General features: G+C 69.2%; 47 protein-coding genes (1 of these 47 cut by a window edge). 23 read left to right on the top strand and 24 right to left on the bottom strand.

Features of this window, described 5'->3' with window-relative positions; all coding sequences use genetic code 11:
* The first annotated feature begins 1,413 nt into the window (after positions 1-1,413).
* The 7 genes from ACPXCS_RS35855 (at position 1,414) to ACPXCS_RS35825 (ending at position 12,313) form a co-directional block, all read left to right on the top strand.
* Positions 1,414-2,058, top strand: a complete 645-nt coding sequence (locus tag ACPXCS_RS35855) for a hypothetical protein (protein ID WP_376620857.1) — start codon at positions 1,414-1,416, stop codon at positions 2,056-2,058.
* A gap of 125 nt (positions 2,059-2,183) precedes the next feature.
* Positions 2,184-4,433, top strand: coding sequence for a hypothetical protein (locus ACPXCS_RS35850; protein WP_425823840.1), 2,250 nt, complete (start codon positions 2,184-2,186; stop codon positions 4,431-4,433).
* 457 nt (positions 4,434-4,890) lie between these two features.
* Positions 4,891-6,009 carry a conjugal transfer protein gene (locus ACPXCS_RS35845; protein ID WP_425823842.1) on the top strand — a complete coding sequence of 373 codons (1,119 nt, stop codon included), beginning with the start codon at positions 4,891-4,893 and terminating at the stop codon, positions 6,007-6,009.
* A 178-nt stretch (positions 6,010-6,187) separates the two neighbouring features.
* Positions 6,188-6,490, top strand: coding sequence for a hypothetical protein (locus ACPXCS_RS35840; protein WP_325750560.1), 303 nt, complete (start codon positions 6,188-6,190; stop codon positions 6,488-6,490).
* 56 nt (positions 6,491-6,546) lie between these two features.
* Complete coding sequence (locus ACPXCS_RS35835; protein ID WP_325750559.1) at positions 6,547-7,008, top strand: hypothetical protein; 462 nt, start codon at positions 6,547-6,549, stop codon at positions 7,006-7,008.
* Positions 7,008-9,956 (top strand): ATP-binding protein, encoded by a 2,949-nt coding sequence (locus ACPXCS_RS35830; protein ID WP_425823844.1) that lies wholly within the window; start codon positions 7,008-7,010, stop codon positions 9,954-9,956. The genes ACPXCS_RS35835 and ACPXCS_RS35830 overlap by 1 nt, the downstream gene beginning before the upstream one ends.
* Entirely contained in the window at positions 9,956-12,313 is a 2,358-nt protein-coding gene (locus ACPXCS_RS35825; RefSeq protein ID WP_425823846.1) for a hypothetical protein, read from the top strand. Before ACPXCS_RS35830 ends, ACPXCS_RS35825 begins: the two co-directional genes overlap by 1 nt.
* An 87-nt stretch (positions 12,314-12,400) precedes the next feature.
* Here the strand turns inward: ACPXCS_RS35825 and ACPXCS_RS35820 are convergent, their stop codons facing one another.
* The 8 genes from ACPXCS_RS35820 to ACPXCS_RS35785 form a co-directional block, all read right to left on the bottom strand.
* Positions 12,401-13,492: a hypothetical protein gene (locus tag ACPXCS_RS35820; RefSeq protein ID WP_425823848.1), complete on the bottom strand. Its 1,092-nt coding sequence runs from the start codon at positions 13,490-13,492 to the stop codon at positions 12,401-12,403.
* Between the two features lie 107 nt (positions 13,493-13,599).
* On the bottom strand, positions 13,600-14,838 hold the full coding sequence (locus ACPXCS_RS35815) for a hypothetical protein (protein ID WP_425823850.1): 1,239 nt from the start codon (positions 14,836-14,838) through the stop codon (positions 13,600-13,602).
* Between the two features lie 186 nt (positions 14,839-15,024).
* Positions 15,025-15,798, bottom strand: a complete 774-nt coding sequence (locus tag ACPXCS_RS35810) for a metal-dependent hydrolase (RefSeq protein ID WP_425823852.1) — start codon at positions 15,796-15,798, stop codon at positions 15,025-15,027.
* 8 nt (positions 15,799-15,806) lie between these two features.
* Positions 15,807-16,022, bottom strand: a complete 216-nt coding sequence (locus ACPXCS_RS35805; protein ID WP_376620849.1) for a hypothetical protein — start codon at positions 16,020-16,022, stop codon at positions 15,807-15,809.
* 34 nt (positions 16,023-16,056) lie between these two features.
* Positions 16,057-16,269, bottom strand: coding sequence for a hypothetical protein (locus tag ACPXCS_RS35800; protein ID WP_425823854.1), 213 nt, complete (start codon positions 16,267-16,269; stop codon positions 16,057-16,059).
* 653 nt (positions 16,270-16,922) lie between these two features.
* Positions 16,923-17,426 carry a hypothetical protein gene (locus ACPXCS_RS35795; protein ID WP_413093112.1) on the bottom strand — a complete coding sequence of 168 codons (504 nt, stop codon included), beginning with the start codon at positions 17,424-17,426 and terminating at the stop codon, positions 16,923-16,925.
* Positions 17,419-17,772 (bottom strand): hypothetical protein, encoded by a 354-nt coding sequence (locus ACPXCS_RS35790; protein WP_413093111.1) that lies wholly within the window; start codon positions 17,770-17,772, stop codon positions 17,419-17,421. Before ACPXCS_RS35790 ends, ACPXCS_RS35795 begins: the two co-directional genes overlap by 8 nt.
* A 977-nt stretch (positions 17,773-18,749) precedes the next feature.
* Positions 18,750-19,010 (bottom strand): hypothetical protein, encoded by a 261-nt coding sequence (locus ACPXCS_RS35785; RefSeq protein ID WP_413093110.1) that lies wholly within the window; start codon positions 19,008-19,010, stop codon positions 18,750-18,752.
* 1,294 nt (positions 19,011-20,304) lie between these two features.
* On the opposite strand from ACPXCS_RS35785, the gene ACPXCS_RS35780 reads away from it, so the two are divergent.
* Positions 20,305-23,952 (top strand): hypothetical protein, encoded by a 3,648-nt coding sequence (locus ACPXCS_RS35780; RefSeq protein WP_425823856.1) that lies wholly within the window; start codon positions 20,305-20,307, stop codon positions 23,950-23,952.
* 108 nt (positions 23,953-24,060) lie between these two features.
* Here the strand turns inward: ACPXCS_RS35780 and ACPXCS_RS35775 are convergent, their stop codons facing one another.
* Positions 24,061-26,586, bottom strand: a complete 2,526-nt coding sequence (locus ACPXCS_RS35775) for a DEAD/DEAH box helicase (RefSeq protein ID WP_425823858.1) — start codon at positions 26,584-26,586, stop codon at positions 24,061-24,063.
* A 187-nt stretch (positions 26,587-26,773) separates the two neighbouring features.
* Positions 26,774-27,184 carry a hypothetical protein gene (locus ACPXCS_RS35770; protein ID WP_425823860.1) on the bottom strand — a complete coding sequence of 137 codons (411 nt, stop codon included), beginning with the start codon at positions 27,182-27,184 and terminating at the stop codon, positions 26,774-26,776.
* Between the two features lie 367 nt (positions 27,185-27,551).
* Between ACPXCS_RS35770 and ACPXCS_RS35765 the strand changes: the two genes are divergently transcribed.
* The 11 genes from ACPXCS_RS35765 (at position 27,552) to ACPXCS_RS35715 (ending at position 36,832) form a co-directional block, all read left to right on the top strand.
* Positions 27,552-27,737, top strand: a complete 186-nt coding sequence (locus ACPXCS_RS35765; protein WP_376620842.1) for a hypothetical protein — start codon at positions 27,552-27,554, stop codon at positions 27,735-27,737.
* Positions 27,737-27,970, top strand: a complete 234-nt coding sequence (locus ACPXCS_RS35760) for a hypothetical protein (RefSeq protein ID WP_425823862.1) — start codon at positions 27,737-27,739, stop codon at positions 27,968-27,970. The genes ACPXCS_RS35765 and ACPXCS_RS35760 overlap by 1 nt, the downstream gene beginning before the upstream one ends.
* A gap of 297 nt (positions 27,971-28,267) precedes the next feature.
* Positions 28,268-28,429: a hypothetical protein gene (locus tag ACPXCS_RS35755; RefSeq protein WP_376620840.1), complete on the top strand. Its 162-nt coding sequence runs from the start codon at positions 28,268-28,270 to the stop codon at positions 28,427-28,429.
* 54 nt (positions 28,430-28,483) lie between these two features.
* On the top strand, positions 28,484-28,825 hold the full coding sequence (locus ACPXCS_RS35750; RefSeq protein WP_425823864.1) for a hypothetical protein: 342 nt from the start codon (positions 28,484-28,486) through the stop codon (positions 28,823-28,825).
* Between the two features lie 35 nt (positions 28,826-28,860).
* Entirely contained in the window at positions 28,861-30,753 is a 1,893-nt protein-coding gene (locus tag ACPXCS_RS35745) for a hypothetical protein (RefSeq protein WP_425823866.1), read from the top strand.
* A gap of 214 nt (positions 30,754-30,967) precedes the next feature.
* Positions 30,968-31,150 (top strand): hypothetical protein, encoded by a 183-nt coding sequence (locus tag ACPXCS_RS35740; RefSeq protein ID WP_411098755.1) that lies wholly within the window; start codon positions 30,968-30,970, stop codon positions 31,148-31,150.
* Positions 31,147-31,626 (top strand): hypothetical protein, encoded by a 480-nt coding sequence (locus tag ACPXCS_RS35735; RefSeq protein WP_413093102.1) that lies wholly within the window; start codon positions 31,147-31,149, stop codon positions 31,624-31,626. Before ACPXCS_RS35740 ends, ACPXCS_RS35735 begins: the two co-directional genes overlap by 4 nt.
* 5 nt (positions 31,627-31,631) lie before the next feature.
* On the top strand, positions 31,632-32,129 hold the full coding sequence (locus tag ACPXCS_RS35730) for a hypothetical protein (RefSeq protein ID WP_388983219.1): 498 nt from the start codon (positions 31,632-31,634) through the stop codon (positions 32,127-32,129).
* A 161-nt stretch (positions 32,130-32,290) separates the two neighbouring features.
* Positions 32,291-34,471: a hypothetical protein gene (locus ACPXCS_RS35725; RefSeq protein WP_425823868.1), complete on the top strand. Its 2,181-nt coding sequence runs from the start codon at positions 32,291-32,293 to the stop codon at positions 34,469-34,471.
* 366 nt (positions 34,472-34,837) lie between these two features.
* The gene (locus tag ACPXCS_RS35720) at positions 34,838-35,215 is read left to right on the top strand and encodes a hypothetical protein (RefSeq protein ID WP_425823872.1); all 378 of its coding nucleotides are present in this window, start codon (positions 34,838-34,840) and stop codon (positions 35,213-35,215) included.
* A gap of 300 nt (positions 35,216-35,515) precedes the next feature.
* Positions 35,516-36,832 carry a hypothetical protein gene (locus tag ACPXCS_RS35715; RefSeq protein WP_425823874.1) on the top strand — a complete coding sequence of 439 codons (1,317 nt, stop codon included), beginning with the start codon at positions 35,516-35,518 and terminating at the stop codon, positions 36,830-36,832.
* A gap of 67 nt (positions 36,833-36,899) precedes the next feature.
* Here the strand turns inward: ACPXCS_RS35715 and ACPXCS_RS35710 are convergent, their stop codons facing one another.
* The gene (locus ACPXCS_RS35710; protein ID WP_425946736.1) at positions 36,900-37,367 is read right to left on the bottom strand and encodes a hypothetical protein; all 468 of its coding nucleotides are present in this window, start codon (positions 37,365-37,367) and stop codon (positions 36,900-36,902) included.
* Between the two features lie 192 nt (positions 37,368-37,559).
* Between ACPXCS_RS35710 and ACPXCS_RS35705 the strand changes: the two genes are divergently transcribed.
* Entirely contained in the window at positions 37,560-38,165 is a 606-nt protein-coding gene (locus ACPXCS_RS35705; RefSeq protein WP_413093098.1) for a hypothetical protein, read from the top strand.
* A gap of 70 nt (positions 38,166-38,235) precedes the next feature.
* Here the strand turns inward: ACPXCS_RS35705 and ACPXCS_RS35700 are convergent, their stop codons facing one another.
* From ACPXCS_RS35700 to ACPXCS_RS35665, 8 genes are all read right to left on the bottom strand, one after another.
* On the bottom strand, positions 38,236-38,853 hold the full coding sequence (locus ACPXCS_RS35700) for a hypothetical protein (protein ID WP_376620829.1): 618 nt from the start codon (positions 38,851-38,853) through the stop codon (positions 38,236-38,238).
* A gap of 402 nt (positions 38,854-39,255) precedes the next feature.
* Positions 39,256-40,056 carry a hypothetical protein gene (locus tag ACPXCS_RS35695; RefSeq protein ID WP_425823878.1) on the bottom strand — a complete coding sequence of 267 codons (801 nt, stop codon included), beginning with the start codon at positions 40,054-40,056 and terminating at the stop codon, positions 39,256-39,258.
* A 343-nt stretch (positions 40,057-40,399) separates the two neighbouring features.
* Positions 40,400-40,852 (bottom strand): hypothetical protein, encoded by a 453-nt coding sequence (locus ACPXCS_RS35690; RefSeq protein WP_425823880.1) that lies wholly within the window; start codon positions 40,850-40,852, stop codon positions 40,400-40,402.
* 218 nt (positions 40,853-41,070) lie between these two features.
* A complete protein-coding gene (gene ligA, locus ACPXCS_RS35685) occupies positions 41,071-43,107 on the bottom strand; it encodes an NAD-dependent DNA ligase LigA (RefSeq protein WP_425823882.1) in 2,037 nt (678 codons plus the stop codon).
* Between the two features lie 866 nt (positions 43,108-43,973).
* Positions 43,974-44,651, bottom strand: a complete 678-nt coding sequence (locus ACPXCS_RS35680; protein ID WP_425823884.1) for a hypothetical protein — start codon at positions 44,649-44,651, stop codon at positions 43,974-43,976.
* A gap of 329 nt (positions 44,652-44,980) precedes the next feature.
* The gene (locus ACPXCS_RS35675) at positions 44,981-45,325 is read right to left on the bottom strand and encodes a hypothetical protein (RefSeq protein ID WP_425823886.1); all 345 of its coding nucleotides are present in this window, start codon (positions 45,323-45,325) and stop codon (positions 44,981-44,983) included.
* Between the two features lie 433 nt (positions 45,326-45,758).
* Complete coding sequence (locus tag ACPXCS_RS35670) at positions 45,759-46,565, bottom strand: hypothetical protein (RefSeq protein ID WP_425823888.1); 807 nt, start codon at positions 46,563-46,565, stop codon at positions 45,759-45,761.
* A gap of 429 nt (positions 46,566-46,994) precedes the next feature.
* A complete protein-coding gene (locus ACPXCS_RS35665) occupies positions 46,995-47,366 on the bottom strand; it encodes a hypothetical protein (RefSeq protein ID WP_425823890.1) in 372 nt (123 codons plus the stop codon).
* Between the two features lie 321 nt (positions 47,367-47,687).
* Between ACPXCS_RS35665 and ACPXCS_RS35660 the strand changes: the two genes are divergently transcribed.
* The 3 genes from ACPXCS_RS35660 (at position 47,688) to ACPXCS_RS35650 (ending at position 49,553) form a co-directional block, all read left to right on the top strand.
* On the top strand, positions 47,688-48,902 hold the full coding sequence (locus ACPXCS_RS35660) for a recombinase family protein (protein ID WP_425823892.1): 1,215 nt from the start codon (positions 47,688-47,690) through the stop codon (positions 48,900-48,902).
* Positions 48,899-49,303, top strand: coding sequence for a hypothetical protein (locus tag ACPXCS_RS35655; RefSeq protein WP_425823894.1), 405 nt, complete (start codon positions 48,899-48,901; stop codon positions 49,301-49,303). The genes ACPXCS_RS35660 and ACPXCS_RS35655 overlap by 4 nt, the downstream gene beginning before the upstream one ends.
* A gap of 76 nt (positions 49,304-49,379) precedes the next feature.
* Positions 49,380-49,553: a hypothetical protein gene (locus ACPXCS_RS35650; protein ID WP_425823896.1), complete on the top strand. Its 174-nt coding sequence runs from the start codon at positions 49,380-49,382 to the stop codon at positions 49,551-49,553.
* 134 nt (positions 49,554-49,687) lie between these two features.
* Here ACPXCS_RS35650 and ACPXCS_RS35645 read toward each other — a convergent pair whose 3' ends face one another.
* From ACPXCS_RS35645 to ACPXCS_RS35625, 5 genes are all read right to left on the bottom strand, one after another.
* The gene (locus ACPXCS_RS35645) at positions 49,688-50,008 is read right to left on the bottom strand and encodes a hypothetical protein (RefSeq protein WP_376620819.1); all 321 of its coding nucleotides are present in this window, start codon (positions 50,006-50,008) and stop codon (positions 49,688-49,690) included.
* A gap of 368 nt (positions 50,009-50,376) precedes the next feature.
* Positions 50,377-50,895, bottom strand: a complete 519-nt coding sequence (locus ACPXCS_RS35640; RefSeq protein ID WP_425823898.1) for a hypothetical protein — start codon at positions 50,893-50,895, stop codon at positions 50,377-50,379.
* 316 nt (positions 50,896-51,211) lie between these two features.
* Positions 51,212-52,219, bottom strand: coding sequence for a hypothetical protein (locus ACPXCS_RS35635; protein ID WP_425823900.1), 1,008 nt, complete (start codon positions 52,217-52,219; stop codon positions 51,212-51,214).
* 487 nt (positions 52,220-52,706) lie between these two features.
* Positions 52,707-53,318 carry a TerD family protein gene (locus tag ACPXCS_RS35630; protein WP_425823902.1) on the bottom strand — a complete coding sequence of 204 codons (612 nt, stop codon included), beginning with the start codon at positions 53,316-53,318 and terminating at the stop codon, positions 52,707-52,709.
* Between the two features lie 282 nt (positions 53,319-53,600).
* On the bottom strand, positions 53,601-53,790 hold the 3' end of the coding sequence (locus ACPXCS_RS35625; RefSeq protein ID WP_351867383.1) for a hypothetical protein. 359 nt of this gene lie beyond the right edge of the window; only the last 190 of its 549 coding nucleotides appear in the window; its start codon lies beyond the right edge, outside the window — the gene reads right to left on this strand; its stop codon occupies positions 53,601-53,603.

The following is a 53,790-nucleotide window of genomic DNA, read 5'->3' as shown; positions in this document are numbered from 1 at the left end:
CCCGCGGGCCGGGGTCCGGGACGGCCGGCGGGCCGCCGTACGGGCCCTGCTCGCCGCCTCCCGGTCCGCCCTGGCCCCCCCCGCCCGCCCCCCCCGCCGCACCCCGGGCCGCGGCCGGCCCGGAGGGCGGTCCGCGGCGCCGGGGGGGCGGGGCGCGCGGGGGGGGGGGTGGTGAGCCCGGCCATTCAGGCCGGGCTCACCACCGCCTTGCCCGGCTCCGCCCCCCGGGCCGGCAGCCGCCGGCCCGGACCGACAACGGCGCCCTGCGGGGCACCTCGGGCCCCGCAGGTGCGCGCGTCTCGCTTCCCTTCGTGCTCCTGGTCCCCGTCCTGGTCCCGCTCGGGCCGTCACGGGCCCGTCGACCCTCTGCTGCGCCGTTCAGGCCGCTCCGCGGCGGCACCCCCCGAGTGCCGGCCGCGGTGTACACCCTGCGACCCCAAGGAGCGCCATGGGTACACGGCCGCTCCGCGGCGGCCCCCGCCGTCCGTTCGCCGGCTCAGGGACCGCCAGCGCGCCCAGGAGCACCTTCGAGGCCCTCTCGTGCCCACACCGCCGCCCCGGCACGTAAGGGCACCGGTAGGTGAGCCGGCCGAGCCCCCAGGGCGAGACCGCGAACCACCGGGCCCGACACCAGCCCACCATCAGCACCACCCCGCACCCTCGCCGCGCAGCGGCCCGACCCCGCCCGCCGGTCGCCTCCGCCGCGGAGCGGCCCGGCAACCAGCGCGCAGCGCACCACCGCATCCCCGCCGAGCCCGTAGGGCGCACGGCGCCCCGCGCCGACCCCGCCAGGCCCGGAGGGCCGCCCTCTTCTCTCTTCCCCACTCCTTCCTGCCTTTACTTCCGCCTCTAACGGCACCTGCGCCGTGAGGCCGCTTCGGCTCTGACCTGGGCGTACGGCTCCAGAGCGAACAGGTTTCCTCCACCAGGTCAAGGTGTCCGGTCTGGTTGGTACTTCTCGGGCCGTTCGTGTTCGTCGGGACGGTAGGAGAGCCGATGCCGAGGCCAGTGTCGAGAGAGGTCACGCTGCTCCCTGAGGGGGTGCCGCCAGCGACTCCGCGGCGGCGTGCAGCGGTGCTGCGGAAGGCGTCGGCCGGAGGGGCTCCGCGGGGTGATGGAACTGCGCGGGGCGATGGGTGGCAGCGCACGGTCGCTGACGAACTGATGCTGGCGGGCGCCACACGGTTCGGCGTGATGACCCTGCGCCAGGCCGCACGCCGGTATTGGCATGGGGTGGAGGAGACGGCTCGTCAGAGAGTCCGCTGGCTCCGTGAGGCGGGCTATCTGCGCATGTCCTCGGATGTCCGCTGGGCGGGGGCGTGCGTGTGGACGACAGCGCGTGGCGCCCGGGCGGGCAGCACTGAGCTCCGCCCTCCGGAGTGGCCAGGGGAGCGGCTGCTTCACCGCCTGGCCGTGACGGACGCCGCGTTCACGTTCGAGCTCGGCGGTGCCCGGGTGCTCTCGGAGCGCGAGGTCCGACGTGCTGAGGCGACGACATCCGGTCGGGCGGAGCAGGTCGCTGCTGCTCTTACGGGGCAGCCCGGTTCCACGCTCGACGGCAGGGGGCGCGAGCGGTTCCTGTGCACCCCGGTCGGTGCGGGCGGCCGGGTCCACTACTCGGATCTTGTGGTCGCCGCGCCACTGGGACTGGTGGCTATCGAGGTGGAGATCACGGCGAAGAGCCCTGCGGAGATACGTCAGGTCCTGCGGTCGTACCGGGACGCGCGAGAGATCTTTCCCCAGGTCGTCTACTTCGCCACGGAGCCGGTGATGGCGCTCCTGCACGGTCATGCACACCCCCGCACGGGTGCCTGGTCGGACGGTGTCGCGCAGCAAGTCGGGCTGCTGCCTCCGGGGCCGCCGCAGTACCGGCCCGACAGCCCGTTCCTCGTTCGGCACTTCCAGCCGAAGGACCCCGGCGTCGCCTATCAGCTCGACCTGCGGCAGGTGCCGGACACCTGGCGGGTGGATTTCACGCGGTGGAAGCAGTTGCGCGAGCGGTGGTCAGCGGAGGCGTCCGGCGTCGGATTCCTGGCCTGGTGGCAGCAGCAGGCGTAGCCGGAGAGAAGGCGCGCGGTGCGGATCAAGAGAGCAAGGAGAGCGGGGATGGCGTGGATCACATGACGGAGATGAGGCGGGCTGAAGACGAGTCCGTAGCCGCGTGGCTGGGTGCGGTCTGGGGGATGACGCTGCTTGCGGTGTGCGCGCCAGCCATCCCGATCGCGGTCGCGGGACGGCTCGCGGTGCGGGTGGGCAATCAGGCATGGCGAGTCCTGTCGGCCGCCGCCGCCGTCTGCGCCGGCGTGCTGTTCGTTGTGGCGTGGGTGATGGAAGGGACCGCTTCCGGCGCGGTCGACTGGCACGTCGCGGCAGTGGTCGGACTGTGGCAGGACATCGCGGTCGCGGTGGGGTGGAACCTGCCGCACGACATGTCGGTGACGGCTGCGATGGGCTGGATGGTGCCGCTGTCGGTCCCGGTGGGACTGGCTTCGGCGGCCGTGTGGATCGCGGTGGCCGACTTCCAGGCAGGGATCGAGCCGCAGTTCGAACTCGACGAGGTCCCTGCGGTGGCGGAGCTCAGCAAGGCCGAGCGGCGTGCTGCGGGCAAGACCGCCACACGGATGCAGACCGGCGCGTACACGGACGCCACGACGGTGCGCCGTGACTTCCTCGGCCGGCAGGTGGAGATACCGGGAACGGTCGGCTTCGGTACCGGTCTGGCCGGTCTGCCGGTCGTCGCCGAGCACGATGGGTTCCTGCGCCCGACGTTCGTCCAGGGCGTGCCCGGCTCGGGTAAGACAGCCGTGACCAACTCGGTCGGCGCGCAGCTCATCGGGCTCGGGTCAGGCTGGGTGGTGGTCGACTTCAAGGGCGGCCGGGACGTGGCCGCGCACTACGCGGAGGTCGCGCAGGTCCACGGGCGCCGCTTCCTCCACTTCGATTTGGCCGACCCGAACGGCTCGCCGTACACACCGGTCGCCCCTGGTGCACCGTCGTCGCCGGCGTTCTACGACCCGCTGGTGCGCGGCAACGCCACGTCGAAGTCGGACATGCTCCTGAACTCGGTGGGACGCGACGGGGACGCTGCGGTCTACTTCCGCAGCGCGTACGAGTACACGCAGCTGGCGTACCAGGTTGCCGACTGGTCGGGCTACAACGTGGGCAAGGGCGGCTTCGAGTGCCTCGTCGACCTGCTCGACATCGAGTTCCTGCAGAAGGTCGCGGACGGGATCGACATCGACGCGGTCGCCTCTCGGGTACCGCCCGCTCAGCACGTCGCGGCCCGTCGGGCGGTGCACGAGGTGCGCGAGCGGGTTGCCACGATGGTGGCGAACTGGCGGCGTGATGAGCTGACGCGGTCCGCGGTCGCGGATACGCAGCGCCTGATCTCGACGTACAGCAACGGTCCGGCGGCCGGGCAGTGGCTGCGCCCGGGGCCGGTGGAGCAGACGATCGACCTGCGCCGAGCGGCGCACGAGGGGGACATCGTCGTCTTCTCCCTGAACGTCTCCACATACGGGTCGCTCGCCAGGACCCTGGGAACGCTGGTGCTGCTGGACATGCAGAACACCACGGACATGCTGCGGCGCGACATCGCGTCGGGTGTGGCCCCGCAGTGGCCGCTGTACATGCAGGTCGAGGAGTTCGGATCGGCGACCGGCGATGCGGTGCTCGGCCTGTGCAACAAGGCCCGGGACGCGATGGTCCGGCCGATCCTGTCGACGCAGTCGTGGGCGGACCTGGTGGCCGTGGACGGCACCGGGGTGTGGGCGAAGCGGGTGCTGGAGACGTGCGGGAACTTCCTGTGCCTGCGGGTCAACGGTGCCGAGGACGCCCAGGTGCTGTCCGGTCTCACGAGCCAGGTCACGAAGATCTACGCCCGGATGCAGCACCAGCTTGACCGTCACGGCCGCCGCCGCACGAAGCGCGGCGGGCTGATCCAGCGGGATCCCCGAAGGGAGCCGCGGGTGCCCGCTTCCGTCTTCCAGGACCTGCCCGACCACCACATGGTGTGGATCACGAAGCACCCGACGCTGGCGACCGTGCACACGGTCGAGGAGGGCCCGAACCGGTGGTGGGAAGCAGTGCACACCGTGCTGGTCGACGTCGCCGCGCTGCCGTCGGTCCGGCCGCCGGTTGTGGAGTGGAGGTCTGACGGGAGCTGGGGGCGTCCCGGGCAGGAGCCGATGGCGCTGGTGAAGCCGCCGGCTGCGGTTCCCGTCGTGCCGGAGAGCGCCGTCCCCGGGCCGCAGGCGCCCGCGGCTGGGGGGTGGGGCGCGGCTCCGGCTGCTCCCGTTCCAGTGCCTGGCCGTACGGCCGTTGAGGTGCCAGGGCAGCCGGCCCGGCAGGCGGGCCCCGTCAGCAGCGGACCGGACCACCCGGACGGTGATGCCGACGGTGGTTGGAGCTCCGTCATGTCGCAGTTCGACTGAGCCTCCGGCCGGCGCACTTCAGCGGGGTTGGCCGGTCGGCCCCCGACACTGCTCGTCGCAGTCACCGCGCCCGCGCCGGGGGCTTTCGTCCCGACACCGACCCTGTCCGCTTTCTGTACTTGGAGATGACGTGACCCATCCGCAGCCCCCGTATGAGGGGACGACTCCTCCCCATCAGCACCCGCCGGTGCAGGATCCTTGGGCGCCGCAACCCCAGGGCCCGGCCATGCCGTCCGGGGGCCCGCCCCCGGCTGGGCCCGGACCGTGGGGTGACCACACTGCCCCGGGACAGGCACCCTGGCCCGGCCAGCCGGCACCGGCACCGGCACCGGCACCGGCACCGGCAGCACCGGCCGGGTACAACCCGGTACGCGCAGCTGAAGAGCTGTTCGCCCAGGGGGCCCCACTGCAGGGGCAGCCCCCTCAGTACATGCCGGCCCCGGCGCAGAGTCCGGCCGTGCACCCGCAGGCGGCGCCGGCTCAGACGGCCAAGGAGAAGAAGAAGCAGGAGAAGGAGGCGAAGCGGAAGGCCAAGGCCGCGGCGAAGGCCAAGCCGGGCAAGTCGAAGGACGTCGCCACGCCCGCGGCCGCCGGGGAGCGGTTCGATGTCCCACGGCCTGGCGGACGGCTGAGCGGCGGTAGGGCAACCCACGTCGCCGCCAGGATGACGGCCATGGTGACGGTCTCGCTCCTGGCGCTGGGCACGGTCGGCGTGATGGCGTACACCGCCGGACACCCCGCTCCGGTGGAGACCGGTATCACCGACGAGCAGGTCTCCCAGTTCCGGCTGACCTCGTTCCCGGTGGAACGGGCGATCGCTTTCGCGGACCGCTACGCCCGACTGTGCGCGAACCAGAACCCCGAGCAGGCTGAGCAGCGGCGCCAGGCCATCGCGCGTCTGTCCTCCTCCGGGGTGGACACCACGTGCGGGTGGGACGGCAAGGGCAGCCAGGTCGTGGCGTACTCGGTGTGGTCCGGCTACATGGAGCCGATCGCCGAGTACCCGCAGCACGGCTACTACATCGGTATCCAGGTTCAGCTGACCACGGGGGCGCTGCGGACCTTGTCCGTGCCGGTGTGGGTGGACGACCTGAAGTCAGGCAACGGCATGCGGGTCGTCGGCGATGTGGGCACGCTGCCGCAACCGGACCAGGCCACCCCGCAGGCGGTGAAGGACCCGCTGCAGGTCGACTCCGAGCTCTCGGGAGATCTCCAGGGCAAGCTGTTCGCGGACTTCTTCACCTCCTGGGGCTCCTCGAACGGCACGACGCTGACGCGCTACGTCGCGCCGGGAGCGAGCAACGCAGCCAGGGCGGGCCTTCGCGGTGCGCTGGATTCCCCGAAGGTGTCCGACGTCAAGGTGCTGCTCCCCAAGGGGGTGGGGGCAACGGACGGCCACAAGTGGAAGGTCGACGATGTCACCTGGGCGCGGGTGAGCGTGCAGTGGACGACGGGGAGCGCCCATGTCACCGAGCGGTACCGGGTGCAGATTGTGCTGACCGACCAGGGCTGGTTCGTGAAGGACATCCGTGCCGGCGTCCCGGACGAGGCGGGCGGCAAGGCTCCGGCCTCCTGACGCTCGCGGCAGCCCCGGCCCCCGCTGAGCCCCGCCCCTTGCCCGCTGGTACCGGCGGTCGAGGGGCGGGGCTTTCGCATGGCCGCCTGGGCCGGAAATCCGCGTCCAGAGGGGGTGTCCGCTTTGCGATCTACAACGTGAGCGTCGGAAATCCGCAGCTCACGCAAGGTGAATGCTCATGTCTCAAGCCCTCTCGACCGTCGCGGCCCTCAGCCCGGCGTCTCTGCACACGCTCGCCGCTCCAACCGTGGGCGGTGTGCTGACCAACCTCGGCACCGAGGTGAAGGTGATCGGCCTGGCACTGGCCGGTCTGATGATCGTGGTCCTCGGCATCAAGGTCATCATCTCGATGAAGGGTGGCCAGAGCCTGCGCGAGGCGATACAGAACCTCGGCGTCCTCGGTCTCGGCGTCGCGATCATCGTCAGCGGCGCGGTGATCCTCACCATCATCCAGGGTCTCGCGACCAACACGCTCAAGTAGCGGCTGCCCCCAGCAAGGCGCAGCCGACTGGGGGCAGCTCCACACCAAGGAGCTTCATGGACTGGCACGACGGCGACGGGATCGTCGCCCACGACTACACGCGGATGAGAGACCGCCCGAAGCGGATGTTCCGGCTGGGTGGTCCGCTGCCGCAGTGGATGCCAGGCATCAACATGCAGGCCTGCGGCGTGGCCTTGCTGGTGGCCCTGTGCTGGGGGCTGCTGCTCGGGCTGATCAGCCTCGTGATCCCGCCGATGCGTGACGCGTGGTGGGTGACCGCCGCGTTGTTCGCGCCTCCTCCCATCCTCGTCGGATGGATGTGGTCCCGGCCCATCCCCGGCAGTCAACTGCGGCCCGGCTCGGAGCTGGTGGTCCGGCTCGACTATGCCTTCCGGCAACCGCGCCGGGTCCAGGGCCTGGGCCGGTCCGAGGAACCGCACCGCCTGCACTGGCAGGTCATTCTCTGGTCCCCACCTGGCGGACCTTCCACCCGCAGTACACGAAAGGAGGTCTCCTGATGGGGGCGCTCATCATCGGATTCGTGGCGATCGTGGCCGTGTTGGCCCTCGCGTGGTTCCTCGTGCCGTCGAAGAAGGACGACCTCGCCGACGAAGCGAAGAAGGACAAGAAGCCCACCAGCGGCACCAGTACGCATGCGCGTGAGGACGCCCAGCGGCTGCCGTACCGGTACGCCGACGACACGATGTTCATCCACGGGGACTCCGTGTGGACCGCGATCCGGCTGACGACCCACCCGGAGGAGCTGGCGTCACCGGAGGAGCTCACGGCCATGGCCACAGAGCCCGGCCGGGTCTTCGCCGCGCTCGGCCGGTCCGGCCGGCCGGTGGAGTGGCACCTGAAGATCGTGGAGAAGCCGGTCGACGCGGCCGCCGAGACCGCGAAGATCGTCGACGCGGCGTGGCTGCCGACGGCCAACTTCCGTGCCTACGTGGAGCGCATCGCGGAGTACCAGCAGCGGCTGGGTGCCTCCGAGCGTGAGGTCGCGCTGTTCATCAAGCTCGGGTCGCTGGCTCACGGCCCGGCGGTGGACCTGGGGGAGACAGCTGCTGAGGCACCGCGCGCACGCGGTGAGGCCCGGCCGGGGCTGACCGCGCGGGCGGGAGAGTTCGTCACCGGCGTGGCGGAGGAGGACCTGGCCCCGTCCACGATCGAGCGGTGGCAGGCGGTCGCGGCCTCCGTCCACCAGGCGTTCGGCAGGCTCGGTGAGCCGCTTTCGCGCGCCGATCTCGTCTACCACATCCGTAAGCCGCTCTACGGGCACCTGCCGGTCCCCAAGGAACCGCTGATCCACTCCAGGGCCTGGGGCCGCAGCCAGTTCGACCTGGTCGTCGACTTCCGCGGTGACAACTCGAGGCCGACGCACATCGAGATCGAGCAGGTCGACGAGGAGACCGGGCAGCAGCTCACTTCGTACACGACCACGCTCGTCGTCGCGTCGTGGCCGGAGAACGTGCGCTTCCAGCAGTACCAGGCGTGGGCGCGGCGGGTGGGGGAGCTGGACTTCCCGGTGGACGTTTCCTGGCGCGGCACGCTGCTGCCCGCCGAGCGGTTCACCAAGGAGATCAGCAAGATCCACAACAACCTCAAGGACGAGTACGAGGACATGGTCGCCGGTGGCCGGACACCGGACCAGCAGCTGACCGACCAGGTCGCCGTGTCCAAGGACGCGGTCGACATCGCCGTGGACAACCCGCGTCCCGGGTTCGAGGGCCGGATGCGCTTCACGGTCTCCGCGCCGACGGTGGAGGAACTGAACCGGCGGGCCAGCGAGCTGAAGAAGCACCTGGAGCGGCAGGCCGGTGTGGAGGTGCTGCGTGCCAAGCGGCTGCAGTGGCGCCTGATGCAGGAGTCCCTGCCGGGCGACGACCCGAAGCTGCCGATCGCTCCGTACCAGCGCATCCAGTCCCTGGAGACGTTCGGGATCGGCCTGCCCACGGCCGGGGTCAACATCGGCGACCGCACGAGCCGGGACCGCAGCGGTCACGTCCTCGGCTGGAAGGGCCCGTTCATCGGCTGGTCCGGCCGCTTCCCGGTCCACTACGGCCTGCACGTCGGCCCGGCCCGCAACATGGGCGCCGGCGTCGCCTGCGCCGGTGCGTCCGGCGGCGGCAAGTCCTCGCTGGGCCTGCTGAAGTTCTTCCAGGAGTCCGAGTCGGGCACCGAGTGCGTGGCGATCGACCCCAAGGTCGACTTCGCGCAGATGTGCTACTACCTCGCCTTCGGGGCGCAGGTGAACGACCCCGACTTCGAGCGGGAGGCGGCCGAGGGCACCATCGGCACGGCGTACTCGAAGTTCCAGCCGGTCAATGCGGAATTCTGGGCCGAGACCCGGGTCATCGACCTGTTGAAGTCCCACGACGGTGTGCTGGACCCGTGGTCGATCACCCCGGACGTCCACGCCGGCCGGTTGGTGGCGGAGACGATGTTCGCCGGGTTCATCGGCCAGCAGATGTGGCAGCGGATCCAGGTGCCGGTCACCGTCGCTATGGAAGCGGTGCTCGACCGGTACGACCAGCGGCTGCAGGCCGCCATGTCGCAGGGCGCGAGTGCCGCGCATGCATCGGACACCACACCGCGGCCGACCGCGTGGGAGGTCGTGCAGAACATCGAGGAGCAGCTCGCGGCCGCGCAGGAGGACGCCGCGAGCCGGGCCGACAAGCTCGCCGAGCTCGAGCTGGCGGTCACCGTGCTGCGGTCGCTGCGGAAGATGCCGTACGCACGGTTGGCGTTCGCCAAGGAACCCCGGCCGTTCGAGACCGTACGCCGGCGCCGGACGGTGATCACGCTGCGCGGTCTGGAACTCCCGCAGGACGACAACCCGGACAACTGGCAGGCACCGGACCGGCTCGCGTCGACGATCCTGCAGATGGTCATGCGGATGGCCAGCCAGATGCTGGACGTCAAGCTGGAGCAGCACCCCGTGACGGGGAAGATGGCCACCCGTCCCAAGGCCCTGTTCGTCGACGAGAGCTACGTGGTGACCGCGACCCCGGCGGGCCGGTCGCTGCTGCAGCGCGCCCTGAAGCAGGGCCGTTCGTACGCGATGGTCGTCTACCTGATCACCCAGCAGGTGACCGACCTCATCCGGATCGAGGACGCGGAGTCCCGCGAGGGTGGCACGAACCAGATCCACAGCGCCTTCATGTTCCTGCAGAAGTCGGTGGAGGAGGCCCGACGGGTCGCGCCGATGCTCAAGCGGGACCCGGACGACCCGCGGGTCATCGCCTCGCTGATGGAGCCGCACCTGGAGACCGGCGTGTGCATGTACCGCGACGCCGACAACCGGGTGGGCACGACCGAGATCGACTTGGTCTTCGCGGAGCTGCTGCGGGCCACCGACACCAACCCGAAGACCAGGCCTGCCCGGCAGGCGGTCGATCCGCCCGCCGACGTGGCGGACTGGTCGTTCCAGAGCGAGATGAACGACCTGGAGGTGGCGGCCTGATGAGCGTCGCACTCACCACTCGGCTGATACCGCCGAAGCCCCGCCGTGGTTCCGCACGGGCGGGCAAGACACCTCTCGCCGTCCCCGCGGGCAGTCTCCCCGCGCCCCGCCGCCGCGGTCTGCTGGCTCGCGGTGTCCGCCGGACAGGCGCGGCGGCCCGGGCAGGCGTCTTCACCGTGCTGACCGTGCTGGCCGTGGTCCTCGGAACGCCTATGTCCACGGCGCAGGCGGCCCCGTTCGGGCTGGACTGCATCGGTGTGCCGGGCAAGGGCAACTGGGGGCCCGAGTTCTACGCCTCGGCGTCCACCGTGCTGCTGCCGTCGGCTCAGCCGGAGTACGGGCCCGAGCCGACGGCGGACATGAGCAAGAAGACCGTCGCCCGGAACTACACCCTCTACGAGCTGACCAACGGCCGGGGGCTGCTGTGGTCGACGTACAAGAAGAACGTCGACGGTGACGACTCCTGCTCGATCATGGACGTCGCCGGCAACTGGATGGCCCAGACGGTCTTCGAGTTCAGCAAGTCGCTGGGCAGCTTCAGCCTGGCCATCCAGGACCTGGCCATGAACACGGCACCGTTCCAGGACCTGTACCAGGGCAAGGACGGCACCGCCAACAGCCTGGTGGCGAAGCTGTACGCAACGGTGTGGGCCCCGCTGGGCACCGTCATGATCATTCTCTGTGGCGCGTGGGTGGTGGTGCACAGCCGGACCAAGAGCCGCTCCAAGGTGTGGCAGGGCCTGGGCGGCATGGTCGCCTCCCTGTTCATCAGCGCACTGCTGCTTCAGGGGTCCTGGTACACGACCGTCACGTCTGAGGCGGACAAGGCCATCAACGGGTTCTCCTCGGCGATGACCGAGGTCATGCTCCCGGAGAACGCCGGCACGAAGACGGCCGACCCCTGCTGGCTCGCCGAGGGCGTCCCGAACCGGGCCAAGCGCATCAGCTCCTGCACCATGTACAAGGCGATGATGTTCACGCCGTGGGCCGCGGGACAGTTCGGGCAGAACGCCAACACCGTCATCGACAGCGGCTGGAAGGGCGACGCGAGCGGCGGGTGGGACACCGACGACTGCTCTCTGGGTTACCGGTGCACCGACATCCGCACTGCCCAGGTGATGGCGCAGACGTACACGCGCGCCGACAACCTCGACTCCCTGGGCAAGAAGAGCGACTACTTCGAGAAGGTCGCCAAGCAGATGGCCAAGGACGACAGGAAGAGCCGGTTCAACGACTGGCGGGGAGCCAACCCGTCCTCCCGGATGCAGGTCGCGCTCGCCTCCGGTGTCTCCAACGTGATCCTCGCGCCGTCAATCGACATCGTTGCCCTGTTCAAGCTGTTCTGGGAGGGGTTCATCCTCATCCTGATCATCGTGCTGCCGATCGTCGGTGCGGTGGCAGCGTTCCCGCCGGCGACGTTCGCGGCACGGGAATGGGCGAACGCCTTCACCATCTCCTTCGTCCTCAAGGCCATCGCCTGGATCGCACTCACCCTGCTGATGGCGATCTACAGCCTGATCCTGGGCAGCAACGCCTCCTTGGGCGTCCAAGTGCTGATGATCATCTTGACGGCGGCCGGACTGTGGCACTTCGCGATCAAGATGGGGAAGGGCGCCAAGCGGAGCGCTGACCAGGCCTTCGAGGCGAAGGCCGCGTACGACGACGTCACCAGCCGTGCCGGGGGCTTCGCGAAGACCCGGGCGCGGTCCGCGGCCCGGCGGGTCATCGGCGACCGCCGGCCCAGTCCGCGAGGGACACGACGGCCTCAGGGACCGAAGGGACCGAGCGAGTCAACATCTGGACGCGGCGGTACGGGTCCGTCCCGGCCCGGCACCTCCGGTGGCAGGCGCCCCTCGCCGAGCACCACGGACTCCCCGACGGGTACAAGGCGTCCGGAGCCTGTGTCCGGGCGGCGCCCGGATGCAGCGAGCGGTGGCAGGTCCCGGGCGGACACACGCGGCGCCGATCCGGATGCCACGGCGAAGACCAGCAAGCGGGCGGAAGGAAGCGACAGCAGGGCAGGGGCGGGTGACGACGTCTCCCGTCCAGCTGGAGGGCGGGGCCGGACGCCCGCGCCGACGTCCAGGCCGGATGGGAGCGGAGGTCCCGGCGGGGAGGCAGCGACTGCGGCTCCGCCGACCCGGGCGCCGTCCCCCCGGGCGCGTGCGAGCCGTCCGGGGCCGGAGCCGGTGTCCATCTCAGGGCCGGACCGCTCCGATCCCGTTCCTCGTCGGCGTTCACCGCGGCCTGCTCCGGCCCCGGCCCCGGAGTCGGGTGAGCTTCCCCGCCGGCCGACGAGCCCCAGGCCGCCGGTCGACGAGACGCCGCCGAGGCCTCCGGCCCCGCGTGAGGACTGAGCGGGGCACGTAGGCAGACAGGAAAGGGGTTCGGCCACGGGATCATCCCGTGGCCGAACCCCTTCTCCTTGTCCCGGATCCGGTGGTTCAGCGGATCGCCATGGCTGTCGCTGCGACGCCGCGCTGTCGCCGGTCTCCGTGCCGGAGGGCAGCCGCTCGTTGTCCTGTGGTCGCCAGTCGGCGCCGCCTCACCGTGAGGTGCTGGAGGTGGCCTGTCGCTTCCGCGGCGGCCAGCAGGGTTACCCGGCGGTCGACGTACTGGTGAGCGGCCTTGTCCCACAGGCCGGCGAGGTCGATGGACAGGGACTCGTCAGCAAGGCCGACGTGCGGCGCCGTGACCAGGGTGACGACGTCGGCCGTGTCGATGCTCAGCGCCCGGGCCAGATCCTGGTCCTCGGCGACGAACCGCCCCAGCACCTCGACGAGTTCGTCTGCGGAGCCGTTGAGCGCGTAGGCCTGCACTCTGGCTCCGGGCTCATCCTCGACGCGCATGAGGGTGACACGACCGGGCGGCAGCTGGTGCACGACTGCCACCACACCTCCGTGGCCGACGAACACCTGACGCTCCTTGGGGCCGGACTGCGCCGCCGAGAGCCACAGGCGCCCATCACCGTCGCGCACCCGCTCCAAGGTCCCGACGTCTGCGGACCGGACGCGGTGCAGCCGTGCCCGTACAGCCGCTGGGACGCCGGAACGGATCACGACGACCAGGAGGGTCAGCGCGGCTGCGGTCGACAGTGAGGAGGCGGGAAACACCGCGGCGGTCAGCGCGGTGACGCTGATCGCCATGTGGCACAGCAGCACGGTCACGGCGCGGGAGCCGCGATGCCGGGTCGGCAGCCAAGCGCCGGCCGGTACCGCGAGGGTGAGGGCCCACATCGGTACGACTTCCCAGGAGGCGATCGCTTCGGGGACGCCAGCGGCCTCGCCGACCCGGCTGATGACAGCGGGGATCCACATCATCGTCAGGCAGGTCGACATCATGGCCGTCGCGACGGTGCGGTTCGCCCTGAGCCACAGGAGGAAACCGCCCAGGGCGCCCACCGCACAGACGACGAGTCCTGCCGTGGGGCTCGCTGCTGCCAGCTGCAGCGCGACGAGGGCGGCACCGAGCGCGCCGACGGTGACGAGTAGACGACGCGAACGCGGTGAGATTCGTGCGGTCTGCGGGATGGTCATGCCGGGGCCGTCCTTCTGCTGCGGGGGTGAAGCCGCTTGGGACGCTAAGGACGGAACCGGACAGGGTCCCCGAAGACGCGTCTTCGGGGACCCTGTGGCCGATCGGTTCAAGAGGTCGTGAGGACCTCGGCGTCCAGCAGCTCGTCCGCCCACGGCCCGATCTTCTTCCACTGCTGGTCGGCAGTGAGGATCCAGCCGGTGGCGGTGTCACCGTTCTCGACCTTGGCCACGGCCCGGCCGTCGGGGAAGACCCACAGCTCGGTCTCGTCGTCGCTGCTCGCCGCCGCCGGGAGCGCCTTGGGCAGTTCCTCCAGCTTCAGCTGGGACCCCGCGGTGGTGAACCGCCACATCTTCCGCTCGTTCTTGGCCGCGGAGCCGCTGTCGACCAGGCCGGACATGCCGTCCGGGGTCGAGGCGCCGTTGCCGCCGGCGCTGACGCTCAGAGGGAGGGCCGGCTTGCCGTTGCTTCCCTTGACGTAGCTGAAGGTGACCTTCTCGCTGCCGGTGCCTGAGGCCGAGTTCGTCCAGCCGGTGTCCACCGTGCCGTTGACGGTGCGGGCGCTGGCCGGACCGCTGGCGACGGGGACGCCCGCACCGTCGACGGCCCAGCAGCTCCACGGGGTGTAGCCCTCCTGGCCGGGGTTGCGGGAGAACGCCGTCTGGCACTCCTGGCTCTTCCAGTACGCCTGCACTTCGGCGGGGACCTCGTGCTTGCGCGCCGTGTGCTTGCCCGCCTGCCAGTCCTTGATGTTGACGGACCACAGGGACGTGATCTTGTACTGGTCGGCGGTCGAGCTCGACCAGGTCTCGCCGGCGGGGCTGTCGGCCGGGGTGGTCTGGAACCACAGCTGCGGGGACTTCGGCGCCCCGGTGAACTGGGCCCCGGACACCGCCCCGGTCACGCCGGCGGCGGTCAGCTGCTCGCGGGTCAGGGTCACGACGGCCTTGTCGGTGCCGGCCGCGGCGAGGTCGGCGACCTTGAGCTCCCCGTCGGAACCCTCGGCGCTCATGCCGCTCTCGCCCAGCAGGGCGTACTGGAAGGAACTGTCGAAGACGCGGCTGCGGCTGCCGGTCCCGGCGAGCTGACCCTGGGCGACCGGCTCGGGAACGGTGACCTGCTTGCGGATCTGCAGTGTCTCTCGGTCCAGCGCGGCGACGGCGACGCCCTGGTGGGCGACGAGGTCCTTCCCGGGACGTATCTCAAGGCCCAGGCCCGGCGTCTGTGACGGTTTCGCGCTGCTGTCCTTGCCAGGCGTGCTCTTACCGTCGTCCCCCGAGCTGGAGCAACCGGCCGCGAGCAGGACGGCGGCCGCGGCCGCCACGGCGCGGGTGGGGAAGCGGTTCATGTACCTCTCCTCGAGCTGGTCCGCCGGCACTTCGGGCGACGGAGTGGTGATCACAAAGTCGCGGCCATTTGACCACTGACTGTCCACCCGGGCGAAACCGGCTGTGCCGGTGACCGGTGGATTTCCGCAACAACCGGCGAGAGGGCACTGGCCAGTCGGGCCCACGGGCCAGTCGCCGCGGCGGGGTCATCCGGACAGGATCAGAGCCTGCACCTCCGGGATCGCGAACGCGGTGCTTGCCGCGGTCGAGAGGGCCAGTACGGGAACGAGGACGGTCTTCTCGAAGCTGCCTCCGGCGCGTATCCGCAGCGCCGCCGGCGGGGCGAACTCCCACCACCTCTTCCCTCGATGCACCAGCGGCCAGGCCAGCGGGCATCCCTGCTTGGTGATCATGTCGCCGAGGCAGTGGGTGAGGGATCCGACCGCGACCGCCAGGCCCAGAACCGGATAGCCCCGCCCGGGCGGCAGCCACCAGACGGCACCTGCCGCCGCTGCCGCAGTCACCAGGGTCGTGACCATCCACCCCTGTCGCCTTGCCCAGCGGCCCATCAGGCCCCGGATCGCCAACCCGAGCATGAGGAACAGCACGGTCACCGCCGCCGGCTTGCCGAGCAGTCCGCACGCCGTACTGACCAGGCCGCCGACGGCCGCGGCGAACACAGCGGTGTGCGTCAGGGTGCGGTGCCCGCCCGTCCGCGGTGCTTCCCGGGCCGTACGGGTCAGGTTGTAGACCGTCGTCGCGGCTCGGTCGACCCCGTGTGACAACGCCGTGGAGACCGGCCCGAAGGTCCTGGCGACGGTCGACGACGGGTGGTCGATATCTGGCAGCAGGGCCGCCCCGGCGGATACGGCCGCGCCCACCGCGACCTCAGCTCCAGGAAGGGTGACTCCGCACATCTGCAGGCCTGCGGCACCGGCCATCCACACGGCCACCCCCGACAGGGCGTGGGTAGGTCCCATCACCATCGTCAGGCCGCCTGTCCGAAGAGGTCCGACACGAGGCTGGCGAGGAACTCGACGGTGGGGGGCACCCACCGGTAGGTGACATCGGCGATGCCCCCCACGAACGCTGTGACGAGGTCGCGGATGCCGCCCGCTCCGTCATCACGCACGTACCTGAGGACGCCGCATACGAGGCCGATGGTCAGCATGGCGGTCAGCAGCCACCGTGCAACACGTATCACTGGAGGATCCCTTCGAAGGTCCGTTGACGCGTCATCACCCGAGCTGGTCGCCGAGCTGACTGATCAGGTCCTTCATCGACTCCCCGAAGTCCGTGACCGTCTCGGTGGTGCGGTCCAGCCAGCCCGGATCAGTGACGTCGCTGCCTTGGCCTGTCCACCGCCAGAAGCCGATGACGACGCCTGCGGCTACGAGAGCAACCAGGAGGCGCTTCAGGACCCCGACCGGACCACGAGATGGTGATGACATGGGCGGATCGTGCCTTCGAAAGCGGACACCCCCGGGGACATCAGTTTGAGGCGCTGGAGGGCTTTGTCTGTTGGCGCTGTCCTCGCGCGCGCACGCGCGCGCGGCCTGTGGTTTCTGTTACTACATCAGGTAGGACGTCAACCACGATGGTGAGCAACTTCAGGTATCAGGGGGCATGGTTCAACGGAAGGCCCCCTAGGGCCTGGAGTGGTGCGCGAAGCGCAGAACCATGACCGGTGGATGGTCCAGCGCATCCAGGGCGCTGGCGCGGGGTGGCCGGGGGCGGCGTTAGCCCCCGGCAGTTGATGAGCCCGCGTAGCGGACGAAAGTTCCTCAGGTTGAGGCTACGTGTGGTTGAGCTTCGTATGGGTTGAGAGTTCGTCTGGTTAAGGCTTCGTATGGTTAGGCGCCAAATTTTGGCATCTGCGGAGGTCAGATTCTGGTCCTTCGGAGTGTCAGTAGTTGACCCCCCGGAGGACCAGAATCTGACCTCTCGGAGGGTCAGAAAATGACCCTCGGGGCCCAGTGCTCAAGCCCGAGGGTCAAAAAATGACCCCTGGGGCTGAGCTGCGCTGATGCCGAGCACGCTGGAGTGGGAAACGCGAGGGCCTCCCGTCGTCGATGACGACGGGAGGCCCTCATGGCAGTGCTGTTCAGTCCTCGTCTGCGGCGTTGTAGGCCTCGTAGAGCTCTGCGAGCGAGGCGGCACCCGTGTAGCCGGCTTCCGGTTCTTCGTGGACTACGTACACCGTCTGTGTGCGCAGTGGGTTCCTTGGGTTGCGTCCGGTGCGCCAATCAGCGGCACCGATGCCGCGGAGCTGCTTGAGGTACTTGCGCAGTGTGGTCTTGGACTTGATGCCGGAGATGTACAGGAGCTTGGCTTGCCCGGGCCAGACCCGTGTGTCGCCGAAGTTGTCCTTGCGCTCCTGGTTCACGTGCACGAAGAGAGCCCAGTAGAGCGTCTTCGCGCCAGGGAGGATGTCGGCGAAGAGGACCCAGTCGGGCAGCTGGCTGAACGGGTACCGACGCCGGCGGCCGCGTTCGAAGCTGGCATCCCCTGCAAGATCCTTCGGGAGGCCATCTTCCGCGATCTCCTCCGCAGGGTCACCCCCTGCAGGATCTGGCGTGTCCTTCGACGGGTCCGCTTTCTTAGCCATCGAGCTTCACCCCCGTAGGGGGAGTGCAGTTGAGGACGTACCGGTTCGGCAGTCGGTTGCCGTTGTCATCGTGGCGCGGTTCGACTGAGATGGCCCCTGCTTCGCGCAGGGTGCCGATGTTCTTCTGCAGGGTTCGGGTGGAGACCCCAGTGAGGGCTGCGAGCTGAGTCAGAGGGATGTTCACCTCGTCGTCCTTTGCCAGCAGCGACATGTGTCCGTAGAGCCATGCTTCGCTGCGGCACTTCTGGAGCACCCACTCGGGGATGGTGGCGAGCCTGACTCCTGAGCGGTCAGTCGTCCTGCCCAGTTCGACCACCATTTCTTCCGTTTGGTCTTGTTCTGTCACTGCTCGACGCGCTCCTGTCCTTTCGAGAGTGACCCGCTTCATGGGGTGGAGCCCCGCATCCCGCGTTACTCTCGAAGTCGTAACGAGAAACGAACGGTCCCCTGCCGGCCAGCATCGGGGGCCGTTCGTGTTTTTTGATCACCTTACACCCCTGAACGATGCTGCACGTGGTGAACAACGATGCAGGAGACGAAGCGTGTCGCCTCGTCTGGCGTAAAGGGAGCAAACTGCGCCGCAGATCCGGGTGATGAACCGGCGCGGCGTCAAGAAGACACGGCCGTGACTCACCGGTCAGAGATGTATGTGCGGGCTGCTGGACGGGGATAGGGTGACCCGCAGCGGCGGTAGATGAGCCGTCCGCTACTTCAACAACCCCACGGAACCAGAAGAGCCCCGCGGCTCAGCTGCAAGTCAAGGCCTGGAAACCTATGCAGCGAGCACCATGCGGGGCGTCCTGGGAGACCTAACTCGAGGATCGGTCTCGTGAGCACCAATGTACCCGCATGCCTGCGGGAGGACGCAACAACAGATAGGCCCACCGGGCGGCGAGTCTCTCGCCGGCTTCCGGTGGGCCTTCGTGCGTCTGGTGTCAATGCTCTCCGTGGTTCTCACCCGATGGAGGCGGGTTTCAGGGACTCAGCGATCAGTGCTCCCCCTGCTCTGTCCGTCGCTGACCTCTCGGAGGTCCTCATGACCTAGTTCCTGCTGCGGACTGGTGAGGCGTGACCCGTGTGGCGCGGGTCCTCGTACTGCTCCAGTCCAGGCCGTTCGCTCGATGTGGCGTCGAGTTGGCAGCCGCTTCGTTACTCGGGCCCCGGTACGGGCCCGTTGGTCCCCCGCACATTCGTGCGGTTTCAACCGGTTCGCGCCGGACCCGCCAGGAGCGGGCCCTTTTGCGCTCGCTTTTGGCATCACGAGCACGGAGACATGATGCCGTACACCCGCGCGCGCTGCCAGCCCTCCTCAGCGGCGCGCCGTCAAGTAGCTGAACCGAGCACATCCAAAAGCACCCCGCGGTTGCACTTCACCCTGATCACGGCGAAGTCCGACCAGTGGGTGAGTGGCACGGCCTCCCGGCGCATGCGCACGCGCCGGGACTGGATGAAGGCGGTCCGCTGGATGGTCGCTGCCGGTGTGCGGAAGGGGGCGAACGCGACGACCGTCCGGGTAGCTGAGGACATCGCGGCCCGGATGTACCGCAGCAAGGACGGCACCGTGGCGTACTGCCAAGCCGCCATGCAGAGGCGCCTGGGACTGTCGGAGCGGTGCGTCGCCGTCCACGTTGCGATCCTGCGTGAACTCGGCCTCCTGGCGTGGGTTGAGAGGGGCAGCTCGCTTCGCAACTCTCTACGGAGCCGGCGCGGAGACGCCTTCGGGCCGCACATGGGATTTCGACGGTCGGCGACGATCTACGCCCCCGTAGCTCCTCGCGCGTGGGATGACGCGATGGGGCACCGGATCGACGGCAAGGGCTACTGGGCGCGGCAGTGCGGGGTCACCGAAGAGGGCCGCACCCAGGCCGTTGCGCAGGTTCAGAATGACCAGCAGAGGCGACAGCTGAAGCCTGTGGATAACTCTCACTCGTGCACCCCTTCTGTGTGGGTACCTAAGCCCCGTACTACCTCTACTTCTAGTGGGAGCTCTCAAGACACTGCGCGTACGCGCGCGCAGTGGTCTGGAAGCCAGCAGTCAAAGGGCGGTCATCGGGCCAAGGGGGCGACAGCCTTCACGCCGCAACAGGCGGCGTACTTCATCCTGGAGACGCAGTTCGTCAAGCTCCACACGTGGTGGACACAGGGCTCGTGCGTCCGGCAGCTCGCGTACGCTCTGCGCCCGCTGTACTCGGCCGGCTGGTCCGCGCAGGACTGTGCGAGGGAGCTTGCCCGCTGGACGGTCCCGCTTCGGCCCCATCGTGTCGCCGCCTATGTGGCGTCAGAGATCCGGCGCCGTGCCAACACCGGTCTGCTCTACCTGCCTGACGGATCGGTAAAGCCTTATCGGCAGGCCCCCGTGCGGGAGACGACGGAGCCCGAACGGCTTGGGGCGATGGCCGAGAAGTGGCGGGCCGAGTACGGGCCTGCCTGGGACGCCTCGGCTGAGATCCGTCGGATGTGCCGCGAGAGGCTGCGGGCGCAGCACACTCCCGGTCGCCGGCAAGGTCGACAGCCCACGGCACTTGCCGAGGCCCGGCCGGAGAGGGTGCTGCTGACGTCGGCCGAGATCGAGGAGTTGCATGCCCACTTCGCTCCGATCAGATCTTGTGAGGATCTGTGGGCAGAGGCGGAGGAGCGGGCTGCTGCTCGAGTTCAAAGCGGTACCTGGGAGTCCGCCCCGGTGATCGTCGAGCCGCGATGAGGTGGGGAGACGGGAAGGTCCGTGGCGGTGCTCGCAGCGGAATCCCGCAGGCTGCTTGCCGGAGCGTGGCCGCCGCAAGCTGTTCGGCAGCGGTGGTGATGTTCAGAAAGAGTCCGGCGCGAGCGGCCCTTGGGCTGGCAGGCTGAGGCCCAGCTCTTACGCACAGAAGGACGATCGATGCCCCACGAGGAAGTCCAGCTCCTGGACCGGGTACTGGGGGAGTACTCCCGTGACTCGGTGCTGACGATGCTGCGTGCGGCGTTGGACTCGCCGGGATGCGCCCGACTACATGATCATCTGCTGTTCGCTTGGACTCGCGCCCTGGCCAGCCCTGCTGCGGAAGGGCAGCAGGCGGGCGCCGGAGACCTCCCCGGCGTTCTGCATGCCGCCCTGCGAGCGGCCCCCACGCGCGGCATCACCACCGGCCGGATGCCCAACGACGCGGCGGATGCAGTGCGGTTCACGCTCGGGGAGAGGTCCTACCTGATTCACCCTGGCGAGCTCGACCATCCGCTCATGGTTCTGCGGGCACTCCGTGACACCGCCGATGCCGCGGATGGGCACCTGGTCGCGGTGCGCGGATTCGGCATCCGGGACGTCCTGGAACTCGCGCTGCGACACACCGACCACATCGTCAGATACCTGTCGCCGACGTGGCCTCCAACCACCGCCGTGGAACCGGCACCCGAGCAGATCACGTGCGAGGTCACTGCCGCAGAGGTGACCGCTGCGGGCGAGATCGGGACCGACCATGTGACCGACAACTTCTCGGGGGAGCCGGACCGGAGAGCGGCCGCGCTCGCCTACCTGACCCGCGACATCACCGAGCTGCCTCTCACATATGCACCCGGTCTTCCCCTGCTCGGCCCGACGCTGCTTGTGCGGAGCGTCGACGGCCGCACTGAACCTGTCCCTGCATCGACTGCCTTGGAGGCCGCGGCCGCAGCAGCAGGTGATCTGTTGCAGAGACACCCGATACCGGACGATGCCCAGTCGAACCTGCGCCTTCGCACCGTCACACGCGTCGCACGACTCCTCGGCCTTCGGGAGGCACCCACCCAGCCCGACGAGGTGTGCCGGATCAGCTCGCCGTCGCACCGACTGGAGATCGCCGTCGTCGCCAGCCTCGGCGACGATCTCGCCGCTCTCGTGGAGAAGGCGCGCGCCGAGCTCTTGAGGACCCCATCCGGGACCGGCCGGCTTGTCGTCTACGCAGGGCCACGTTTCCTGGGTCGGGAGGTGGTCACCGACACGGTCTACGTCCACGTGGAGGAGCTCAGCGAGATCTTCGCCGCGGCCGGCGGCGACCTGGCCATGGTCGCGTTGTGGGTCCTGGAGCTCACCCAGCACCCCGGGGCGGACGCCGTCGCCTACTACGACGTGCTGGACGCCTGGAGCGCCTGGCACGCCCAGGCGACCCTCCTGCCTCCCGGCCCACCGCAAGAGGGTGTGGCCCTGGTGGAGCCGTACGGCCTGGACGTGTCGTGGGAGCGCGCTGCGCTGTGGGCATCGACGGACACCCTGCTGGACTCGGCCGGGTTGCCACCGGCGGTCGACTGGGACCACTGCCGTCTCACGGCGGCGCAACAGGGTGAGGGGCGATGGGCCGACCTGGCACAGAACCTTCCGGAGCGAACGGTGCGAGTCTGCGTCAGCAGTCACCCGCCGCTGGTCATCGTCACCACCATCAGTCCCGAGCCAGGTGCGCTGCTTGACGAAGCCGCGTTCACCGGCCTCGCCGACGGAATCCGCGGCACCCTCGCTGGCCATCTCGACCTCACGCGCCACTTCACCTTGCCGGGACGCCGACCCGTCATCCTGCACCTCACCGAGACCGTCACCCATCACGATCCGCCTGCGAGCCGCCCCATGGACGTCCCCGCTGACGCGCTCGCCGTGAAAGTGGGTGTGGACGAACAGGCCGCCCGGATCGACTTGGTGCTCGACCCTGCTCTTCTGGCGCGGTTCACCGAGGACGGTCATCACATCCTCGGCCGGATCCTGCACCAGACCATCAGCCGGATCCGCACCTCCCACGGCGCCGGCAGTGGTCTGGCAGCCGACACGTTCAGCACCGCCTGGGACACAGCCGTCCCAGTGATCACCTGGTACGGCAATGGCCCGTTCGCTCCAGCTGCCGCGCCGGCCCACTACCTGCCGAGCACACCGCATGTCCGAGCTCGGGCACTGCGCCTGGCCGCTGAAGCCGTGCGGGACGCAGGTGTACCGGCAGGCACGTTCACCGGGGCCGAAGCGTTGCGCAGGGGAGGCCCGGCCGAGCAGCTGTTGCATGCCCTGGAGGGCGCACTCGACGGACATCTCCGTGCCTACCGTCCGGCCTTGGTCCCGGCCCTGACCCGACACCTCAACGCTGCCCTCTCCGCACGGAGCCGCGGCCAGCAGGAGGCCATTCCCGGAATCGTCCGCGCTGAGGGGAGCACCTGGGAAGAGGAGGCCCGCCGCCGGGAGACCGATGGCGCCGCCGTCACCACCGCCCTCCAGACCCTCCTTCAACAGGCCCTCGCCACACCGCCCGCAGGCGATCAGGCTGCCGACCTCATCGCCGTCGCTGATCTCGTCGCCTTCACCGAGCTTCTCCTGCGCACCGCGCTGGTGGCCGTCCCAGCAAGCCGGAAACTGCACTCCGCGACGCTCACCGTCGACACCACAGGCGTCTTCACCTTCGAGACCCCCACCACCGCTGCCACGAGGAACTCGGCTGAGGCCACCGAGGCTGGACACCTCGGCTTCGACACGCTCGCCTTCCGCCAGGCACAGGAACAGGCGTGGCTCGCCCGCGCCCGGTCCTCTGATCCGCAACCCATCACCGCGCAGGAGCTGTTCGCGGCCCGGCGCGCCCTTCGCACTCCGACCGAGTTCACGAGTCTCAATCCGCCGGCCGGCAGCACCCTCGCCCGCGCCGACCGGGAGCTGACCGCGCAGTGGGGCTGCGGGCTCGACGCCCTGGCCGCCGTTCTCGCCACCACCTCTGACTGGCCCGTCGAGGCTGACGGCATTGCCGCGACCAGCAGGAAGGACATCGCCCGCGAGGCCGCCGCCTGGTCCCAGCTGCCAGAAGGCCAAATCCTGGCCGCCGTCGACCAGCTCCTCCTCCACAGCGGCAACGCCACCGCGACGCACGCACATGCCTACGCCGAGGTCGAACGGCGGATCCGGCCCACGACCCACCCTCTGATCGCTCATGCCGACGGCATCCTGATCGCGCCCTGGCTCGTCCACACCGCTCAGCAGCTCTACGCCGCTTCCCTCAGCGACAGCCGACTGCCCCGGCCCGACACACCGCCGAAGGTGGCCGACCTCCTGGACCGTTACCGCCAGCAGCAGAACAACCAGCTCGAGACGGACCTGGCCGATGCGGCAGCGCGTGCCGGCCTGCCGCATCGGCCCCGCTTCGATGTCGGACCGGCAGCGCGCGCCGGCATCCCCGGACTGCCGGGTGAGATCGACCTGCTTGTCGCCGATCCGGCCCGGGGACGGCTCTGGGTGGTCGAGGCCAAGAACCCTCACAGGGCGATCAGCAGCCACAGCGTCGCTCAGCATCTCGACCGCTTCGTCCGCTACCGCAAGAAGCTCCTGGCGAAGGCCCAGGTCCTCTCCGCCCATACAGAGGCGGCAGCGCGGGTTTGCGGAGTGGACACTCCGCAGGAGTGGAAGGTCGTCCCGATCTTCGTCACCCGCAACATCGACCCGGCCGCCTTCACCGCCGACCCGGGTGTCGCGTTCACCAGTATCGGCCACCTCGCCGCGGTACTGGGCAGCGCCACGGAGCCGGACATCGGGTGGAACCCCGGCCCCAGCAGGTGAGAACCGCCGACGTGCCCGGCGTGGGGTCCAGGAGCCCCGAAACCCCTCGTGTCCGCCCGCCGCGCGGCCGCGGGCGGCCGCGCGGCAAGTGCGCGATCCGGCGAGCCCTCAGGAAGTTGCGGCGCCAGGCGCCTGGGCGAACGTCGAGAACAGGGCCCCAGCGGTCAGCTTGTGGTGGGCCAACTGCTCCGCGACAGCGTGCGAGTTGCCCCAGCGGTGCTGGCCGTGCGTGAGCGCCTCTGCCCAGCTGCGCACCGCGGTGGCCAACGCTTCCCACCGCTCCAGGGTGACGACCCGCATCCCTTCGACAGTGATCGCCTGGAAATGCGGCGTGCGACTGGGATGGACGATCACGGGGAGCTGCTGGGTGACCTCGGGGTACGCCTGCTTGTCCCAGCGGACGCTGCCACCAAGCTGGTCCAGGTCGTGCTTGTCGATCGTCTCGGCGACACAGCCCGTCTTCAGCTCGATCACCGCGTGCCGGCCGCCGCCGAGTACCCACAGGTTGTCCGGCCCGGTGTCGTACATCTTCTCCGGGCGGGAGCTGGCGAACCCCAGATGGCGCCCCAGGGCTTCCCACGCGCGCTCGGCATCGTCAGAACGCTCCGGGTCTCCCCACACCACTTCCTCAAGCAGCGCCTGCACGCCCAGGAGCAGCGCGGTGCCGTCTGCGTACGTCTCGGACAGGAACGCTGCCGCTGCCTCTGCCTGAACAGCCGCGGGGCGGAGCTGGGCGGGGGTGACTCCGCCGGCAGGCCGGAGGACGAACGGGTTGTCGTCCAGTGCCTTGGAGAGCAGCTTCTGCGCGGCCGCGGGTTCAACGTGGTGGAGGTACGCGGCACGCTGTTCGATCAGCCAGCCTCGCACCGCGCGGTCGCTGACCATGCCGATGGCCTTCTGCAGCCGGTCGCTCGCATCGATGTAGCGGCCGGTCGCCGCGAGGTTGAACGCCTCGCGTACGCCGATGGCTTCGTCCCGGACGGTTCCGGTGGGGGCGTAGTGCACAGCAGCGAGGCCTTCACGGCTCAGTGCCCGCCACTGCGGGTCCCGGCTCAGGCACAGGCCGATCGCTTCCCGGATTCCGTCCAGCCCCTTGCCGGTGAGCTGCTCGGCGAGGCTGCTGCTCAGGTCGATCTGGGCGCGGGTCGCCGGTGAGAACAGGGCCCGCTGCTTCGGGTCGTGCAGAGCGACGGCGAGTTGGCTGCCCAGGAGCAGTACAGCGCAGTGGTCCTCGCTGTCGCGTACGCCTCGTCCCATGCCCTGCTCGATGCGCTGGATCTGCCGGGCCAGCAGGGTCGGGCTGCCCGACAGGAGCGCGGCCTCACGGCGTTCGGTCGGGTCCATCGGGCGCGGTACGCCGTCCAGGATCAGCAGTTCGCAGGCCTCCCGTGGGAGGTCGACGCCGTCGTACTTGTTCACCATGACGACGAGTCCGACCCGCCCGTCCTTGAGAGCGCGCACGGTGCTCGGCAGCTCTCCTGCGTGCACGACCACGTCCGCGTACGACCGCCACGGCGCAGCCGCCCGGGTACTGGGGACCAGGACCACCACGTTGACCGGCTGCGCTTCGGCCGTGCCGTCGCCGTCCCGGTCACCGTCGGCGAACTGCCGGGCCAGCCGGCGGACAGCTTCCTCGTCGAGCTGAGGGTTGAGGGCGATGGGCGCGAGGATCATCCGGTCGCCGAGGTCCGCCGCGCTGCCCGGCGTCACCGGCTGCTGCACGTCCTTCGGTCCGGCGTCGAGGTCGGTGACGAGCACGCTGTCGTCCGCGAGCGTGGCCGTGAGGTAGACGCGCCGGCGCGCTCCTGCGAACGCGGGGATCATCGCGATCGGCGGACACGGGGGACTGACCTGGATCTCCTGGCTGGTCACGGTTGCCGAGCACAGGTGCAGCATGTTCGCGATCAGCGGCCAGGTGAACTTGAAGCCCTCCTCCCCGGCGTGCGGGTGGAGGATGTCCATGATCCGTTGCTGCTGGCTGATCCACGACCAGAACGGCACGGGCACCGAGGCGGTGTGGTCGTGCGCCCGGATGTCCGCCCAGCCCTTGGGTGACTGCGCCTGGAGCTCGGAGGCGAACAGAGCACTCAGCGCCTCGTACGCGGCATGGCCGGCGGGCACGGTGAGCCGGAACTGCGCCTCCGTCGTGGTGAGGGCGGCGTGCGCGTCGTCCACGATGACGATGCCGACGTCCAGCTTCTCCCGGCTGTCACCGACCACGCCGAACACGGACTGCCCGTTGACCAGCTTCTGGAAGGTGGTCACCAAGATGGACTGCCCGGCCCGGAAGGCCAGGTCGTCGACGCGGTCGGTGACGGCCAGCCCCATCGACTCGGCCTCTGCCCGGACCTGCGCGGCGAGATAGCGGTCCGGCGCGAGGTAGGCCGCGGCTCCCACTCCCTCGTTGAGGGTGCTGCGCGCGATCAGCAGCCCGACCGCCGTCTTCCCGCCGCCGGTGTTCTGCTTGATCACCACATCGCGGCGTTCGCGTCGCCCGAACCACTTCTCCAGTACCTCGCCCTGCTCATGCCGCAGGTAAGGCCACGGCCGGCGAGGCAGTGCGGCGTAGATGTCCCGGGGCCGCAGCAGCGGTTCGCTGCGTCCGGTTCCTACGCGGCTCAGGTCCAGTGGCATGGTCCGTTCCCCCTCCACGCGGCGCAGCCTGGGAAGTGGCTGCTGCCACCGGACATCTTCTACCGCGCCGCCGGCCGGTCGTGGCGTTTTCGAGGAGGCGGAACCGGACTGGCGAGGGCCGCCCCCGGAAGCTGCTGTCCGCTGGCGCTTTCCGCCTGGGGGGCGGGACCAGGTGGCAGCCGGTGTATCAGTCCTCGGAGGCGTTGCTCGTGTTGGCGAGCGCTTGTACGGCGAGCTGGTGCCAGGAGACGGGCACGAAAGCAACGACCTCGTACCGGTCCACCTTGATCACGATGTGATGGCCGTGTTCTGCGACGTCCGTGAGGATGCGCGTCAGCTCGGTCCGCGCGTTGTCCGAGCTGAAGAGCTGGACCTCTGGCGCGGTGCCCAGAACGTTGCGCGCTTGTCCGTACCAGCCGGTCGAAACGATCACCGCGGCGGGCCTGTTGTGGCGGGAGACGAGTTGAGGTCTGGGGCCGGTGAGGGTGTCGTTGCAGGACAGCGCCAGAACGTCTCCCCACTCTCCGCGTAGGCGGCCGACGGCGAGCTCCCGCTCGTAGGTGGGCATCGTCGGCGGCTCCATTGTCATGGCGCGCATCGTCGCAGCGTATCGCGTCACCCTGCAAATCTCACGACAGCGTTAGAAACTAACGACGTCGTGTTGCGACGTCGTTAGTTTCTGCGCTACGTTCCATGACGGCAGAGATCAACTGCCGGGCCGCAGAGCCACGTTGCTTCAGAACTGCACAGAGCGCATACGAACGGCCCGCTCATCGGCGGGCCGCTGAACTGAACGGATTCAGTCCCGCGCATGCCACCACGGATGTGCGGGAGCTGCGCCCGCTCAGGGCACACAAAAGGGCCCTCCGCACCCAGCGATTCCAGCGCTGGACGAAGGGCCCTCCAATCCCGGGAGCAGACCCCGGGGACCGTCCGCACACCTCAGTCAGCGAGGAGCACGGAACATGCAGCACTCTACGGCCACCGAAGGCGACCGGTACGCCGCCTTCGAACACCCGGCCCACCCCGACGACGAGAAGCCCAGGCTCCTCACCCCTGACCAGCGCCGCCGCGCCGCCGCGATCCGCCGGGCCGAGGCCGACCGCCGGATGGACCGAGCCGGTCTCGGCCTGGGCCTCAGGGGAGTCTGATGGCTACCAACCAGGTCGCGGTTCTGAACCGTCGGCCCCTTCGCAACGCCCGCGCGGTTCTGCGTTCCGACGCAGGCCGCGCGGCCTGCGCCAGCAGCGTCGACTTGTTCGAGCGGCTCGGCGGGAACGGCTCTCCGAACCCCGCCGACAAGACGGCGGCCGCCAAGGTCTGCGCAACCTGCGTCCTTGGCGAGACCTGCGCCTTCCGCGTGAAGGGCGGTGGCCGCCGGTGACGTACGCCGAGCAGAAGCAGCGCGCTGACGAGGCGCGCCAGGCCGCCGAAGCAGCGGAACGGCAGACCGCCCGCCTCACCGGAAGGGGGGCGTGATGGCGCCGCTGAACTTCAGCTTCTCCGACCCCGGCCGACACGGATCCTCCGGCGGCAGCACCTTCCGCGGCCGGGCACCGAAGAACGCAAAGGCAGCCTCCGACGCGGCAGCCCGCTGGGAAGCCTCCGAGCGCGGCCGGGAGACCGGGCGTCGCGAGCCGGACCCCGGCCGCCGCGGGCTCCGTGGATGGAGGCGCGGCTGATGGATTGGGACCGGTACTTCAACCCGGGCCCCCGACGGTCCTCCGCCAACATCACCCCCACCCGAACCGCTGCCGTCCGCAGCGAAGCCTCCAAGGCCGCCAGCCGCATCGGCATCCTGCGCAAGCTCGACGAGCCCAGCAGGCGAGGCAAGCGCACCTGAACACCCGACAAGGGGCGGGGCCATCAAGGCCCCGCCCCAAGGAGATGAACACCGATGACCACCCATGGCGGCGAACACACTCCAGACCGCCTGCTCGACCTCGCTCGCCGAGCACACTCCCTCGCCCTCGACTCCATCACGAACGGCCACTTCCCGGAGGCGACGGCATGGGCCTCCGTCGGCCGGCTGCGCATGGAGATGTACCGCGCCGCCCTCGCCACCAACTGCCCTGACTGTGAAGGGCGCGGAGTGGTCGCCGTGCCGTGTACGAACTCCCACTGCACCGAAGACCACGGCGACCTCGACAACCACCGCCAGCACTGGGGCCCCTGCCCGAACCGGGTGACCCACCCCTGGATCCCCGACCCGGCGGCGGACACCGCTCCGGCCCCATGAGCACATCCCACGCACACCAGTAAAGGAGCACGCCGGTGTCCGGCATCAACCTGGCCAGCCTCGCCACGTCCCCCGTGGTTCTCGTGGCGGTCGTCATCCTCGGACTCGGTGCGGTCATCGGCATCTCCAAAGTCCTCACCCGCGACAAGACCAGCACCCCTGGCCCTCTCGACGAAAGCGAGGACCAGCGCAGAAAACGCGAAGAGCGCGAAAGGACCCTTCGCGTTCACCGGGCGAGGCGAGTAGCCGATATCGGCACCTATATCTTCGCCAGCATCGCCACTTTCGCCGCGCTCCTCGGAATGTGGCCGATCGCCCAGAACAGCGTGAAACTCGCCGGAGTTCCGACCGACTGGGTCAACCTCGGCGCACTCATCGCTGTCGGAATGGTCGAGGGCACCATCATCATCTCCGGGATCCGGGCCCGGGCGAACATCCTGGCCGGCGAACCCTCCGGAGCCGACGGGATCGCCATGTGGGTCGCGGTCACCGTCTCCGCGATCCTCGCCTCGATCGAAGTGGCCGTCGCCGACCACAACGGCCTGAGCGCGGGCGAAGTCTTCGTGGCAGTGCTGGCACGTCTGGCAGCACCCGTCATCGCGGGCTTCCTCTGGGAACGAGGCCTCGCCCCGGAACGGCGTGCGACCGGCGTCGAGAAGGTTCACTCGCTCATCACCCTGCGGCGGCTCCTCGTGCGCCTCGGACTGGCCGCTCCGCACACCGCCGACCTCGGCGCCCTGGACCGCGACTTCCGCCTCGCCAAGGTCGCCCGTCACATCGCCAACGCCAAGCGCCGGCGGCACGGCAGTGTCACCGGAAGCCGGACCAACCGCCGCAACCCGCGCCGGCGCCGTGGCCCTTCCACCCGCTGGTCCGAGTGGCGTGCCCGCACCACCCTCATCACTGCCGTCCGGTACGGGGCGATCCAGCCGCCGGACGGAATGAGCCTCGGGGATCACGTCGGACTGCACGCGCTCACGGAGGCGCTCATCGAGGGCGAAGCCGCGGTGCCTCTCCACCTCGCGACCGCACGCCCCCGATCGGGCACCCCGACGGGCCTCCGCCCCGACGACGATTCCCTGACCCCGACTCGGAACCCCGACTCGGAACCCCGACCGGCCGCCCCGATCATCGGGGCCGACGCCCGAACCCGATCATCGGGCCGACCCGATCCCACCCCGATGATCGGGCCGACGCCCGAACCCGACCCTGCCCCGACGATCGGGGCGACGCTGCCGCCCGACTTCGCTGGGTCGGCCCCGACGCCCGAACCCGACCCCGATCTCACCCCGATGATCGGGCCGACGCCGGACCTCGACGCTGCCCCGATGATCGGGCCGACGCTGCCGCCCAGCTTCGCTGGGTCGGCCCCGACGCCCGAACCCGACCACACCCGCCCCGACCCGAACGCCACCCCCGACGAGGTACCGATCGGGCACCCCGATCAGACCCCGATCAGCGGTCTCACCAGTGGAAACGAAACCGATCGGGTAGAGGAGCCGTCGCCCCCGACGCAGCCCGCTGGCAACCCCGATCCGCTGGAACCGCGTCGGCCGACCAGCTCGGTCCGCCACCCGATCAACGCCGCAAGTGACGGCACCCGATCGGCTCGCATCGACGTGCCGGTCACCCCCGACGCCACGTTGGGCAACCCGGCCGGTACCCCGACTGCACCCGCGTCGGCCTCGGCGGAAGACGCCGAGCAGGCTTCCCGATCGGGTCCGACCCCCGACGCCGTCAAAGGCAAGTCGGGGGGCCGACGCACCCGCGAGGAGCTGATCGCTGCGGTGGAGGCGCTCGACCCCGACCAGCCCACCCTCAGCCCGAACTACGTAGCCAACGCCGTCAACTGCTCCTGGAAGCGGGCCAAGGAACTGCTCCAGGAGACCGGCCGGCTCCCCGACCCTGAACCGGCCGAAGGGGAGTAGCCCGCGCCCGGCTTGCCGAACGTATGTACGATTCGCGGATGAGGTGAGCCGCCCCGGCCGCCACCTCATCCAGCGCCCCGCGTCGCTTCCCGCAGCACGCCCTGGCGCTCGCCCGTGCCCCGGGCACCCCGCTACCCGCCGCCGCCAGCAGGCCCAGTTGTGCCAACAGGCATCCCGGGCCCGCTCCCTCCTTACCGCTTGGAGGCACGCGCCCATGTCCATCCGTATCCCACTGCCTCGAGCGCCTCGCCGTTCGGAACCCACCCCCTCCCGTCCCTCCCCGCTCAGCGCTCTTCCCCAGCAGCGCCACCTGACGGTCGTTCCCGACCTCAGCGTCTGGGACCCCAACGAAGAGCGCATCCGCCAGCAGCTGATCGCCTGCGGGGTGCGCCTGTGAGCAGCAAGAACGCGCCGGAGGACGAGCGGGGGATCGACTGGCGCTCCGTCGGCGACGGAGTGATGCGCGCCTACGACGAGACGCGCGACGAGCTGGCCGACGTCTACACCGAAGCTCGCACCGCCACCGAAATCGCCGTCCGGCAGCGAGCCACCGCATGGGGCTGGAAGACCCACATCCCGTTGAACTTCCAGTGGATGCGGCTACCACTCAACGTCCCCGCTTTGCTCATCGCCGGCGTCACCACCGCGATGGCCGACGACCCCTGGTACCTCCTCGGCCGGGCCCTTCCCGCCCTGGTCATCGGCCTGATCCTCGCGAAGACCCCCCTGGGCGGGCTCGTCCGGCTCGCATGGAGGACACCGGGTCTCGGCTACCTGCTACGCGTAGCCGTCACCAGCACCCTCTGGTTCCTCCTCATCGCCCTCGTCATCGGCTACCACCGTCCCGCCCTTCATTACCTATTCGGAGTCTGACCAGCATGAACACCACCGGAGCAGCACTCGGCGGGACCGGCACCGTCATCATCGGCATCGCCCTGCTGGCGTACCAGGTGGGCCGGTGGAAGGGCGGCGACCCCACCCCCAAGATTCACTACTTCCTCGGCCTGACCATCGGCGTCCTGCTGTTCCTCGGCGGCGGAATCCTCGGCGCCATGGGCGGAGCCGCAGCTGCCCTCGGTGACGGGGTCGGAGCGTACGTCCTGGCGGGAGCAGCCGAGATCGACGTCACCGGCCAGAAACCGGCCGCCACCGGCGCTGAGAAGGTCGGCCTCGGCGGTGTGGTCACGGGCTTGGTCCTCGTCTGCTTCTACGCCGGACTGATCAAGTCAGGCCGTGCAGACGTCACCGGCTCCCTCGTCCGAGGTGCACTCACCGGCGTGTTCCTCGGACTCGGAGGCGGTCTGATCGGCAGTGCCATCGGCCTGATCACCACCAGCGGCAACACGGTCGGAGACCTCCTCCTCAACTCGGCCTGAGCCGTCCAAGGACCTGTCTGCGGCCTGGAATCGGCCTGTCTGGCACCTGCACCCGGCCAGGTGCCAGACAGGCCTCAGAACAGGCTCTGACCTGCTGAAACGGGTCAGACAGGCCGCAGGCACACCCCCACCTGAACCACCGAGAACGGCAGAAACCCACGATGACCCGCCCCGCTGACGAAAACGAGATCGTCGACGCCGAACTCCTCGAAGACAACCACCGCGGCCCGGGCGCCTCCCAGGACGACGAGGACCCGGACACCACTCCGTACGTCCGCATGCTGCTGCACCTGGCTCGGCGGCTGGCCGCCCGCGAGGCCAAGGTGCTCGCCACGGGCGCCCGCCACACGACCGGTGAGCTCAGGCGCTGGCGAACCACCGAGGACCTCACCGACGCGCACGTCGCCCGTGACCTCCTCAACACCCAGTACCGCCTGTGGCAGACGGCCCAACGCAAGAAGACCGGCCTCGCCAGGGCCCAGATCAGCCGCCTGGAAGCGCACAACAAGCGCCAGATGCAGCTGATGCTGCAAGGCCGCGGCCCTGGGCCCACACCGACCACCGCGAACGCGATCGAGAAGTGGGCCAAGTTCCAAGCGAAAGTCGAGATGGTGGAGTTCGAGCCCGCCATGCCGACGCCCGTAGCCGTCACCGTGGGACGCGGGCAGATACGCCGACGGCGCGCCCGCCGCTTCCACGCCACGGCTGTGGGCCTCACCATGGTGGACGGTCTCGGGCTCACGCTGTTCACCGGCCCGGTCGTGGTCACGGATCTCGTCCTGGCGGCGGCCACCGCCACCGTCCTGTGGGTACAGGGGCGCGTCCGCACGACGCTGGCCCCCGCGCTTCCGCACCTGACATTTCCCTACGCCGAACTGCCCGAGGAAATCGAACCCGCGGAAGAACCTGTTGCAGGGGACGACGGGAAGCCGTTCCCGATCCGGCAGGCCGAGAATGCGGAACAGGTCGAGGAATGCCTTTTCCGTGCTCTTTCCGTCGATGCCGATATCGCACAGGTCACGGATGCCTCACGCCTTGCCTACGGCTGGCAGGCCATCGCCGTTCTCAACTCCGGTACTCCGGCGGACATTGTCCGCCTGCTGCCGAAACTCGATGTCGCGTTGCGCGTCGGGCAGGGCCGCACCATGGCCCAGGGGGGATACAACCCCAACGACAGCGCAGAGGTGATGGTCCGGGTCCTCACCAAAGACCCGTTCGCCAACCCGCCGGCCTTCCCGATGCGGAACCCGTTGTCGTGCTCGATCCTCAAGCCCGTCTCCATCGGCATCAGCATCGACGGCGAGCCCACGGACGTCATCCTCGCCGGCCAGCACATCCTCATCGTGGCCAAGTCCGGCGGCGGCAAGTCGGCGATGGTCCGCACCCTCGCCGAATACGCCACAGCCTGCTCCGACGCCGTGGTCTGGGACCTCGACCCGACCGGCCGCGGACTCGGACCTCTACGGGGCCTGGCCGACCGGACCGCCTACACAGAGGAGGAGATCGAGGCCGCGCTGGCCGACCTGGTCCGCTACGCCGAGAACCGCATCGCCGCCCTCGACGAAGGCGAGGACAACTGGGTCGTCACCGACGAAGAGCCCGCCTTGATCGCGTTCCTCGACGAGTACTCCAAGCTGTCGAAGAAGGCCAAGGAGCACGCCCTCGCCCTCGTCAGGATCGGCCGGAAGGCCAGGATCACCCTGGTGATCTGCACCCAGGACGCGACCAGCGACATCATGGGTGACGCCGTCGCCGACTCCTTCGGGATCCGCGTGATGCTGCCCTGCCGCATGGACGACGTGCCGATCGTCGTCGGAGACAGGAGCGCGATCTCCGCAGGCTGGCTGCCGCACCTCCTGGTGCCCAGCCCGGGGGAGTGGGACATCGCCGACGCGGGACGCTTCTACTGCCTGACCCCCAGGCACCGGGCGCCGATCCTCCGCTACTGCCCCCACCTCGACGCCGGCACGGCACTCCTGCGGGCCAAGGAGCGCCTCAACGTCGGGCTGCCCTCTCTGGACGCCGTCACCACAGGCGACGCGACCCGCAGGCCCGTCCCCCGCATCGCCCAGCTCCTGCTGGACGCCTTCGAAAGCGAGGGATGGCCTGCGCAGATGACCGTCGACGAACTCCACGGCCACCTGCGGGCCGCCGACGTCGCCACGTGGGGACGCTGGGACGACCGAACGGACCGGCTGGCCATGGTGGGACGCACCCTGCAGGCCGAGCTGAAGAAGGCAGCGCTCACGATCCCGACCGTGCGAATCACCGACCGCCCCAACAAGCCCACCGCATACCGACTCCAAGACATCCAGGAGGAGATCAACAGATCCAGCCAGTGACCACCACGCAAGCACCGGGATCGGCAGGATGCCGGTATGACAACCCACAACCCCACCATCCACCTCCGCCAGTCCGCGGACACACTCGAGCGCCTGGTCCGCGAGTTGAACAGCGGAACGGCCGGATGGCAGCACACCCGCCTCGCGGTGACCAGCGCACATGAGCTCGGGCGGATCGCCGCTGCTCTGCCTGCCGTCACCGAGCTTCTCGGCGCGGCCCTGCACACCCACGCAGGGCCGCGCGCGGACACCGCCACGGGAGCTCTCTCACAGGCGACCACCACCGCTCGGGAACTCACCGGGCACCTACAACGCGCACGAACGCACGCGCAAGCACTGCGCTGAACCGTCCACTTGGGGGACCCCTTGGAATCGATGCACGACGCCGGGCAAGCCGCCATCGCTCTGACAGCCCTTGTCGGCTTAGCGCTGCTGAGGCTGGCCGGCTGGCGACAACGGCGGATCTCCGCACTACGCCATGAGATCGAACGCCGATCCGAGATGGTCCGTTCTTACGACAAGGACAGCGAGGCCTACCGGCTGTACCGCGACGAGACCGACGGGATGGCAACCGAGATCCGGCGCCTGAAAGCCGGCACCGGCCCCCTCACCGTCACCATCGCCGTGATCGCCACACTGTGCGGCCTCGGCGCAGCGGGGTACGGCGCCGTGACCGCATCGCCCCTGGCCCTCCTTCTCGGCGGAGTGTCAGTGATCACCGGGTTCCTCCTGCTCCTCAGCTGACCGGACCGCACAGACCGCCCACGACGGCGATCCCCCGCGCTTCCGACGGCGTACCCCGCGTCAAGGGCGCCCTCTTGCAGAGGGCGCCCTTTCGTCGTTCTGGCCGCTCTCCGTCGCCAGCAGTGCGGTAGCCTCCCGGAGCGGCGTGCACGTACGCCGGAGCTCCCAGGAGACGCGGCCCACGCCCGGTCTCCGAAGGCGGAGCAAGGTTCGAGGAATCGCGTGCTCCTGGTCGAAGCCGTCCTGCACAGAACTCCAGTGCGGCGTATGCGTGGGAAGCGCCGCGGCACGGAGCTGAGCATGACGAAGGACCGCACCCGCAAACTGAAAGTCCGCGCGGTGATGGCGGCATCGGGGCGTACGTACGGCGACGCCGCGGCCGCGCTGGAGCAGTGGACCGTGCCCGACGCCGGCCGGCGGCCCCCCGCCGGTGTTCTGATGGCACCCGACCCGCTGGGGCAGGCGGACAGCGGGGAGCTGTTTACGGCTCCGCTGATGGTGGTGGCCATGTTGCCGCGCGGCCAGGGCGGCCTCGATGCGGCGCAACTGATCGCCGACGCCTGCGACTACCTGATCTCCCACGAAGGCTGGTACCGAGCCAGGGCCGAGGTGTACGGCCCGCGGCCGACGCGCGAAACGGGCATGCCTCCGCTGACCGGCCACAAGCCGGCGATGCTCCTGGTGCGGGTCTCCGCCCGCCGACGCTGGAGCGCCCAGACTCTGCAAGCCTTCCTCCGAGACGCCAGCACCGCGATCCTGACCGCCCTCGTGAACGAGCACCCACGGATCACCGAGCGGCACGTCTCCGTCCAGGCCCTGCCCCAGAAGACGGGTCAGCAGATCGTGGCCGTACAGCAGGGGAAGCCCGACGCGCTGACCACTGAAGCCCATCCCAGCCTGACCGACCTTCATCCTCTCGACAGTGAAGTGGACGAGGCCGAGGAGTACCCGTTCCGGGTCGTCGACAGCCAGGACGTCGGCTGGTTCGCGGTCGGACCCGCCCGGTACACCAACACCGTCCTGCAGAGCGGCGGAGGAGAACCGAAGAGCCTTGCCGCTCTGGATGCCGAACGGGGACCGCTGCGCACCGTTGTGCCCGTCCCGCAGGAGGACCTCGAGCGACTGCGCGACGCGCTCGCCGCAGCAGGTCCCAGGGCAACGGCTTCTCTGTTGGTTGCGCTCTACCGCCTCGCCCGACGGCACGCTGACCAGGAGTACGAACGGTCCGAGCGGCGCCAGAGCAGCCGTCTGTACGCCGGAGGCGATGACACCTGGGAGACCCAGGCCATGCGCAGCCTCATCTGGGGCCTGGGCGTGGACCTGGCGGACAAGGACCGGCGCCTGGACAAGCAGGCGATGCAGGAGGTGATGACCATCGTCGACCAGTGGGTCACGCCTGAGGCCGACGTGTACGTCGAAGTCGCCGGCAGTGTCGCCCGCGCCTTCCAGGCCGCGGCCGAGCACGCCGGAGGCTGGGAGGCGCTGGCCGACCGTCACTTCCAGTCCGGCGACCGGTTCGCGCGCTCCGCGAACGCGGTAGAAGCTGCCTACGCATGGCTGATGGGCGAGCCCATGCCCTCCACCGGGCCCGGGCCGGGAGATGCTCAGCGACTGTAGCGACTCACGGCCCCAGGATGGTGCGGGACTTAGGCGCCCACGTCCCGCACTCGAAGCGAGCGGCGTCCTAGCCGCGGCCGCGCAGCGCGACGACGGAGACGGCCGCCCAGGCCAGCGTGGCCACACCGACGGCCACCGAGCGGGCATCCTGCGGGGTCCCGGACGAGACCATCGCTATCGACCAGACACCCCAGCAGCACCAGAGCAGACGCGCGGGCCATGACCGCAGGACAGCGCTCGTGAGAAAGGCCCCGGCGCCCAAGCCCACCCACCAGTCGACGAGGTCACCGGGGGCCATTGGCAGCCCCGCGCTGTTCGACCGCAGGTACGCGACCACAGGCTGGTGAATCGTCTCGGCGAGCCCACTGCGCCGGGCGTACTCCCACGCCCAACAGGCCGCCCCGTAGACGAGCCCCACCTTGATCACGAAGAGGAAGATCCGGGTCGGCGACAGGTCGATGGGCACGTGCGGTTCCAGCCCCCATCGGCTTACCCGCTCCTCCTGGTCAAGCGGCTCGGTGACATGCGTAGCCATACGGGTCCCTCTCTACGTCCGGAGCAAGGTGCTGCGGCAGACGGCACGTCGGCATCCGACCGGGTGCCGTCAACGCGTGTCCGCGGCAGTGCACTCTGACTTGAAGACCGGACACCGCTCAGGACAGGCACGGCTCGGGAGCTCCAGCGTCGACGTACGGTCGGTGGCTCCCCGGACCTCTACCGTTCGCTCATGACCACAGCGATCACCCGGTATGCCGCTCGCGACCAACCAGAGGTCGTTCGACACGCAGCCTGGCTGCTGTGCCGCTGGCTGACCGAACACCCCGACGGCGCGGCACTGGCCGAGATCCAGGCCGACCCGTACTTCCGTGAACGCGTCGATCACGCAACGGGCGAGGAAGTCACAGCAGATGTCATCGAAACCGCAGCCCGGGTTCTCGTCGAGGAGCGCCGAGTCGTCACGGAGGGCGATGTCTACCGGCTGCAGCCCGCGCTCCGCACCCCGCTGGATGTGACCACCTTGGAGTGGAAGGGGGCTGTCGTCCCCGGATTCAAGCGGAAGCGGTACACGATGAGGCTGTCGCTGTGCCCCTCGGGCTGGCCGCTGCCTCCGGAGCGGGCCGGCTACCCCGGTCACGAGATCTGCGGGTCGGTCTTCGACCGTGTCCGTGACCCGAGCGGATTCTGTGACGCCCTGCCGATCTGGCGCATCACCCGGAGCAACGGACGGATGACCGGCACGCAGTACTGGTGCGACGAGGAGCTACCAGCCGACCTCCGGGCCGCCGCTGTGACACTGGAGCACCAGCCTGAAACGGCAACCCGCTCCGTATAGCCCTAGCCCGACGTCGGGGCGCCGGGCCCCAGTCCTCCGCGACACGGCTCAGGTCGCGGCCGTCCGCCCGCTACCCTTCGGTGCCCCACGAGACGCGCACGAGGTACGGGCGCTGCTCCGGAAGCACCTCGAAGGTCCACTCCAGCCCCGCCGAGTCGGTGACGCGGGACTCGCCTTCCTGGGTGGGCAGCGAGATACCCGCTCGCGCCATGTAGTCCCGCATCTGCTCGATCACCTCGGCGGCATTGTCCTCGGTCATCTCGAACCCGAGTTCCAGGCGGGCGAAGAGCCGCGCGGTCATCACGCCCATGCCGAAGGGCAGCTCGGTCTGCAAGGCCAGGAACCACTTCTTCCTCTCGCGATGGCGAGGAGACGCCACCCGGCTGGGGACGCCAGCCTTGACCTGGGCGTAGGTCCGATCCACGTGACGGGCCTTGTAACCGGTGACGACGGAGGCGTCCCTGCTGAGGGTGACCGAGAACTTGTCCCGCTGGGTACGGAGCCGCCACCGGCCGGTCTCGGGATGCCGCAGCGCCGGGCGGGCGTCGACGGCGAGCAGATCTTCGAGCAGCGAGCGTATCTGCGCCTCTGCCGCCCGGCGATCCCCTCCGTGCGCGTCGATGAAGTGGTTGAGGGCCGCGTTGGAGATCGACACCTCGTACGCCTCGTCGGACTCGAGCGGACGCACACTGGCCTCCCGCCAGCGTGTCTCCTGCCTCAGGTCAGGCTTTGCCTCCGGCTGGGCCGCTCGCGGGCGGCCGAACCCGTCGCAGGACCGGCACCAGCCGTCAGCCATCGAGGTCTTCCGGGCACAGCGTGAGCCGTCCTTGTTGTATCGGGTGCACTGCCTAGTGGGCGGCTGGGGGATCGCGGCCATCGTGAAGTCCCTGGGCGTAGTGGGGAGGGAGCAGGCGGAAGAGCCCCTGACCTGCGTGTTGACGCCCTGACTGTGTGACGGACCCCGCCCGATCGCCGCATGCGCGCGAATCCTCGCTCCCCTCGTGCCCTGCCGGCCCGCTTCTTTCGCTCCACCCACCGGTGGACAGCCCGCATCTGCCTGAAGCCTCGGCGCCCCTGCGGCCGCTGGGCCTCAACAGGAGAATGGGGTGCTCCGTCCCAGGGCCCGTCGGATCGTCAGGTGGTGCCGCGTACGCAGGCGCTGGAGCTCCCACACCGACAGCAACGTGACGGACACCGGCGGGCCGACCACGAACAGCGCGTGCACCGCCGGAGGGGCAGCCACCGGCGGGCCGTCCAAGGCCTGGACGACGAACAGCGACCAGACCAGCACGGGTGACAGCAAAGGCGGCAGGACCTCGGAGACGTCACCGACGCGGAAGGTGTAGTGCACGCTCAGCACCACGGCTGCAGCACCGAAAGGAACGCCGAACAGTACGCCCGCCGTGGAGACGAGCGCGCCGACGATCGGCAGACCGCCAAGCGCCTGGGTCACCTGCACCGCGCCGCCCAGAAGCAGGAACCACAGTCCCACCGCCGATCCGAGCAGCGCAGCGAACCCCGCGGCCGGCCCGGCAAGACGCCGGCAGTAGACGGCGCGCACGGAAGACCGCGCGGACAGCACGAAGCAGGCCAGAGCGATGGGGCCCGCGACGAGCAGAACGCCAGCGCTGAGGAACAACTCGAGCACCTGGTCCGCCGCGACATCGGCCGCCGACTCCTGGAGGGGGTAGGACCGGATCAGCCACAGTGTGGCCGCTCCGCCGACAGTCGTCCGCGCGACCTGCGCGGCCGTGATGGCCGGGTCCGATATCCGGTCCTGGCGGCTCGGGCGGAACAGCCGGTAGGCCGTCCGGAACGGAAGAGTGAGCAGCCGGAGGCACCCAGCGGTCCGGGTACCCCCGGTGTACCGGGTGCGTGCAGCGATGCTCATCGTGTGATTCCTCGTGGAAGCGGTTGGTCGGGTCTGGACGTGCTCGTGCGCCTTGGGCAACTGGCAGCGAGTGGCTGCTCGAGAGAGAAGTGCTGAACTTATGAGCTGATGCGACGAATAGCGACGGTTAGCGAGGATTGCCCGGTGAGGTGGCATCGGGAGGCATCAAGAGCTGGGGAGATCGGCGTAACAGCCGGACAGCGTGCAGGTGAGAACGCCGCTTCTGATCGAAGGTGCCTGCTGCCCCCTCTCGGTCCACTGAGGGGGCAGCAGTAGCGAGGGCTGTTCAGGGGCAGAGCGCTTCGCCGGTCGTAGGCCGGGCGGGCAGTGCGGCGACAGCCGGTCACATCCAGAACGGGATGAGCCGCTGGTGCTCATGGGCCTGAAGGAACCGGGTGATGACCGCGGCGGGATCTCGCCCGGGCACTTCGACATCCGGCAGCCCGAGCGCGGTGACCACCACGGCGCGCAGTGACGGGTCCAGGAGCGGCGCGTCCCAGAGAAGGCAGGTCACCGTCCGGGTGGAGGCGTGGACGTCTTCTTCGATGTCAGTGATCTGCGGGTCGATGGACCCAGGAATGGCGTACCGCTGCCCCAGGCAGACGCGGTCGGCGTCCTCGATCAGCCGCGCAACGGTCTCACGTGCTTCCCCCAGCTGCTCGTCCAGCGCGACCAGCCTCGTCCACATGTCGGGGCTGTCCGCTGGGACGCCGAAGAGGTCGGTGGCGCTCTGGCGGCCAGCCCTCCACAGGAAGAGCGCATCGTCCGGCAGGGGGTACAGATACGTGTGCTTCATGATCGTCTTTCTTGGTCGGAGTGTCTGGTCTCATCGGCGGTCGCGGACGCCCAGAGCCTCTTGTGCGCGCGGGCCTGCCGACGGGCACAGGAGCGGCCGTCGGGGGCTGCGGCGGCCGGCACGTCAGGCCCCGCCCGGTGCAGAGGGCCGGAACGGTAAGAAGACGCGGAGCCCGCCCTCAGTGAGAGCGGGCTCCGCTGGATGTACGACCGATCGGGTCAGCTGGTGAACTGAGCGACCAGGATCGCGAACGCCTCCTCGTTCATCACCTCGATCTTGTGCTTCTCGGCCTTGGCGAGCTTGCCTCCGGCCCGCTCCCCGACGACCAGCAGGTGGGTCTTGGAGGTCACGTCGCGGCCGGGCTTGCCGCCCGCGTCCTTGATCAGCTGGTTCATCGCGGCGCGGTCGTAGGCAGCGAGCGGCCCCGTCATCGTGCCGGTGACGACGACCGTCTTGCCCGTGAGCGGCCCGCTCACGGGGGCGGACTGAAGATCGGCCGCCAGCTTCACGCCTGCCGTGGCGAGCTTCTTGACCACCGCAGCGACCCGGGGGAGCTGCCGGGCGATCAGCTCGGCCTTCTTGACCCCGATGCCGTCCACCTCCATGAGCACCTGGGTGTCGGCCGTGACGAATGCGTCCATCGACCGGAAGTGAGCGGCGAGCCGCTCGGAGAGTTCCACTCCGGTACCCGCGATGCCCAGCGCTGCCAGCACCTTCTCCAGCGGGCGGTCCTTCGCCGCCGTGATCTGCTCCAGCAGGTTCGATGCCTCACCGCTGCCCCGGGTCGCCTCGGTGAGCTGATCCAGGGTGAGGTGGAACAGGTCGCCGACATCGCGCACCAGACCAGCCTCGACGAGGTTGCCGATCACCGCCGGGCCGAGACCGTCGATGTCGAACTGCTCGCGGCCTGCGGCGTACAGCAGGGCGGCGGGGAGTCCGCAGGAGCCGCCATTGTTCGCCGTCTCATCGCAGGTCCAGCGGCCCTTGTCGGTGTTGATCTTCCCGCCGCACACCGGGCAGGACGCGGGGAAGGTGATCGTCTCCTCGGTCCCGGTGCGCAGGTGGGTCACCGGCCCCACCACCTGCGGGATGATGTCGTTGGCCTTCCGGACGTAGACCGTATCTCCCTTCATGAGCCCAATTCGGGTGATTTCCGAGGGGTTGTGCAGGGTTGCGGATGTGACCATGCTGCCGTCGATCTCGATCTCCTCCAGCACGGCCCGGGGTGCGAGGATGCCGGTCTTGCCCACGGCCCAGACCACGTCGAGGAGCTTGGTCATTCGCTCCAGACTGGGCAGCTTGTAGGCGACGCTGTAGTGGGGGTGCCGCGAGCCGGTACCTGCGGTGGTCTGCTCGGTGCGGCTGTTCGCGCGGATGACCACGCCGTCGATGTCGAAGGGCAGGTTGGGGCGCATCACAGCGATCGCCGCGACCTGCTTCTGTACCTCGGCCATCGTCGCGACGACGTGGGCCTTCGGCGGGGTGGCCTCCGTGGTCTGTATGCCGGTGTCGGCGACCCACTTCATCAGGTCGGCGTGTGAGGTATGGGCGAACACCTCGCTGCCCGGCAGCTCGACGGCCTGGAAGGCGAAGAACGTCATCTCCAGGGTGTAGGCCCTGTTCCTCGCCCGGATGGTGCCAGCGGCGGCGTTGCGGGCGTTGGCGAACGCGTCCCCGCCGTGCTGGGCGCGCACCTCCTTGGCCCGTTCGAACTGCTTGTGGGTGAAGAGGACCTCTCCCCTGACCTCGAAGGTCAGCGGCCGGTTCAGCTGCTGGGGGAGACCGGCGATCGTGCCGATGGCATGGCTCCAGTCCTCGCCCTGACGGCCGTCGCCACGACCGACGAGCTTGACCAGGCGACCGCTCTGGTACCGCGCGGCGACCGCGAAGCCGTCCAGCTTCACGTCCACGACATAGCCGCCGGTGACCGGGCCGCCCAGACGCCGCTGGAGCGACGCCTCCCAGGCCAGCAGCTTGGCGGGCGTGTTCACCTTGTCCAGGGACTGCATGGGCACCGTGTGCGGGACCTCGCCCGCAGGGACCGCCCCGTCAGCGACCTTGCCGGAGGGGGAGTTCGCCGCCACGTCCTCCGGGTGGTTCTCCTCCCATGCGACCAGCTGGTCCCGCAGCCGGTCGAAGGTGGCGTCGTCCAGCGGGCTCTCGCCGGTCGCGTAGGCACGAGATGCCTTCTGGATGGTGGCCAGGGCCTGGCGGTAGGCGGCGGTGCTGCTGATCGTGGTCTCGATGACCGACATGGGCACGGACCTTTCTGGACGCGGTTCAGGACCCGTCCGGCAGTGCGGAGCCAGCGCCGCACAGACGATCCGTGCGGCGCTGGTGGGTGGGGTTGACGGGCTGAGCCTGCGCCCCGGAACCGCGATGGTCCTCACGCTCGCGAATTTCGGCTCGAAGGCCCGCACCGCCACGGTCCACACGCGGGTGCCGGCGTTCTCGCCGGCTTCAGACGGGACAGCGGGTCAACGGCCGGCCCGGCGCCGCGCGTCGCGGAGGATCTCGTCCCGCGCTGGATGCGCGTCCACCGCCGCCCGCAGCGCGGCCCACCAGGTGCTCGCATACCTTTCCCGCTCTGCGGCTTCCGCCAGGCGTTCTTCGGCCCTGGTCAGGCGGGAGGCGAGGGTTCTGCAGGTGCAGGCGGCGTCGGGGTCGTTGATCCGGGCTAGACACCCTGGCAGCAGGCACAGTGCCCCGTCCGGGTCGGTCCACCAGTAACAGCCCGGCGGAATCTGCTCAGCAGGAACAGCGATGGGCGCCTCTCGATCTCCGGGTCTTCTCATCGCAGTGGGGTGGCGGGGCTCAGGGCGGCAGCCAGTGTCGGTGGGAGCATGCTTGACCTTCCGTGTAGCAGAGGCTTTCGCCGGCCGACGGAGACCCATCGTGGACTCGGTAGCGGACAGTCCCGCTGCAGAGCCGATTCGTGGCGTCGAGGTTGTGGTCTGGGAGCGGTGTTCCCGCCCTACGCAAGGAACCGCAGCGCCGGGGTGGGGCCGGCCAGGAGCCCGTCACGTCCCAGGGTCGATCGACAAGAGCGTCATCCTCCGCCGCGCGGGCGCCGGGCCCTTGGCTGCTCCGACAGTCCGGGGCCCGGCACGGAGGGTGTGTTCTACATGGGCGTGCTGATCTCGTCGAAGAACGTGGCGGCGCGCTCCAGTACGTCCTTCTGGGTTTCGCTCAGCTCGTCGTTGACGTCGCCGTGCGTGCCGAACAGCTCCACGGCGGTGTGTGCGAGAGCGGCCAGGTCCCAGCCGTTGAACGTCTCCAGAAGCGACGCCAGAACGTCCTCTCCGCCCTGAGGACGGGAGGCCCGTGCGCGCGTGGCTTGGCGGGTGCAGGGTTGCCCGGTGCGGGCCTGGGCGCACTCCTCGGCATCCGTGTGCGGCAGGCAGTCGGTGCAGGCCAGGGTGAAGGAGTCACAGACCACGTGTTCACCGCTGCGGCGCGCGGAGTGCCGCCACTGCGGCAGATGGCAACGGGTGCACCGGCGCTGACAGAGGCGGCCAAGGCCATCTCGGAGCGCGGCGAGAACCTGGGCCATCTCGTCGATGCTCAGCTCGAAGAACCTCACGTCAGCTGTGCCGTCGTCCCGTATGACCAGCGAGTCCTCGTCTGAGGTGTCGGTGTACGAGCCCGGCGCGGCAGCTCGGGGCTCTTCGACATCACTGCCGTCGGCGTCGACCAGGACGAAGTGCTCACCGCCGTGCAGGGCGGAAACGGCCGCGCTCCACAGTTCCCAGTGCAGGCCGTGGGCGCGCAGGGTGGCCCGCTCGGAGTCGGTCGTCACGAACACGCTCCCGCAGCCGGCACGCTCGAACGACAGGCCGGGCTGCTCAGCCGGGCCGCCAGAGCGACTGACTTCAAGATCAGAAAAGGTGGCGGTCAGGTAGCGGGCGGCGTACTCCTCGGCCCGTGAGAGTGAAGCTGCCCATACCTGCCGTGCTGCGGTCTCCGGGCAGTGGGAAGCGAAGGGGATGGTGTGCGGCATTGTGGCTCCGGCTTGGTCGGGAAGTGGGACGCCGGAAGACTGCTGCCGGACCACGACGGACCCTCATCCGTCGCGAATCTCCGTGCCGGTTGCGCCAGGTACAGGAGGCTGATGGCCAGCCAACTGAACTACCTCGTGACCTGCCACTGATGGAGGAAGAACGGGTCCGAAGGAGTAGCGTCCCTCAGCGGATGACCATCGGCCGAGAGCTCGTCCCGGGAGACCAGCATCGGGACGGCGCGGGTGTCGCCACTGGACAAGTGAGGGCAGAACTCCAGCGCCAAGTCCTTGCACTTGGCGTGCAGCGCGGCTTGGAGCACCTGGCCCTCAGGGGTGGCCAGTACCCACGCCTCCTCGGGCAGCTCATCGCCGCACACCTGGCAGAGCCACCGGTTGTGCGCGAGGGCGCAGCGTGCCCCATCGAGGGCGAGCCAGAAGACGAAGTCCGCGGTCCGGGGAGCGACCCAGGGCACCGGCAGGCCCTTGTGGACCGGGCGTGGCAGCCCGGGCGGGTCCGAAGCAGCGAGCCCGGACTGTTGCAAAGCGCGCCAAATAGGGACTTCCATGCCCAGCGCTGAGCACTGGACGTTGCCGCAGACGAAGCGGCGGATCTCCACGTCGTACTGAAGCGGCTCGGCGCACTCTGCGCAGGGTGGTGCAGGGAAGCTCACAACCCCATCCTCTCCGAAGGAACCTACGGGCGTCCTCATGGGACCCGAGCGGGTCCATGGCTGACGATCACGGATTCTCGGATGGGACGTAGCAGACCCGTGAGTGCCTGCGAGTCCTGCGACGCCCGGCGAAGGCGGAGGGCGAAACCGCAGGGACACAGGCCCCTGGCCGTTGGACAGGCCGACGGCAGGGGTACACCGCCGCCCGCCTGGCGGTGACGGGCGGCAGAAGATCTCAGTCCAGGGTCTCCAGCCAGGCAATCAGCCCACGCTCGTACCGGCCATGGGCTGCGTCGGCGACGGCCCGTAGTGCGGCCAGACCCGGTACGTGGGCGTCCACGGCGTCGCGCATGAAGCCCGGCATTACGGCGGCAAGCTGCTCCTTGGTCCGGCCGGCTGCCAGCCCGGGGCCCCGCCGCTGGGCGCTGACGGCGAGCTCAGCGAGCTGCTCCGCAGTCATCGAGGTCTGCACCGTGCTGACCGTGCTGACCGTGTCGCCCGGGTCCTTGTTCAGAACCTCGAGTGCGTGCGCCTGCCACAGCGTGACGCCGTGGCCCCGGAACTGCACCTTGCCGGATTCCCACCCGCAGGCACAGAGCAGACGAGTGTCGTCGTCGCTGTGGTGGTGCCAGTCCGGGATGTGCCTGCCCGATGTCCAAAGGGCCTGCGCATGCTCGGGGCACGCGTGACCGCTCAGCGGCCGGTGCTGGAGCCAGCCATCACTTGACCGGTCCTCGCGTTCTGGAGGCGCACCGGAGAGGGAGGCGATCATGTCGAACTGGCGGAGGCAGCCAGGTACCAAACACGAGCGTAGGGACACTCCACTGCCCTCCCACTCCTGGTGAGCGAGCAGCATCTCCTGTGCGAGTACGTCAACGACTGCTGAAGCCACCATGTCGGCCTCCCCTCCCGATAGGCGGATCGGCTGCTGTGCCGAGGCCATCGCAAGAGCGTTGGGGCCGAGTCTGATGGTGATCGTACGGGCGGCTGCTGCGATGCGGGAGCGTAGCTCGTCGACGCGTTCCGGTTCGGTGGGAGGCATCTGGTCTCCATTCTGGGGCGGGGTGCATGGTGGCCGCTGAACCGGCCATGTCCTGCGGCGCTCGGTGGGGCGTCGGGTTCACGACTTGCCCGGGCCCTACAGCGGCCGGGGGCCGGTGGGAGTGGCGCGAGGTGGTCACCAGCCAGGTGGGGGCGGCGGCTCCCACATTGATGGGGGCTCCTCCTCGCGGGTGTAACTGGGATCGATGACGCCCAACGGGCAGTCAGGGTCGCAGTACTGACCGGCTGCGGCGCGGCAGTAGCTGCATTCCTCATCGAGGTGTAGGGCCGTCTCGGCATTGTCGAAGCGGCGTTCGGCGTAAGGCATGGGGTTGAGGCCTCCTGACCTCTCAGTGGCCCGGGCAGACAAGGCCGGTGCGGCGTCGCCGCTGTGTACTACGTCCGCAGGCACGACCCGGGCCGATACCGGTCAGGGCGGGGTGACGTCTGGCTGCGGATGGTCGGCGTCGGGATCCGAGCAGGCATGGACGGTGCACCAGTGGGCGCCGGCGAAGGTGACACCGCCGTGTGTGACGATCGCGGCGGCCGCCAGTCCCCTCGCGAGCGCGTTGAACGCTTCGGCTGCCGCCCCTCGCTTCGGAGAGTGGAACTGGAGAACGTCGCCCTTGGAGCCGACGACGCTGGCCGACTCGCTGGCGATGGCTACGAGCACGTCAGTGGGACGGTCGCGGAGCTCGGCGATATGGAGGGGCACTGCAAGCCGCAGCGTTTCGACGAGGGCGACGTTTCCCGCGGCGGCGTTCTGGGTCGACTCGGAGCGGCGGACGGGACGAATGGGCATCGGCTTCCTCGGGCTGGGGGCGTTGAGGAGGCCGATGCTGTGTTCAGGAGGCTGAATCCATCACACCGTCGCGAATTTTCTGACCGTCGGGTCGGCAGGCATCAACTGGTGCTGCAAGGGGCGAAGTTGGAAAACGTGGTTGTCAGTGGGGACCCATAGGGTCGAGGTACCGCGACTCTCTCCTGTCTTCCTCTCTTTGAGGGACAGCGATGAGCCTCATGCCGCGTCTGCGGTTTGACCCTCGGCCTGCCATTCGGAGCCCGGCCGCGGTCATTCGCCACGGCGAGGACACATCCGCTCTCTGAGCACCCAGGAAGGACCATGACTTTCCCCTTCGGACCGCCCATCGACCTCAGCGACCTGGCCAACTTCGTACAGGTGGATGCGCGCCCCCGCCGGTCGGCCTTCGTCGGCCGGGTCTCCACCAAGGACAACCAGAACCCCAGCAGCTCCATCCCCCGGCAGGTGGCCCTCGCCGCCCAATGCCTGGAAGAGGGAGAGGAGTTCGCGGCGTACTTCTGGGACGTCGAGTCCGGAATGCTCCCTACCGAGGCCCGGGGCCTCGCCCCCCAGGAGATGTACGACGCGTTGCGCGTCCCGACCCGCCGGGACGGTGGCCTCCAGGACCTTCTCGCCCACGCCGAGCCGATGGGCATCACCCACGTGCTGGCGGAGCGCGCCGACCGCGTCGCGCGGGCCATGCTGGCCAGTCTGACCGTGGAGCACGAGCTCCAGAAGTCCGGGATAGAGGTGGTGTACGCCAACGAACCGCAAGGCGGGACCGAGTCCGGTCGGCTGCGCACCCGCCGCTACGGACAGGTCGAGGCGGAGGTGTACCGGACGGTCATGCTGGAGATGTCCATGGGTGGGCAGTTCCAGCACGCCATCGGCGGGTGGAACCACGGGATACCGCCGTACCCCTACGTTGCGGTCGTCGACGAGAACGCACCGCCGCCGCCTCGGGGCCGGTTCGGCGAGGCGCGGCCGAAGAAGAAGCTCGCCCCGCACCCGGACGCGCGACGCTTCGACGCCTCTCGGGAGCTCTGCCGCCTTCGGCGGGAGGAGCACCTGAAGTCGGGGGACATCATCTCGATCCTGTCGGCCGATCCGGAGCGGTACCCGATCGAGGGCCGATGGACGCACAACCTTGTCGAGGGCCTGATCGCAAATCCGAAGCTCACCGGCTATCAGGTCTACAACAGGAAGGCGTCCCGGACCGGGCAGCCAGGCTTCTCCCGGTGGAATCCGATCTCGAAGTGGGTGTGGTCGCCGGGCCCTGTGCATGAGCCCGTGGTGAGTCTCGCGGAGTGGAAGCAGGCCCAGGAGGTGACCGCCGGGCTCCGGGCGGGTACGGAGGGCGGCCCGCTGCTGCGCATTCAGGCCGCCGCTCGTCGACAGGGCCTGACGGTCACGAAGGTCGACAGCACCAGCAGTCACACGCGGTACCGGATCGGCACCCGGCAGGTCGTCCTGCCCACCCCCATCCCGGATGCCGTCGCTCAGCAGATCATCGAGGACCTGGAGCGTGCGGCGTGAGCGAGGCCATCGAGTGCCAGGCCAGCCGGCGCGGCCGTCTATGGGTGGCGCACGAGCCCAAACACGGCGTCTACGGGAGCGGGCGGACGCTGCGGCTGGTCCGCGCGAGCGTTGAGGATGGTCTCGCGCTCGTAGGCGTGACCGCCGAGGTGAAAATCATCCCAGTGACGCCGGAACTCGAGGAACTGCGTGACGCTGAGGACGCCCGTATGACGGCCCTGGCCAAGGCCGTGGAGGCTCTGGCTCTGCGGCGGACATCCTTGAGCGACATCGCCCTGGCGACCGGAGCGTCCGTCAAACAGGTGAAGCTGGTCCTCGCCAGACCAGCCGAGGATCCGAGGACTCACGCGGATCCCACCTCCGTTCCGACGGGAATCCGCTCGCCGGCCGTCCTGCCGTGATGTGAGGAGAGCACGCCGTGGGCGATCGGTCCTTCCTTGAGTGCATGTTCGTCTCAGCGCTTCTACCGTTGGCCTCATGAATGGGAACGCCGAGCCGCTCGGGGATTCCGGGCCCTCGCTGAACGCCGTGGAAGTTGAGACCGCCGACGGAATATGGATGCTGATCTACGGCGACGGCCCCGACTTCCCCACCATGGACACCGCGTTCGTTCCAGCCCCGCTGGTTGAGCGACGCGGGGACATGACCTAGCGGCTGGCATCAGCAGCCGGCCAGCCGCACCGGACAGCGGAAACTGCACTCGCCTTCCATGACCGGCCGACCCGTCCTGGCCACAGCCCGCAGGGCCCAGGAGCACATCCTGGGCCCTGCCGGTGAATGACGGATCAGCACCCAGCTCGCAGCGGCGTGAAAGCGAGCTTGTCGCCCTCCGCAGCGGCGGCCGCCTTGGTGTACGTCGCGGAGTCCACCTCGTACCAGACGTCATCCCTGCCTGTGTTGCCGTCGACGTCGTCGAGTTCGACGCACCACCGCGCGTGCCGGACGACCCGGTCATAGGTCTCCGTGCCCTGCTGCACCTTCCGGCAGGTCCGGGTCGGTTCGGTCGTGTACCAGGTGCGCGTCTTCCCCTTGGTCGTAGAGGTGTGCTTGACCCGCTTGGTACCGGTAGTGCACTGCTCGACCATCCGGGGGCGAGTGTCGGTCACGGTCTTCTTCGTGACGATCCGAAGGTCATCGCGCGCACCGGAGACAGAGCCGTCCCCGGAGCCACCGCAGGCGCTGAGCGCGCAGGCGAGAAGGGCGACGCCGGCTGCCATGCGGACGGAATGAGACATCAGCTTCGACTTCCCGGTGGTAGCGGTAGAGGAACGGATTGATATGGGCACGAACAACTGCTCCTGTCTCCACAAGTGGTTGGGGGTGCGTTGCACTTGGCTGACGCTTACGGAGCAGAGAGTCCTCGACGAATACGTTGGGGCCGAGTTCTGGCGAATCTCCCTCGGTGCCTTGAGCTCGGAGCCCCGCCCCGGGCGGACAGGAACGCCTCGGAGCCCAGAACAAGCGTGGACCTTGCTCATGTGCACTGCCGAGCCGAGTTGCCCGGCACCCGGTTCTCGTCGGATGGAACGCTGGAGCTGCACCTTCCGCGGCTGGGGCTCACGGCGCCGCATCCGCAGGAGGGTGAGACCTCGTCCAGCGAGGGTGGGAAGAAGTTGGCCCAGGCCAGCATCGAGGCAGTCCACCGGCGCTCAAGTAGCGCTAAGGCTTCGCCCTTGGTAGCCGGGCGTCCTTCGTGCCTTCCGGCGACGACATACGCCAGCCCCTGGCGGGCGACATCCACGAGCATCTCGCGCTGTCGGCAGGACCGGCCAGGGGGAATGTCTGCGGCCAAGCTCAGACTTCGGTACCCCTCCATGAGGTAGGGGCGCTCTGCAACCTCACACGCGTCCAGCGCAGCCAGCAGGTCGTCGGCGAGCTGGTTGATGTGCATCGTGGTGAACGAGCCGGCGGCGCCCCCGGTGTGTGCCGCGCGAGAGTCGAAGACCAGGCAGGTCCGCTTCAGGAGATCGTTGAGTGCCTCAGCATCTGTCACGCCGGGGAACGTAGGCATGGAAGCGGACAGATGCGTCGCAGGGCTCTACCGGCTCTACCGCAGGCCTGCTGCTTGAACGTGCGCACCTCAGGCCTGCTTGTTCAACAGCAGTGTGCCGTCCGACGGGGAGGCACAAGCACGTCCCCCTCCAGAGCAGGCGACGGTGATGAAGCGGCCAGACCTGCGCCGATTTCCCTGGCCCGTGACCACCGCGGCTGGTTCCAGACACTCTGAGCTCCTTGACGGCCATGCTCGGGTGGACGCCCGAGCGCCGCGGGCCGCTGCACTCAAGGTGCTCCCGGGCTATCGACGCCTCCTATGACCTGAGTTCGGCGCGTCGTCGCTGGATTTCCTCGCGGTCCTCGGGCGTCTGGTAGGGGAAGCCGTTGGTGTACCAGTCGGGATCTGCCGCCATGCACGCCTTACAGATTCCGCCCAGCCCCGGATGGGCGTGGTCGACTCCCTGGGCGTCAGCCAGCGTCAGGAACTCCTCCCACCAAACGGGTTCGAGCAGGTTCGAGACCTCGTGGACGAACCGCGAGAGCTCAAGCCCCAGGTACATGCCGCTCCAGTCGACCTTGGTTCGCCCGTGGATTCTGCCGTGTGCCGGGTGCCGAACCCTGCGGGCCGCGGCGGGGTCGCTTTCAGGGATGGGGTGTCCCAAGAAGAGCTGTCCAGCGGTCCGGGCGGGGCTGCCTGCCGCGAGGGCGTCGACGAACGCCTGGACGTTGTCGAAGAGCGCCAGGCGGGCCAGCGCCCAGTAGGTGTCGGGGTAGCCCTCGGTCAGGAGCAGGCGTCCCAGCTCTTCTTCGCTGTGCGACGGGCCGTTACGCACGCTGGTGACCAGCAGCCGGAACGCGTCGTCGCAGAAGAACCAGCGGTCCAGGACACCCTCGTCGGAGTCAGTGGTGGTTCCGCAGATCAACTCGCCGGGCACCGGCAACCGTGGGCAGTACGGGGCGTTGCGGCGAGATTCGAAATCGAGCGTCGCATCATGGATGAAATCGAGCTCGCGAAATGCGTCGTAGGTGAAGCTGACACCCTCCTTGGTGGTCGCGGTGAACTGCTTCCAAACGATGCGGGCGTCTTCCCGCAGGTGCGCGGGGACGTCGTGCAAAGTCCGAAAGTCCGCGCTGCCTGGGACCTCATCACGCCGGTAGACGCCGTTGTACAGCTTCTCACCGTTGGCGTAGGTGCCAATCGGGGGTTTGCGCAGTTCGATGTAGAGGACGTCTTCAGGTTGCCGGGCCACCACCTCGCTGACCGTGAAGAACGAGAGGTGCTTCCACAGCTCGCGGAGGCGTTCGGTGGCACAGGCGCTCATCAGATACTCCCTGAGTCTTCAGCGGGGTGGGTGAGAGGTGTGGTGGTTGGGCTCTGCGTCGGTCCTTCAATGGCTGCTGTGCCTTCGTGTAGATCTGTGCGCGCTCCCTGTCGTAGTTCGACAGCCTGAATCTGGTCTGCGGGGTATCCACTGACGCGCTTGATCCCCCTATTGGCGAGGATGGCTCGCGCACGCGATTCGGTGACACTCCAGTGCGCGGCGGCCTGGGCGACCGTCCACAAAACGCTCTCGCCGGGCCCGTCACTCATTCGGTCCTCCCTGATCCTGAAGCGAAACCTACGAGCAAAGTGCTCGCAGGTCAATCTTCGGTGTGGAGTTCCCCGCCGCAGCCCGGCATCTCTCATCGGCCTGTCGGCTTACGCAGCGGTCCTCGTCCATCCCGTCCGCGTGGGCCGCCGGGAGGCATGACACGGACGGGTGCAGGCGAGCAGCGTGCTCTGGGCCTTCAGGGGCCGCCGAGGGGACGCTACTTGTACGCGTTGCGCGGCCCCGCGTCCATGTCGATGGCCACCACCTCGGCCTTCTTCATCAGACCCTGGCGCACGAGGCTGACGAGCGGCCGGTTCTCGGACCTCGGCTTGGAGTAGTGCTCCAGGGCGTGGACGTTCACCCCGTCCGGGGTGTTCTCCAGCATGCCCGGCACGCACGTGTAGATGCGGCTGTTGTTGTTGGCGTTCTCCGCCGTGATGACGACCCGGTCGCCGAGGCCGTTGTCGAGTTCCATGGAGACGCGGTACTCGAAGAAGGACCCGGTGCCGTTCGACTGAGCGGAGTAGGCGACTGGGATCACGGCGCGTATCGAGTCGTCCAGGGCGATCTCGATGATCTCCTCGGCAACTCCGACCGTCTGGCGGCCGACGTCGCCGAGATGCTTCACCGCCCCGTCGGCTGTGGCGAGCTGGGCGGGCACTCCCTCCGCGGGGAAGGTAGCGACCGTCTCGACTCGGCCGTCGGCGTAGACGACGAGGGCGTACAGGTCGTAGTCGGTTCGGCTGTCCCACCAGCACCGCACCCGGATGCTGGAGGACTTGGTCATGCGGGCGGGCGCTGAGCCCTTGGTCATGTTGATGGTGCTCACTGCTGGTGGCGCTCCTTATCGCGTCGTCTTTGGACGTCGCCAAGGTGAGGCCGTTGATCGCCAAAGCCCTTCTCCACGCGAATTCGCGTTGGCGCGGTCCACCACCGGCAGGGCGCGCACGTGGTGCTGCGGACCCTGCCGGCGGACAGGCGGTCAGCGGTGGAGGCGGTCGAAGGCCCTCGGCGTCCGCAGGGGCGGGTGCCCGGACGTGCCACCGATTGGTGGCTGGTCTGTGCGGCGTCAGTCGGCCGACACCCGCGGAGCCGTAGGACCGTCAGCTGGTCAGACCGTCGGCGAGGCGCTGTAGTCGTAGTTCAGGTAGCCCTTGCCGTCGTTGCGCCATTCGAGCTTCAGCTGCCCGTCGACGTACGCCTTCGCGCTCCCGACCGGGTAGCTGATCGTCGGGGTGGTGTAGCTGTTGTTGTAGTTGCCCCAGTAGTCGGAGTTCTCCAGCTTGGCTTCGATCCCGTAG

The sequence above is a fragment of the Streptomyces sp. DT190 genome (assembly GCF_049846985.1).
Classification (GTDB): Bacteria; Actinomycetota; Actinomycetes; order Streptomycetales; family Streptomycetaceae; genus Streptomyces.
Note: the sequence above shows the minus strand (reverse complement) of the source record. Positions and strands in the feature narration are given on the sequence as shown.

What these genes read in the sequence shown, in the direction of transcription:
- ACPXCS_RS35840 (WP_325750560.1), top strand. Translation starts at nt 6,188, where the DNA reads ATGTCTCAAGCCCTCTCGACCGTCGCGGCCCTCAGCCCGGCGTCTCTG.
- ACPXCS_RS35775 (WP_425823858.1), bottom strand. Translation starts at nt 26,586, where the DNA reads ATGCCACTGGACCTGAGCCGCGTAGGAACCGGACGCAGCGAACCGCTG.
- ACPXCS_RS35705 (WP_413093098.1), top strand. Translation starts at nt 37,560, where the DNA reads ATGACCACAGCGATCACCCGGTATGCCGCTCGCGACCAACCAGAGGTC.
- ACPXCS_RS35650 (WP_425823896.1), top strand. Translation starts at nt 49,380, where the DNA reads ATGAATGGGAACGCCGAGCCGCTCGGGGATTCCGGGCCCTCGCTGAAC.
- ACPXCS_RS35750 (WP_425823864.1), top strand. Translation starts at nt 28,484, where the DNA reads ATGACCACCCATGGCGGCGAACACACTCCAGACCGCCTGCTCGACCTC.
- ACPXCS_RS35830 (WP_425823844.1), top strand. Translation starts at nt 7,008, where the DNA reads ATGGGGGCGCTCATCATCGGATTCGTGGCGATCGTGGCCGTGTTGGCC.
- ACPXCS_RS35810 (WP_425823852.1), bottom strand. Translation starts at nt 15,798, where the DNA reads ATGGGACCTACCCACGCCCTGTCGGGGGTGGCCGTGTGGATGGCCGGT.
- ACPXCS_RS35730 (WP_388983219.1), top strand. Translation starts at nt 31,632, where the DNA reads ATGAACACCACCGGAGCAGCACTCGGCGGGACCGGCACCGTCATCATC.
- ACPXCS_RS35770 (WP_425823860.1), bottom strand. Translation starts at nt 27,184, where the DNA reads ATGCGCGCCATGACAATGGAGCCGCCGACGATGCCCACCTACGAGCGG.
- ACPXCS_RS35690 (WP_425823880.1), bottom strand. Translation starts at nt 40,852, where the DNA reads ATGAAGCACACGTATCTGTACCCCCTGCCGGACGATGCGCTCTTCCTG.
- ligA (WP_425823882.1), bottom strand. Translation starts at nt 43,107, where the DNA reads ATGTCGGTCATCGAGACCACGATCAGCAGCACCGCCGCCTACCGCCAG.
- ACPXCS_RS35670 (WP_425823888.1), bottom strand. Translation starts at nt 46,565, where the DNA reads ATGCCTCCCACCGAACCGGAACGCGTCGACGAGCTACGCTCCCGCATC.
- ACPXCS_RS35740 (WP_411098755.1), top strand. Translation starts at nt 30,968, where the DNA reads ATGTCCATCCGTATCCCACTGCCTCGAGCGCCTCGCCGTTCGGAACCC.
- ACPXCS_RS35825 (WP_425823846.1), top strand. Translation starts at nt 9,956, where the DNA reads ATGAGCGTCGCACTCACCACTCGGCTGATACCGCCGAAGCCCCGCCGT.
- ACPXCS_RS35780 (WP_425823856.1), top strand. Translation starts at nt 20,305, where the DNA reads ATGCCCCACGAGGAAGTCCAGCTCCTGGACCGGGTACTGGGGGAGTAC.
- ACPXCS_RS35795 (WP_413093112.1), bottom strand. Translation starts at nt 17,426, where the DNA reads ATGGCTAAGAAAGCGGACCCGTCGAAGGACACGCCAGATCCTGCAGGG.
- ACPXCS_RS35820 (WP_425823848.1), bottom strand. Translation starts at nt 13,492, where the DNA reads ATGACCATCCCGCAGACCGCACGAATCTCACCGCGTTCGCGTCGTCTA.
- ACPXCS_RS35725 (WP_425823868.1), top strand. Translation starts at nt 32,291, where the DNA reads ATGACCCGCCCCGCTGACGAAAACGAGATCGTCGACGCCGAACTCCTC.
- ACPXCS_RS35695 (WP_425823878.1), bottom strand. Translation starts at nt 40,056, where the DNA reads ATGAGCATCGCTGCACGCACCCGGTACACCGGGGGTACCCGGACCGCT.
- ACPXCS_RS35850 (WP_425823840.1), top strand. Translation starts at nt 2,184, where the DNA reads ATGACGCTGCTTGCGGTGTGCGCGCCAGCCATCCCGATCGCGGTCGCG.
- ACPXCS_RS35835 (WP_325750559.1), top strand. Translation starts at nt 6,547, where the DNA reads ATGGACTGGCACGACGGCGACGGGATCGTCGCCCACGACTACACGCGG.
- ACPXCS_RS35785 (WP_413093110.1), bottom strand. Translation starts at nt 19,010, where the DNA reads ATGGCGGCTTGGCAGTACGCCACGGTGCCGTCCTTGCTGCGGTACATC.
- ACPXCS_RS35760 (WP_425823862.1), top strand. Translation starts at nt 27,737, where the DNA reads ATGGCTACCAACCAGGTCGCGGTTCTGAACCGTCGGCCCCTTCGCAAC.
- ACPXCS_RS35635 (WP_425823900.1), bottom strand. Translation starts at nt 52,219, where the DNA reads ATGAGCGCCTGTGCCACCGAACGCCTCCGCGAGCTGTGGAAGCACCTC.
- ACPXCS_RS35800 (WP_425823854.1), bottom strand. Translation starts at nt 16,269, where the DNA reads ATGTCATCACCATCTCGTGGTCCGGTCGGGGTCCTGAAGCGCCTCCTG.
- ACPXCS_RS35710 (WP_425946736.1), bottom strand. Translation starts at nt 37,367, where the DNA reads ATGGCTACGCATGTCACCGAGCCGCTTGACCAGGAGGAGCGGGTAAGC.
- ACPXCS_RS35755 (WP_376620840.1), top strand. Translation starts at nt 28,268, where the DNA reads ATGGATTGGGACCGGTACTTCAACCCGGGCCCCCGACGGTCCTCCGCC.
- ACPXCS_RS35815 (WP_425823850.1), bottom strand. Translation starts at nt 14,838, where the DNA reads ATGAACCGCTTCCCCACCCGCGCCGTGGCGGCCGCGGCCGCCGTCCTG.
- ACPXCS_RS35660 (WP_425823892.1), top strand. Translation starts at nt 47,688, where the DNA reads ATGACTTTCCCCTTCGGACCGCCCATCGACCTCAGCGACCTGGCCAAC.
- ACPXCS_RS35715 (WP_425823874.1), top strand. Translation starts at nt 35,516, where the DNA reads ATGACGAAGGACCGCACCCGCAAACTGAAAGTCCGCGCGGTGATGGCG.
- ACPXCS_RS35665 (WP_425823890.1), bottom strand. Translation starts at nt 47,366, where the DNA reads ATGCCCATTCGTCCCGTCCGCCGCTCCGAGTCGACCCAGAACGCCGCC.
- ACPXCS_RS35765 (WP_376620842.1), top strand. Translation starts at nt 27,552, where the DNA reads ATGCAGCACTCTACGGCCACCGAAGGCGACCGGTACGCCGCCTTCGAA.